This is a genomic window from Acidovorax sp. NB1 (genome assembly GCF_005405905.1).
GTDB lineage: Bacteria > Pseudomonadota > Gammaproteobacteria > Burkholderiales > Burkholderiaceae_C > Acidovorax.
In genome coordinates, this window is the sequence record NZ_BJHU01000033.1 from 1 (window position 1) to 41,535 (window position 41,535).

The 41,535-nt window shown below is 60.1% G+C and carries 40 protein-coding genes; 20 read left to right on the top strand and 20 right to left on the bottom strand.

Annotated features, from left to right (window positions below; genetic code table 11):
* Positions 1-204: 204 nt before the first annotated feature.
* Complete coding sequence (locus AvAM_RS17215; RefSeq protein ID WP_137748206.1) at positions 205-522, top strand: hypothetical protein; 318 nt, start codon at positions 205-207, stop codon at positions 520-522.
* Positions 519-1,184 carry a hypothetical protein gene (locus tag AvAM_RS17220; protein ID WP_137748207.1) on the top strand — a complete coding sequence of 222 codons (666 nt, stop codon included), beginning with the start codon at positions 519-521 and terminating at the stop codon, positions 1,182-1,184. The genes AvAM_RS17215 and AvAM_RS17220 overlap by 4 nt, the downstream gene beginning before the upstream one ends.
* A gap of 45 nt (positions 1,185-1,229) precedes the next feature.
* Here the strand turns inward: AvAM_RS17220 and AvAM_RS17225 are convergent, their stop codons facing one another.
* Both AvAM_RS17225 and AvAM_RS17230 read right to left on the bottom strand, forming a co-directional pair.
* Complete coding sequence (locus AvAM_RS17225) at positions 1,230-3,512, bottom strand: cation-translocating P-type ATPase (RefSeq protein WP_137748208.1); 2,283 nt, start codon at positions 3,510-3,512, stop codon at positions 1,230-1,232.
* Between the two features lie 131 nt (positions 3,513-3,643).
* A complete protein-coding gene (locus tag AvAM_RS17230; protein ID WP_137748209.1) occupies positions 3,644-4,024 on the bottom strand; it encodes a DUF3703 domain-containing protein in 381 nt (126 codons plus the stop codon).
* 114 nt (positions 4,025-4,138) lie between these two features.
* On the opposite strand from AvAM_RS17230, the gene AvAM_RS17235 reads away from it, so the two are divergent.
* Both AvAM_RS17235 and AvAM_RS17240 read left to right on the top strand, forming a co-directional pair.
* The gene (locus tag AvAM_RS17235; protein WP_137748210.1) at positions 4,139-4,597 is read left to right on the top strand and encodes a Cd(II)/Pb(II)-responsive transcriptional regulator; all 459 of its coding nucleotides are present in this window, start codon (positions 4,139-4,141) and stop codon (positions 4,595-4,597) included.
* Between the two features lie 124 nt (positions 4,598-4,721).
* Positions 4,722-5,060: a DUF4148 domain-containing protein gene (locus AvAM_RS17240; protein WP_171012298.1), complete on the top strand. Its 339-nt coding sequence runs from the start codon at positions 4,722-4,724 to the stop codon at positions 5,058-5,060.
* A gap of 63 nt (positions 5,061-5,123) precedes the next feature.
* Here AvAM_RS17240 and AvAM_RS17245 read toward each other — a convergent pair whose 3' ends face one another.
* The 8 genes from AvAM_RS17245 to AvAM_RS17280 form a co-directional block, all read right to left on the bottom strand.
* A complete protein-coding gene (locus AvAM_RS17245) occupies positions 5,124-6,503 on the bottom strand; it encodes a heavy metal sensor histidine kinase (protein WP_137748212.1) in 1,380 nt (459 codons plus the stop codon).
* Complete coding sequence (locus AvAM_RS17250; RefSeq protein ID WP_137748213.1) at positions 6,500-7,186, bottom strand: heavy metal response regulator transcription factor; 687 nt, start codon at positions 7,184-7,186, stop codon at positions 6,500-6,502. Before AvAM_RS17250 ends, AvAM_RS17245 begins: the two co-directional genes overlap by 4 nt.
* Positions 7,187-7,209: 23 nt before the next feature.
* Entirely contained in the window at positions 7,210-7,470 is a 261-nt protein-coding gene (locus AvAM_RS17255) for a hypothetical protein (protein ID WP_137748214.1), read from the bottom strand.
* 164 nt (positions 7,471-7,634) lie between these two features.
* Positions 7,635-8,021 carry a hypothetical protein gene (locus AvAM_RS17260; RefSeq protein WP_137748215.1) on the bottom strand — a complete coding sequence of 129 codons (387 nt, stop codon included), beginning with the start codon at positions 8,019-8,021 and terminating at the stop codon, positions 7,635-7,637.
* A gap of 68 nt (positions 8,022-8,089) precedes the next feature.
* Entirely contained in the window at positions 8,090-11,275 is a 3,186-nt protein-coding gene (locus AvAM_RS17265) for a CusA/CzcA family heavy metal efflux RND transporter (RefSeq protein ID WP_137748216.1), read from the bottom strand.
* A gap of 14 nt (positions 11,276-11,289) precedes the next feature.
* On the bottom strand, positions 11,290-12,885 hold the full coding sequence (locus AvAM_RS17270; protein ID WP_137748217.1) for an efflux RND transporter periplasmic adaptor subunit: 1,596 nt from the start codon (positions 12,883-12,885) through the stop codon (positions 11,290-11,292).
* Positions 12,886-12,892: 7 nt separating this feature from the next.
* Positions 12,893-14,251 (bottom strand): TolC family protein, encoded by a 1,359-nt coding sequence (locus tag AvAM_RS17275; protein ID WP_137748218.1) that lies wholly within the window; start codon positions 14,249-14,251, stop codon positions 12,893-12,895.
* Positions 14,252-14,958: 707 nt separating this feature from the next.
* Positions 14,959-17,367: a heavy metal translocating P-type ATPase gene (locus AvAM_RS17280; protein ID WP_137748219.1), complete on the bottom strand. Its 2,409-nt coding sequence runs from the start codon at positions 17,365-17,367 to the stop codon at positions 14,959-14,961.
* A gap of 182 nt (positions 17,368-17,549) precedes the next feature.
* Between AvAM_RS17280 and AvAM_RS17285 the strand changes: the two genes are divergently transcribed.
* Positions 17,550-17,741, top strand: a complete 192-nt coding sequence (locus AvAM_RS17285; RefSeq protein ID WP_137748220.1) for a heavy-metal-associated domain-containing protein — start codon at positions 17,550-17,552, stop codon at positions 17,739-17,741.
* A 101-nt stretch (positions 17,742-17,842) separates the two neighbouring features.
* Entirely contained in the window at positions 17,843-18,403 is a 561-nt protein-coding gene (gene cueR / locus AvAM_RS17290; protein WP_307722881.1) for a Cu(I)-responsive transcriptional regulator, read from the top strand.
* Between the two features lie 387 nt (positions 18,404-18,790).
* Here cueR and AvAM_RS17295 read toward each other — a convergent pair whose 3' ends face one another.
* The 6 genes from AvAM_RS17295 to AvAM_RS17320 form a co-directional block, all read right to left on the bottom strand.
* The gene (locus AvAM_RS17295) at positions 18,791-19,084 is read right to left on the bottom strand and encodes a hypothetical protein (RefSeq protein ID WP_137748221.1); all 294 of its coding nucleotides are present in this window, start codon (positions 19,082-19,084) and stop codon (positions 18,791-18,793) included.
* Between the two features lie 62 nt (positions 19,085-19,146).
* The gene (locus AvAM_RS17300) at positions 19,147-19,485 is read right to left on the bottom strand and encodes a copper-binding protein (RefSeq protein WP_137748222.1); all 339 of its coding nucleotides are present in this window, start codon (positions 19,483-19,485) and stop codon (positions 19,147-19,149) included.
* 42 nt (positions 19,486-19,527) lie between these two features.
* Positions 19,528-20,031 (bottom strand): plastocyanin/azurin family copper-binding protein, encoded by a 504-nt coding sequence (locus AvAM_RS17305; protein WP_137748223.1) that lies wholly within the window; start codon positions 20,029-20,031, stop codon positions 19,528-19,530.
* Positions 20,032-20,066: 35 nt separating this feature from the next.
* Positions 20,067-21,479 (bottom strand): multicopper oxidase family protein, encoded by a 1,413-nt coding sequence (locus tag AvAM_RS17310; protein WP_137748224.1) that lies wholly within the window; start codon positions 21,477-21,479, stop codon positions 20,067-20,069.
* A 17-nt stretch (positions 21,480-21,496) separates the two neighbouring features.
* Positions 21,497-22,930: a TolC family protein gene (locus tag AvAM_RS17315; RefSeq protein ID WP_137748225.1), complete on the bottom strand. Its 1,434-nt coding sequence runs from the start codon at positions 22,928-22,930 to the stop codon at positions 21,497-21,499.
* Complete coding sequence (locus AvAM_RS17320; protein ID WP_137748226.1) at positions 22,927-23,244, bottom strand: hypothetical protein; 318 nt, start codon at positions 23,242-23,244, stop codon at positions 22,927-22,929. The genes AvAM_RS17315 and AvAM_RS17320 overlap by 4 nt, the downstream gene beginning before the upstream one ends.
* 148 nt (positions 23,245-23,392) lie before the next feature.
* Here AvAM_RS17320 and AvAM_RS17325 point away from each other — a divergent pair, with 148 nt between their 5' ends.
* From AvAM_RS17325 to AvAM_RS17340, 4 genes are all read left to right on the top strand, one after another.
* Positions 23,393-24,073 carry a heavy metal response regulator transcription factor gene (locus AvAM_RS17325; protein WP_137748227.1) on the top strand — a complete coding sequence of 227 codons (681 nt, stop codon included), beginning with the start codon at positions 23,393-23,395 and terminating at the stop codon, positions 24,071-24,073.
* A gap of 2 nt (positions 24,074-24,075) precedes the next feature.
* Complete coding sequence (locus tag AvAM_RS17330; RefSeq protein ID WP_137748228.1) at positions 24,076-25,455, top strand: heavy metal sensor histidine kinase; 1,380 nt, start codon at positions 24,076-24,078, stop codon at positions 25,453-25,455.
* 18 nt (positions 25,456-25,473) lie between these two features.
* Positions 25,474-26,736 carry a type II restriction endonuclease gene (locus AvAM_RS17335; RefSeq protein ID WP_137748229.1) on the top strand — a complete coding sequence of 421 codons (1,263 nt, stop codon included), beginning with the start codon at positions 25,474-25,476 and terminating at the stop codon, positions 26,734-26,736.
* 163 nt (positions 26,737-26,899) lie between these two features.
* Positions 26,900-27,520 carry a class I SAM-dependent methyltransferase gene (locus AvAM_RS17340; protein WP_137748230.1) on the top strand — a complete coding sequence of 207 codons (621 nt, stop codon included), beginning with the start codon at positions 26,900-26,902 and terminating at the stop codon, positions 27,518-27,520.
* Positions 27,521-27,639: 119 nt separating this feature from the next.
* Here AvAM_RS17340 and AvAM_RS17345 read toward each other — a convergent pair whose 3' ends face one another.
* Both AvAM_RS17345 and AvAM_RS17350 read right to left on the bottom strand, forming a co-directional pair.
* Complete coding sequence (locus tag AvAM_RS17345) at positions 27,640-28,164, bottom strand: DUF4148 domain-containing protein (protein ID WP_137748231.1); 525 nt, start codon at positions 28,162-28,164, stop codon at positions 27,640-27,642.
* Between the two features lie 96 nt (positions 28,165-28,260).
* Positions 28,261-28,632: a hypothetical protein gene (locus tag AvAM_RS17350; protein ID WP_137748232.1), complete on the bottom strand. Its 372-nt coding sequence runs from the start codon at positions 28,630-28,632 to the stop codon at positions 28,261-28,263.
* A 356-nt stretch (positions 28,633-28,988) separates the two neighbouring features.
* Between AvAM_RS17350 and AvAM_RS17355 the strand changes: the two genes are divergently transcribed.
* From AvAM_RS17355 to arsH, 4 genes are all read left to right on the top strand, one after another.
* Positions 28,989-29,312, top strand: a complete 324-nt coding sequence (locus tag AvAM_RS17355; RefSeq protein ID WP_137748233.1) for a helix-turn-helix transcriptional regulator — start codon at positions 28,989-28,991, stop codon at positions 29,310-29,312.
* Between the two features lie 92 nt (positions 29,313-29,404).
* Entirely contained in the window at positions 29,405-29,911 is a 507-nt protein-coding gene (locus AvAM_RS17360; protein ID WP_137748234.1) for an arsenate reductase ArsC, read from the top strand.
* Positions 29,912-29,919: 8 nt separating this feature from the next.
* A complete protein-coding gene (gene arsB, locus AvAM_RS17365; RefSeq protein ID WP_212742282.1) occupies positions 29,920-30,966 on the top strand; it encodes an ACR3 family arsenite efflux transporter in 1,047 nt (348 codons plus the stop codon).
* On the top strand, positions 30,941-31,654 hold the full coding sequence (gene arsH / locus AvAM_RS17370; protein WP_137748235.1) for an arsenical resistance protein ArsH: 714 nt from the start codon (positions 30,941-30,943) through the stop codon (positions 31,652-31,654). Before arsB ends, arsH begins: the two co-directional genes overlap by 26 nt.
* A gap of 364 nt (positions 31,655-32,018) precedes the next feature.
* Here the strand turns inward: arsH and AvAM_RS17375 are convergent, their stop codons facing one another.
* Positions 32,019-32,876: a universal stress protein gene (locus AvAM_RS17375; RefSeq protein ID WP_137748236.1), complete on the bottom strand. Its 858-nt coding sequence runs from the start codon at positions 32,874-32,876 to the stop codon at positions 32,019-32,021.
* An 11-nt stretch (positions 32,877-32,887) separates the two neighbouring features.
* Complete coding sequence (locus tag AvAM_RS17380; RefSeq protein ID WP_137748237.1) at positions 32,888-34,366, bottom strand: SulP family inorganic anion transporter; 1,479 nt, start codon at positions 34,364-34,366, stop codon at positions 32,888-32,890.
* 644 nt (positions 34,367-35,010) lie between these two features.
* On the opposite strand from AvAM_RS17380, the gene AvAM_RS17385 reads away from it, so the two are divergent.
* From AvAM_RS17385 to AvAM_RS17410, 6 genes are all read left to right on the top strand, one after another.
* A complete protein-coding gene (locus tag AvAM_RS17385; protein WP_137748244.1) occupies positions 35,011-35,169 on the top strand; it encodes a DUF2933 domain-containing protein in 159 nt (52 codons plus the stop codon).
* Between the two features lie 39 nt (positions 35,170-35,208).
* Entirely contained in the window at positions 35,209-37,572 is a 2,364-nt protein-coding gene (locus AvAM_RS17390; protein WP_271463218.1) for a heavy metal translocating P-type ATPase, read from the top strand.
* Between the two features lie 69 nt (positions 37,573-37,641).
* Entirely contained in the window at positions 37,642-38,097 is a 456-nt protein-coding gene (locus AvAM_RS17395; RefSeq protein WP_137748238.1) for a hypothetical protein, read from the top strand.
* Between the two features lie 196 nt (positions 38,098-38,293).
* On the top strand, positions 38,294-39,496 hold the full coding sequence (locus tag AvAM_RS17400; protein WP_249368206.1) for a TolC family protein: 1,203 nt from the start codon (positions 38,294-38,296) through the stop codon (positions 39,494-39,496).
* Positions 39,497-39,508: 12 nt separating this feature from the next.
* Positions 39,509-41,044: an efflux RND transporter periplasmic adaptor subunit gene (locus AvAM_RS17405; RefSeq protein ID WP_137748240.1), complete on the top strand. Its 1,536-nt coding sequence runs from the start codon at positions 39,509-39,511 to the stop codon at positions 41,042-41,044.
* Positions 41,041-41,535 (top strand): efflux RND transporter permease subunit (locus AvAM_RS17410; protein ID WP_137748241.1); only part of this gene is annotated, 495 nt, incomplete at its 3' end. The genes AvAM_RS17405 and AvAM_RS17410, both read left to right, overlap by 4 nt.

Consider the following 41,535-nt stretch of genomic DNA (forward strand, 5'->3'; position numbering starts at 1 on the left):
GCCAAATGCATCGATAACTGGCACCAATGGATGAAACCGACCACGGTTTGACGCCACGAATCGCAGATTTGAAAGTGAACAGGAAAGTCAATGAAATCAACGATCTACCAACACCACCTCCGCGCCAGTGCTAGCTTTTCGTACCGTCACTTATTGCACTGAAAACGAGGAGACCCCGACCTGGAGAAGCCAGGTTGGCGGGCCTTGCTGCAGCGACCGGACTTCTGCACGAAGCTGCGCGACACCAACATCCTCGTGGCATCTCACCACGGGCGCGAGAGTGGGTTCTGTCCGGAGATCTTTGACTACTTCACCCCGGATGCCGTTGTGATATCGGACAAGCCCATTGAGCACGAGACCCAGAAAATGGGGCCGGACTACCGCCGGGTAGTGCGTGACAGCGGCGTGCGCGTGCGAAGCACTGGCAGAGACAGGCGTGTCCTCACCACCCGGCGTGACGGATGGATCCAGTTCACTGTTTCTGATGGAAGCTATTTCATCGACACGGAGTACGCAGGATGAAAGCGGCTGCGCCCCGGAGCCTCAAATCCCTCAACATGGTGTGGCTGGTGTCCATAGCGCTCGTTGACATGCTCGTCGTGGTTGCTCTGGTGGCTCCTGAGTGGCTTCAAAATGAATCATGGACACGATCAGGCATGGCTCGCCTTGCGGCTTCGATCGCGATGCCGGCACTGGTCCTTCTCGTAGCCAACCTGCTCCCGCATGATGTCAAGGCAATGCTGGTGTATTGGAAGCCGCTCGGCAACCTGCCAGGCTCTCAGGCATTCACAAAGCATGGCCCGGGCGATCCACGGATCGACATGGGCGCGCTCAAGAGGAACGTGGGCGTCATGCCCAAGGATCCTAACGAGCAAAATGCCAAGTGGTACAAGCTATACCGACAAGTGTCCAGCGAGACCGAGGTCGTGGAGGCGCACCGGCTGTTTCTGCTGTACCGCGACATGGCAGCGGTATCGCTGCTTCTGGGCATGACTGTGCCTTTCGCGCTTTTGTATGCCGGCACATCGGCTGCTGCAGTGGCGGGGACTGCGGCGCTGTTTCTCGTCCAATACCTTGCCACGGCAGTTAGTGCGCGCTGGAGTGGCGTTCGCTTTGTGTGCAGCGTATTGGCCGTGCATTCGGTGAAGAAGGTTACCGCGTCGAAGGCAGCTGTCGCGCCGTGACTGAGCAGATCCCGACTTCCCGCGCCGCCAGATGCCTCCTTGTGTCTATTGGCGGACTCCGCGCAGCAGCCTGAGGCCATTGGCCACCACCAACAGGCTGGCCCCCATGTCCGCAAACACCGCCATCCACATGGACGCGCTACCCATCACCGCAAGGACCAGAAACACCGCCTTGATGCCCAGGGCGAGCACGATGTTTTGGACCAGGACACCTCGGGTGCGCTGGGACAGTTCAATGACTTCGGGGATGCGACGCAGGTCATCGTTCATGATGACGACGTCGGCCGCCTCCATGGCTGTGTCGGTGCCAGCGGCACCCATGGCGATGCCGATATTGGCGCGCGCCAGCGCCGGTGCGTCATTGATACCGTCACCGGTCATTGCGGTCGGGCCGTACTGACTCTGCATCTGCTCGATGGCGGACAGCTTGTCCTCTGGCAGCAGGTTGCCCTGCGCCTTGTCGATCCCAGCCTGTTTGGCGATGGTGTTCGCGGTGGCGGTGTTGTCTCCGGTGAGCATTACTGAGGAGACGCCCAGCTTGTGCAGTTGAGCGATCGCTTCTCGCGAACTCTCCTTGATCGTGTCCGCCACGGCGAAGATGGCCAGCACTTCCGTTGTGCTGGCGAGCAAGGTGACCGTACGGCCCTGGGCTTCCTGCTCGGCCAGCAGCGCTTCTATCTCGTCATTGCACAGTTGCCGCTCTTCAACCAGGCGATGGTTCCCAAGAATCAAGGACTGGCCTCCGATTTGCGCCTCCACGCCACGGCCGGGGAGTGCCGTAAATCCGCTGACGCCCCCCGGCCCTGATTCCAGACCCTGTGCGATGGCTTTGGAGACAGGGTGGTCCGACTCTGACGCAAGGTCTGCCGCCCAGCCGAGGATTTGAGCTTCCGAAGCGTGCTTCGAGAGGATCTGGCGAGCCACAAGCTTGGGTTTGCCTTCCGTGATCGTGCCGGTCTTGTCCAGTGCGATCGCCTTGAGCTTGTGGGCTTCTTCCAGGTACACCCCCCCCTTGATGAGAATGCCGCGCCGCGCCGCCGATGCCAAGCCGCTGACCACCGTGACCGGTGTTGCGATGACCAGTGCGCACGGGCATGCGATGACCAGCAATACGAGCGCTTTGTACAGGGCCTCCATCCACGTCAGGTTCATCAGCAAGGGCGTGAGGACCGCGACCAGCACAGCGATGGCGAACACCGCAGGTGTGTAGATGGCAGCGAACCGGTCCACGAACTGCTGTGTCGGCGCGCGGGACCCCTGGGCTTGCTCGACCGAGTGGATGATGCGGGCCAGCGTGGTGTCGCTGGCCTCCGCAGTGACAGTCACTTCCAGAGTGCCTGTCTCGTTGATGGTGCCGGCGAACACGAGGTCTCCTGCAGCCTTGTCCACGGGGATGCTCTCGCCGGTGACGGGCGCCTGATTGACGGCACTCGTGCCGCTCGCGACGGTTCCGTCCAAGGGAATCCGTGCACCTGGTTTCACGCGCACGGTGGCGCCGATGGCGACTGCGGCCGATGGAAGGGTCTGCCAGGTGCCATCAAGTTGACGCACCTCGGCCGAGTCGGGCGTGAGGTCCAGCAGGCTCTTGATGGCGTTGCGCGCGCGGTCCACGGCGCGGCCTTCGATCATCTCGGCGATGGCATACAAGGCCATCACCATGGCGGCCTCGGGCCACTGGCCGATCAGGAAAGCACCAGTGACGGCGACCGTCATCAGGGCGTTGATGTTCAGCCGCCCCTGCAACAGGGCTGCAAAGCCTTTTCTGTAAGTCGAGAAACCTGCCAGCCAGATAGCGGCAGCCGCCACGGCCATCCCGATGCCCTTGAACACCATCGTATCGGGGGAGAAAAACGCGACGGCCTCGGCGATCACAGCGAGCGCCAGCGCGGCGCCCATGCGCCCGAAGCCTTCACTGGGCGCATCGTGCTCGTGGTCTTCGCTGGTTGATCCGGTGCCCACCGGTTCAGGATTGAAGCCTGCCTTGCGTATGGCTGCGAGAGCTTGGGGAATCACCTCGTCGGGCGCATCAATGGCCAGGGTGCGAGCACCCAACTGAAACCCGAGTGTTCGAATGCCACTCACCGGCTCCAGGGCCCTTCGGATCTCGCTTTCTTCCGAGGCGCAATCCATCGCGGTGATGCGGAACACTGCGCCCTTGGTTGTTGGTTTGCCGGGCGTGAGGGGGGCCACACGGTCACCACAGCACGCATCGGCAGGAGTGGCGGACTTGCCGGGGCCGCAGCAATCGGTCTGTGCTGCAGAAGCATTTTCCCGTGCGCAGCAAGCGTCCGGGGCGTTGATACGGGTGTCGTCACAGCTGGTTTTCATAGGAATGGTTCCTTCTTGGTGTCCATTGGAAACCTTGAAGTGGCTTCAATGTCAAGTTCAGGGTGGAATGGGTTCAGCTTGCCGCTGCACGCGCAGGTTTTGTGTAGGAGCAACCGCATTTGCACAGGCGGCTAGCTCGCGAGCCGGGTGGCGGCGATCAACTCGGCGATATCCGCTCGCACGGACATGGGTTCGAAAGCGCTCACGTTCGCGCGCCCCGGATTGCCCAAAGGAAGACGCTTGAGCAGGTGACCCAAGGGCACCAGGGCCAACCGCAGGAGCTGTCCAGCGAACTCTGGACCATTCTTGGTCGCCAGGGCAAGCTGCAGCATCGCAACGTGGGTTCTCCAGTGAGGCGTGAAGCGGCTTTGCCCAACGACATGCGCGGCTTCGAGGGTCAGCCATTTCGCTTCTGCATCGGTTTCAGGGAGCGCCTCATACCTGGCCAGCAGACGCTCGAACACGACGGGATCGAAGGTTGTGGCAGATCGCGGATCAGATAGCTTGTTCATTGTTTTGTCTTTTTGACGGCCTTGTGCAGAGGAAGCGCAGGACGAATGCCCGCTGGCGTCAATTGGAAACCTTGGAGTGGCTACAGTGTCAATAATCAAAAAATGGAAGGAACCATGCAGATCAAGAATCTGGCCAATGCCGCGGGCGTTGATGCCGAAACCATCCGCTTCTACGAAAAAGAAGGCTTGCTTCCCAAGCCCGCTCGGCTACCCAACGGCTACCGCGACTATGCCGATGCCCATCTCGAACGCCTTGCATTTGTGCGGCACTGCAGGGCGCTGGATATCCCTTTGGCCGATGTAAAAAGTCTCCTCAGTGCACTTGACGCGCCGCAGGACGCCTGCGGGGACGTCAACGAATTGATCGACGGCCAGCTCAGCCGCCTGCGTGCGCGCCTCAAAAGCATGAAGGCCCTCGAAAAACAACTCCTGCAATTGCGTTCCGCCTGCGCAGGCGAGCATCCCCATCAAAGCTGCGGGATCTTGAAGGAGCTTGTCTCCGCTGCCCACGGCGAGGCGTGCCTGTGCCATGCGGAGAAGCCTTCCTCCACCTTGCAAGCGCTGCGGACATGACGAACTTGTAATCTGCAAGTCCGAGAGTTGTTGGCGTTGGTTCATCAGACTGTCACCAGTGCCTCTGCTACTGACCAAATGGGTGGTTCGGCGCAGTAGACACAACTACCTGAGGAGACACCATATGGCGATTCGCACACTCTTGACAACCATTGCACTCGCAGCACTTGCCGGCCCGACGTTGGCCAGCGGTGTAATCCATTCAGCGAATACCGAGATGGGTTACACGACGCATCCGGATCACGCGGCTCAAGGGAAGTCACGTGATCAGATCGTCGCAGACATGGAGCAATCCAAGAAGGATGGCCTGTGGCAGTACCACCGCTTTGGCGCTCCGGTTCCAGTCAAAGGTACGGCGTTGACCCGGGAAGAGGTCTTGGCGGACCTTGAACGTGCTCAAAAGCATCCAAGTTGGGCCCTGCGCCGTGTTGGAGCACCAGTTGCAAACGTACCTGCACCCTGAGTATCTATCGGTCATAGGAAGGCTCGCGATGGGTAGCGCCAACGATCGGCAACGAACGGTTGTCTACGATATGTGAGCTACCCGTAGAGGGTCTTCAGCAGCACGCCGCCCAGGTGGCGTGCTGCACATTTCCAGTCCGATTCTCGTCACGCCTTCGCTGCTGCTGGCGATTGGGTGGCCAGCATGCATCCGTGCAATTGCTGCAGTGATTGCCAAGCCCAATCCGTGATTCTGCTCGCTATGTGATCGAGAGGCCGAAGCTCTAAAAAACCGATCAAAGATTCTTTCCAGAACTTCCTCAGGCACTGTCTGCCCAACATTGCTGACGGAGATGCGCACGCGCCCTTCGGCCGCCTGTTCGATACTTACGACGACTGTGGTACCCCTGTGGGCATAGCGAGTGGCATTGCCAATCAGATTTGACAGCGCTCGCCTAAGCAGAGGCTCATCAAAGTCACCAACTGCATCTCCCAAAATACGGAGTTCCAATTCAGCCTCCGACAAGGCAGCATCGTGGTAGTCCACCACGTGCTGAACAACGGCCGCCAAGCTCGGGGTATGCGTTCGGCGTGCGACTGCTCCGCGATCAGCCTGGGAGAGAAAAAGCATGTCATTCACGATGCCCGTCAGTCGGTGAAGCTCTTCCAGATTTGAAGACAGCACTTCCTGGAGGTCAAAGCTGGCTGGGCGGCGAAGCGCCAACTCGTTGCTGGCAAGCAGCGTTGCCAGCGGAGTGCAAAGTTCATGTGCAACATCTGCATTGAAGCCTTCCAGTTGGGTGTAGGCTTGATTGAGCCTACCCAGCAAGCCGTTGAACTGTTGCACCAAAGGCACCAGTTCTGAGGGCTGTCCCGAGCTGTCCAATCGCTGGTCCAGATTGTCCGCAGAAAGCGCTTGAACCTGCTTCGCAAGCTTGCGAATCGGTGCCAGCCCAAAGTGAACAATTGACAGGCCGCCCAGAGAGACGACCAGTGTCCCCACTACTGCGGCAATGGCCAGGGTCAACGCCAGTCGCTGGAGGTGTTTCTGGTCGTCCGCTACATCCATGGACAGCGTGACCCGGAGCGCAGGGCCGCTACCCGATTGCGCCGCTACCTCGAAGCTCCTTGCGGCCACGTTCATGTCCTGAACACTCGGTTCGACCAGGGGGAACAGCAAATGCCCATCGCTTGATCGGACGACGAGGCGGAAGTTCTCATGGCCAATCAAGAAGTCACTAAGCGGATGTTCCCGCGAGGTTTCTCGAACGGAATGCTCACCGGTACTCAGGAGATGGCGAACAATGTTCTCTTTCTGAGACAGCATGTCCGTCTGTCTCTCGGACAGATTCATGGCAGTCACGAGGTACACCACCAGGCAGACACCTCCGAGGCCGGCGAAACTTTGCGCCGCAAGCCACCAAGACAAGCGCTGGCGCAATGAACGAGGCAGATCGCGACTCATCGGCCCCGCTCCTCCAACACGTAGCCCATGCCTCGTATCGTGTGAAGCAGCGGCTTTTCAAACGGGGAGTCCATCTTGCTGCGCAAGCGGCGGATCGCCACCTCCACGGCATTGGTGTCGCTGTCGAAGTTCATGTCCCAGACCTGCTCGGCGATTTCTGTGCGAGAAAGCACCTCACCCTTCCTTCGCAAGAAGAGCGTCAGCAACAGAAATTCCTTAGCCGTGAGATCGACCCTCTGCCCCGCCCGAGTCGCCTTGCGACGCACAAGATCCAATTCAAGATCGGAAACGCGGAGCAAGTTCGACTCACTTTTGTCCTTGGCCCCGTGCGAACGCCGCAGCAGCACTTGAATGCGAGCATTGAGTTCTGAAAATGCGAAGGGCTTGACCAGGTAGTCATCCGCTCCTGTCTGTAGTCCTAGAACGCGGTCTTCTACGCTAACCCTCGCGGTCAGCATCAACACAGGCGTCTGCTTGGACTTTCGCAGCGCCGTCAACACCGTAAAACCATCAATACCGGGAAGCATGGCGTCAAGAATCACGAGGTCGTGTGCTCCTTCAAGAGCCATGTGCAAGCCATCGACGCCGTTATGAACCGCATCGACGTTGAAACCCGCTTCCCCGAGACCTTTGCGCAGATACGCCGACAGTTTGACCTCATCCTCAATGAGCAGAATTTTCATAGCTGGTATTGGCTGAGACTGTGTCAGTTGGTGGAGGAGTGCGCGACGTATGAGTACATGTGCGGCATTTGGGCCCCGCGCAGAAAGCATGTGCGCCTCAGCGCTTGCAGCGCTTCCGAGCCTTGCGCATTGATTTCAACTTCAATCTGGTCAACTGCCGCTGCTGAAACCGTCGAGCCAACTTCAAGCTGTACTTTGCCTTGCTGTCGAGTGGGCGTACGTACCGGATCCACAGCTTTCGCAGCTGCCAGAAGGTGATGGCGCAAACCAATAGGCTCAGCCATATCCAGGTCAGCTTGAGTGACAGATTTCCTGCCGGGATTCGCTGGAACATGGACCGCCCCCACTGAGTGCCGCTTCCACCGCGTATTGCCGAGCTGCGCAGGCCCTGTGCGCATGTACGCAGTTCGGCGAAAAGTGCCGCGATAGATGCTGTAGTCCCGCGCGATTACTTCAAGGTGAAACGTACGGAAGCGATGGTCTTTCCTGCTTTGGTCACCGCAACAACGGCCTTGCTGCCTGCCGCGACCTTGAAGCTGCCCGTCACCTCCAGCTTCCCATCCACCGGCTGGAGCTGCGCTTCTTGTTTGTCGCTGCCGGACAGCAGCGTTATCTTGGCTGCCATACCCGAGGGATCCAAAGGCTTTCCGTGGTCGCGCATGTACAGCTGCAGCTTGTCGGGCTTGGCAACCAGTTCATAGTCGATGTCCTTGGCTTCAGCCACGGCGCCACCGTGCATGGGTTTGATTTCATGGCCATCGGCATGCTTGTCGGCGGCGAAGGCTGTGCCCGAAACAGCGAGGGCCAAAGCAGTCAGCAGTTGAGAGATTTTCATGGATCTTCCTTGATTAAGTTGAGGGAGAGAGGTAGTTGCCGGTTCATCGCGGGATGAACCGGCCGCTGTCACACCGTTGAGGGCGCGTTCGGGTGAGTCGGCTCTGCGGAGACGTCTTCGTCCTGCTCATCGGGCCGGTGTGCCAGCCGGTAGAGGATGGGCAGCACCAGCAGGGTAAGCAGGGTTGAAGAAAGGATCCCGCCGATCACCACCGTTGCCAATGGTCGCTGGACCTCGGCGCCCGTACCGGTAGCGATCGCCATGGGTATGAAGCCCAGCGAGGCGACCAGCGCGGTCATGAGCACTGGCCGCAGGCGGGTCAAGGCCCCCTCACGGATGGCAGTGTCCAGGGGGACGCCTTCCTCTCGCAGGCTGCGGATGTACGAGATCATCACTAGGCCGTTCAGCACAGCGACGCCCGACAGCGCGATGAATCCCACGGCGGCGGAAATCGACATCGGGATATCGCGCAGCCAGAGAGCCAGGATGCCGCCCGTCAAAGCAAAGGGGATGCCAGTGAATACGAGCAGGCCGTCCTTGACATTGCCGAACATGGCGAACAGCAGCACGAAGACCAGCAGCAGGGATGCTGGCACCACGATCTGCAGACGCCGGGTGGCAGACTGAAGGTTTTCGAACGTACCGCCCCAACTTGTCCAGTAGCCGGTAGGAATCTTGATCTGCGCGAGCCCTTGCTCCGCGTCAGAGACGAATGATCCGACATCCCGGCCTCGCACATTGGCGCTGACCACGATACGCCGCTTGCCGTTCTCCCGGCTCACTTGGTTAGGCCCGGGTGCCAGCTCGAAGCTGGCGACTTCGCCCAGCGGAATGAAGTTGGTACGGGCCTCAGTACCCGACGCCGATCGGGGAAGTGGGATGGGCAGGCGCTTCATGCCCTCCAGATCGTTGCGCAGCGTCTCCGGCAGGCGCACCAGAATGTCAAAGCGCCGATCGCCCTCGAACAGCGTTCCCGCCTCCCGGCCCCCGATGGCCGTCGCAACGGTCTCCTGGATGTCGGCCACGTTCAAGCCGTAGCGGGCCGCCTTCTGGCGGTCGATGTTGACCGTGAGCATGGGCAGGCCCGTCGTCTGCTCGACTTTCACTTCCGAGGCACCCTGGATCTTTTGCAGCATCGCAGAGACTTCCTCGGCCGTCTTGTTCAAAACGTCCATGTCGTCGCCGAAGATCTTGACCGCCACATCGCTTCGCACGCCTGAGATCAGTTCGTTGAAGCGAAGCTGGATGGGTTGCGAGAACTCGTAGTTGTTGCCGGGGATCTTCCCGATCACCCCTTGAATAGCGGCGAGTAGTTCGTCGCGGGTTTTTCTGGGCTCAGGCCACTCACTCATCGGTTTGAGCATGATGTAGCCGTCCGAGATGTTGGGCGGCATGGGGTCCGACGCGATCTCTGCCGTGCCCGTGCGTGCAAAGATTCGCTCGATCTCTGGGAATTTCGCCTTGAGCGTTTTCTCGATCTGCTGCTGCATGGCCACCGACTGCGAGAGGCTGGTGCCCGGAATTCGCAGTGCCTGTATGGCGAAATCGCCCTCGTTGAGGTTGGGTACGAATTCGCTGCCCATGCGTGTTGCTATGAGCCCGCACAGGACCACGGCTACAGCAGCAACGCTCAAGACCACCGCCTTGGCGCCCATCACCCGATCGAGCAAGGGCGCGTACAGGCGCTTGGCACCGCCCAGCAAGAAGTTTTCTTTCTCGCTGACCTTGTTGCCGATGAACAGGGCGACGGCCGCAGGAATGAAGGTCACCGAGAGAATCATCGCGCCGACGAGGGCCGCCACCACGGTGAACGCCATTGGATGGAACATCTTGCCCTCCACGCCGGTGAGCGCAAAGATCGGCAGGTACACCACCATGATGATGAGCTGGCCGAACAGCAAGGCACGGCGCGATTCCTTGGAGGCCAGGAAAACCTCGTGGAAACGCTCTGCTCGCGTGAGCGGTCGGCCATAGTGCGCCTGCGCATGGGCGAGGCGACGCACACAGTTCTCCACGATCACCACGGCGCCGTCGATGATGATGCCGAAGTCCAGCGCGCCCAGGCTCATTAGGTTCGCACTGACCTTGTACGACACCATCCCGGTGAAGGTAAAGAGCATGGACAGCGGAATGACGGTTGCCGTGATGATGGCCGCCCGGATGTTGCCCAGGAAAAGAAACAGGATGACGATCACGAGGATCGCGCCTTCCAAGAGGTTCTTCTTGACGGTGCTGATCGCTTTGTCCACTAGGACCGTGCGGTCGTAGACCGTCACCGCGTGTACGCCCTCGGGCAGGCTGCGGTTGACCTCGATCATTTTTTTGTCCACGGCCTGGGACACGGTACGGCTGTTCTCGCCGATCAGCATGAATACGGTGCCTAGGACGACCTCTCTGCCATTGTCGGTCGCCGCGCCCGTGCGAAGCTCGCGTCCGATGCCTACTTCCGCCACATCGCGAATACGCACGGGTACGCCATTGGCGCTGCTCAGGATGACGTTTCCGATGTCCTCCAGAGTGCGGACCTGGCCAGGCGCGCGGATGAGGTACTGCTCGCCACGCTTTTCGATGTACCCAGCACCAACGTTGCCGTTGTTGCGATCGATCGCCGTGACGATGTCCTGCAGCGTGACGCCCAGCGATGCGAGGCGCTCGGGCGACGGTGCAATCTGGTATTCCTTGGCAAACCCGCCGATGGAATTGATTTCCGTGACACCCGGCACGTTGCGCAACTGAGGCTTGATGATCCAGTCCTGGATTTCGCGCAGGTCGGTGGCGGTGTAGGGAGTGCCGTCCGGTTTCTTCGCGCCGTCCTTGGTCTCCACGGTCCAGAGGTAGATTTCCCCCAATCCGGTCGATATTGGTCCCATTGCTGGCGTGATGCCTGCCGGAAGCCGGTCACGCGCTTCCTGGATGCGTTCATTGACCAGTTGACGCGCGAAGTAGATGTCGGTGCCGTCCTTGAAGATCACCGTCACCTGCGACAGGCCGTAGCGAGAGAGAGAGCGGGTCTGCTCCAGGTTGGGCAGTCCTGCCATCACTGTCTCGATGGGGTAGGTCACACGCTGCTCGGTCTCCAACGGCGAGTAGCCCGACGCCTGCGTGTTGATCTGGACCTGGACATTCGTGATGTCAGGTACCGCATCGATCGGCAGCTTCTGGTAATTGAAGACACCCAGCGCTGCCATGGCTAGTACGGCAAGCAGTACCAACCACCGTTGCTCGATCGAGAATCGAATCAGTTTTTCAAACATTGAGGAACTCCGGGTCAGTGCGTGTGTTCGGCTGATCCCTTGCCGAGTTCGGACTTAACGACAAAACTGCCTGCTGCCGCGTAAGGCATACCGGCCTTCAGGCCCCGGACGACCTCGACCCGCTTGCCATCGCTGCGACCCAACTGCACTGGCTGAGCGATGAAGCCGCCGTTGACCTTAAGAAACACCACGGGCTTTTCGCCGATGCTTTGAACCGCATCCGCAGAGATCGTCACAGGGATCGAGGCTTCTTCGGATACGACCTCCACGTTGACAAAAAGTCCCGGACGCCAGGCACCCTTGGGGTTGTCCAGTACGACACGCGCCTTGGCGGTGCGCGTCTGCTCGCCAATGAGCGCGCCGACAAAGGCCACAGTGCCCGTGGCGGACGCATCAAACGCTGTGGCCTTGATGGTCACCCTTTCTCCGACCCGCACTTGTGATATGTCTTTGGCTGGAACATTGATTTCGGCCCACACCTTGCTGAGATCAGAGATCGTGAAGACGGCCGCGTCTTCCTTGACCGCCTCGCCCAGGCTGATGTGCTTCTCGATGACGACGCCATCGAAAGGCGCCCGCAGTTCGAGCCGATTGAGCCCGGAAGCGGAGGATCCCGAGAGGCCGAGCGCGCCCAACTTCTGATGGGCGTTGGCAACAGCAACTTCGGCCTCGCTCAAGGCCTGCTTGGCCTGGAGGTAGTCCTGTTCAGCCGAGACTTTCTGCTCCCAGAGCTTCTTCTCGCGGTCATACGTTGTTTTGGCCAAAGCCAGGCGTTTCTGAGCGGTCTGCAGTTCGCTGCGTTGCTCGGAAGCCATAGGGCTGGCGATCGCGGCCAGGATCTGCCCCTTCTTGACGACCTGGCCCAGATTAGCGCTGACGCTTTCCACCACGCCTGCCAGGCGTGGGACCACATGCGATGTCCGGTCCTCATTGAGGCGGATTTCGCCCGGCAGCAGCAATGCCGTTTTGATGGTAGCTGCCGAGGCAGTGTCCACTCCGATCGCGGCGGCTTTGATCTGGGCATCAGTGAGTTCGACCTTGCCTTCTTCTTTGCTCATGACGAACATGAACGGTTCGGTAGCCGTCTGGGCAATGATTTCGATCTCGAACGCATGCGGCTCTGCAACCACCTCCCGACTCACCCAACTTCCTTTTTCAGGAGTGAATGTCAGTTTTTGTGTTTCCTGCGTCAGGCGAGTGATCGTTGCCGAAACAGATGCAGTCCCGGCAGGCAACGATTTGTCCTTGTCGGACATCCAGATGCGCAGCCGAGGTTCCCCGCCGTCTTCCACGAGCAACGCCTCCAGGCTGAAATCGCCTTCCTTGAAGAGGCTTCCGCCGTTCGGTCCCTTGGCCTGGCTCTCCTCGTGGTGCTCTCCATCCTCATGGCCTTTGTCATGGCCGTGTCCATCACCTCCACCTTTTCCATGATGCTCACCATCGCCATGGCCTTTCTCCTCCGCGTGTGCTCCATGTCCATGGCCATCACCGCCCGCTGTGCTGGGCTTGCCGCTCTTCAAGATGAAGGCTCCCGCACCAACCCCCATGGCGATAACGACCGCGATGGCAATGAGGTGCTTTTTGCTGATACTGGTTGTGCTGCTGTTCATGATGTTCTCAGTTCAGAGGCGCGCTCTGGCCGTTGAAAGTGGGATTGCCCGTAAGGCGTGCGATGTCTGCAGCTGCGCGATGAGCTTCCGCGACGGCCTTTAGGTACTGGGACTTGGATGCAAGGTAGGTTCGTTGTGCGTCCAGCACTTCCAGGAAGTTGAACTTCCCGTTCTCGAAGCCGGTGATCGCCGCGTCGTACGCTGACCTGGCACCTGGAAGAACCTCTCGTTCCAGCGCCTGAACCTCGACAGTGATGGCCGCGATCTTTTCTCTAGCCTGAGAAATCTCGCTTTGGACGCGAATGGTGGTAGCCCTCAGGTCGTCTTGTGCCTTGTCCTCCAACTTCAAGGCTTCAAGCAGATTGCCTTGGTTGCGGTCAAACACTGGTAGAGGTACTGAGAACCCCAGAAGCGCCACATTGCGTTGAGTTTCGTTGCTGCGCTTGACGCCGACGCTCACGGTAAGGTCAGGCACACTCTTGCTTTTCTCCACAGCGGTAAGCGCGCGGCGACGATCCACCTCCAGGCGCGCCCGCACTAAAGCTGGGGAAGACGCAGCAAGCGTTAGAAGATCGGCAGTTGCAGGAACCGCGGGCACTTGATCCGCTTTGCCATCCAGAACAAGAGGTACCGGGTCTGTCTTGCCAAGCAAAGCCAGCAATCGCGTCTGCGCGTTACGCTCCTCGCTCGCAGCCTGGACCAGCTCGACCCGCACGCTAGCCTCCGCAACTTTGGCCTTGGTCTCTTCCACGGGTGAGACTTTGCCGGCAGCGACCCGCTTCCCAACGTTCTCCGTGGTTGCTTTTGCCAACAAAACGCTCTCATTGGCCAGAATTCGGCGCTCCTGAGCATTGAGTGCATCAAAGTAGGCGGCGACGACATGGGCACGAACTGTTGCCTTGACCTCATCCAGGTCCACCTGGGCCTGCTCACGCGCCTTCTCCGCAGCCTTCGTCCGTGCTGCGCGTTTGCCTCCAAGTTCGATTGGCAAGTTGATTTGCCAGCTCTGCGCACGCGACTGTGTGCGAGTATCTTCAAGCGAGTAAGCCAACTCCGGATTGGGACGCGCCTGTCCTTGCAAGACCTGCCCCTCAGCAGCCTGTACTTGACGCAGGGCCGCTGCGACCTCTGGGTTGTTCTCCAACGCCTGCGCGAGTGCCTGCGTCAGCGAAAGCGGTGGCGCACTCAGCGCTGCAGCTCCAGCGACTGCGTGAATCTGACCTGCAGGCGGAGCTTGGCCAAGAGTCTGAGCGATAGCTCCACTCGTAGTGATCAGCAGCAGTAGTGAGGTGCTGATCGCACGAACGGTTTTTTTTCGGCGGCATTGCGCGCCGAGTTGTTTTTGAATGTAGGAACCCTTGAACATCCGATTCTCCAGTGATGACGAACACACAGGAATCGGCGGGGCGGCGCCTGGGCTTCCAGACGACCGGTCAAATACATACAGCGCACGCTATGGCGCCTGCTCTCAGCGAGCAGATGCAGATGACTGAAGCAAAAAAGTAGTTGCCCCCGCCGATCAGGCGAGGGAAAGCCACTGAGGGCGGTCCGGAGGTACAGCCGCTACGCCCGTCAGGGGAAAAGCGGCACGGACCGTGACACTGGATTGATTGGAGGTCGCCGCCTGACCTGCCAGCAAGTGCGTGACGCCAATGCCCAGCCCGTGGCAGAGGCAGCAGTCCACATCGAAGGTGTCTGATGCCTGAAGACCGTCGTCTGCCTTGCCTGGCAAGTTTGAAGCTTCGTGATTGTGCTCGTGATGGCCCACGTGCTGTGACTGGGCAGGCGCGCGCTCATGCATGCAATAGGTCGCCACCGCAGCCCAGCTGAACTGGAACGGTAGCAAAACGAGCAACAGTGTGGCGAACCAACGACCCATATACAAAGTCTAGCATGCGCTTTCAGACGACCCGTGCTGAGAATGACGCACGGGGGCGATAACTTGACGGGTGAATTTTTCAAGTCCGAGGGGATTCTAGAAGACACGTGGCAACGGTGACGTGGCGCCAAGATTACGATTCTGAAAGATTTGTCGTCCCAGCCACCGCTCTGAAGTTCACGGTATCTCCGTCCTCAAGGCTTCCAAGAACGCAGCAGCAACGCATTGGTCACCACACTCACGCTGCTGAGGGCCATAGCTGCTCCCGCCACCATGGGATTCAACAGGCCAAATGCAGCCAAGGGGATCCCGACCACGTTGTACGCGAATGCCCAGAAAAGGTTCTGACGGATCTTTGCGTACGTGCGCCGGGAGATGTCGATGGCATCTGCGATCAACGCAGGGTCACCACGCATCAGCGTGATCCCCGCAGCATGCATGGCCACGTCGGTGCCCGTGGACATGGCAATTCCCACGTTCGCTGCCGCCAGAGCAGGCGCGTCATTGATTCCGTCGCCCACCATTGCAACATGCCTGCCACCTGACTTGAGCTGGGCCACGATATCCGCCTTGCCTTCCGGCAGCACATCGGCACGAACCTGATCGATGCCCAACGCGCGGGCTACTGCGCCTGCGCTTCCCTTGTTGTCTCCGGTGACCAGGACGGTCTGGGTGCCCAGAGCATGCAGTTGGGCAATGGCCTGTTGTGAGCTGGGCTTCACTGTGTCTCCAAATGCCAATAGTCCCATCACTTCTGGCGCATCGGTCACGTCCGCCAACCAAGATACAGTGCGGCCCTCTTGCTGCATCTGCGCTGCAGCCCCGGTCAGACTGGCCGTGTTGACACCCAACTCCTCCATGTAACGTGTACTCCCGAGGCGGATCTGGCGTCCTTTGATGACAGCAGACATGCCTCTGCCAGCGACCGCTGTGACCTCAGTGGCACGAGGAACGGTCACACCCTGGGTGCGTGCAGCGTCCATCACGGCCTTTGCCAGTGGATGCTCGCTGCCGTTCTGAATGGCCGCAGCAAACGGAAGCAACTGATCCTGGAGGCCTTCTGCAGGCATCGCAGCCGTCAAAGTGGGCTTCCCCTCGGTCAGGGTGCCGGTCTTGTCGAATGCCACGGTGTCGATGCGGTGGGCAACCTCCAGCGCTTCTGCATCCTTGATCAGAATGCCGTGGCGTGCTGCTACGCCAGTGCCCGCCATGATTGCGGTGGGAGTTGCCAAGCCCAGCGCACAAGGGCATGCGATCACAAGTACCGCAACAGCATTGAGGATCGCCTGCTCCCAGTTGCCTGTAGCGAAGCCCCAGCCCATCAGTGTGATGGCAGCAAGACCGAGCACGACAGGCACGAAGACAGCACTGACTTCATCCACTATTCGTTGGATGGGGGCCTTCTTTGCCTGCGCCGACTCAACCATTCGCACGATGCGCGACAGGGTTGACTCTGCGCCAATGGCAGTCGTCCGTACCAGCAGCAAGCCCTCCGCATTCACGGCGCCCCCCGTCACTTTGTCGCCGACATGCTTCGCCACAGGCAGGCTCTCCCCGGTGATCAATGACTCATCCACCTGGCTGGCGCCTTCGATCACCGAGCCGTCTACCGGGACTCTCTCCCCTGGGCGGACAACCACCGTATCACCTACTTTCACGCGTGAAAGCGGTAGATCGACGTCGCCGTCATCAGTGCGCACGCGTGCAACTTCTGGGCGCAGCGCATGCAGCGCCCGGATCGCTTCTGTGGTTTGCCGCTTGGCTCGGGCTTCCAGCCACTTCCCGAGAAGGACTAGCGTGACGATGACAGCGGAGGCTTCAAAGTACAGGTGGGGCGTGCCGTGCTCAGCGTGCTTGAACAGCAGGTACAAGCTCAAGCCGTACCCGGCCGACGTACCCAATGCGACCAGCAGATCCATGTTGCCTGCGCCTGCACGAAGAGCCTTCCAGCCAGCGCGGTAGAACCTCGCGCCCAGCCAGAACTGCACAGGCGTGGCCAGGGCCAGTTGAATCCAGCCGTTGAGCGTCCAGTCTAGACCGAACAGCATGCCAAGCATGGGCAATACCAGGGGGAAGGACAGACCAGCGGCCAGAGCGACAGGCCACCAGGGCGCCGACTGCTTGTCGTGTTCGGTGGGAGTGTTCGTGTCCGCAACCTGTGCCTCATAGCCCGCCTTTACAACGGCGGCTACCAGACGTTCGGGAGGCAATCCTGCATCGAAACGAACCTGCGCACGCTCCGTGGCTAGATTGACTTCCGCGTGCTTGACGCCCGGTACACCCTTCAGCGCTTTTTCGACACGTCCCACGCACGACGCGCAGGTCATCCCATCGATCAGCAGCTCCACGGACTCTTCCGCCACTGCGTATCCAGCCTTTTCGACAGCCGCAGCCAAGGCCGGGACTGGCACCGTAGATGCGGCAACCACGGAGGCGCGTTCAGTAGCAATATTCACGGTCACCTCGCGGACCCCAGGGACGGCTTTGAGGGCCTTTTCAACGCGTCCAACGCAAGAGCCGCAGGTCATGCCAAGTATCGGAAGATTCAGGTGTGCGATCGATAGTGAGGCGGACGGCCCCGCTTCATGGGCAGTGGTATTCATAGCAATCTCCATGTGGTGTTCAACTTCGGCGTTAACCGGCAGAGTTCGAACTTTCAGGGTTGACACGATGGGAGACGCAAGCGAGGCGGCGCTCCTGATTGGATATCTATCTGGTCACTTGACCTTGCCCCAGTGGCAGACCGGAGACTGAAAGCCTCTTAACTTTTTCCAAGAGGTGAAAAATGCATGAATTCCAACTCCCCGACATGACCTGCGGACACTGCGCGGGGATGGTGAGCCAGACGCTTCAGATGACAGACCCTGAATGCAAAGTGCAGGTGGACATGTCCAAACGCATGGTCATTGTGCAAAGTGCGGAAGATCGCAAGACACTGGTCGAGGCACTGACCGAAGCTGGATATCCGCCCGCCTGATCTAGGCTTTACAGACGCCAATATTCAGAGCGCTTGACATTGACACGGTGGTAAGGACGAAAGTCCTTGCTACCGTGTTATTCCTTTGCACAGGAGCATCCATGACCACACTCATGAACATCGGCGATGCAGCCAAGGCGGCAGGCGTATCGGCCAAGATGATCCGCCACTACGAGCAAACAGGTTTGTTGCCGGAAGCCGAACGCAGCGAGGCCGGCTATCGAAAATACGGTGAACGTGAAGTCTCGGTACTGCGCTTCATCCGGCAGTCGCGCCGCCTCGGCTTCTCCATGCCCCAGATTGCAGAGCTGATTGGCCAATGGGGCGACACCCACCGCACCAGTCGTCAGGTGAAAGCGATTGCCGAGCGCCATCTGGCAGATCTGGAGGAAAAGCTACGGGAAATTGTCGAGATGAAATCGGCTTTGGAGCAGTTGGTTTCTGTGTGCGCAGGCGACGATCATGCCCATTGCGCGATCCTGGAAACCCTCGCTGCGGACAGTCCCTCTGCCCCCAAGCACAGTGCGAGCTTTGTCAAACCGAAGCGTCGCGGTGCCAAGGCCACCCCCGCTCACTCTGAGGTAGCCAACAAGCCGACAACCAGTCATTTGGATCTCATGACATGGATGCGCGGCGTACATGTGCATCGAGGCGCGCACTGACCTGGATAGCCAGGAGCCGTCCACATGAAGCGGCTGCTGCAGGCGGCCGTGCTTGGGCGGCCGCCTATAGGAGTCATGATTTTCTGTGCTCCTTCCCCTGCGCTTGTGCCCGGGAGTTCGCGTGACGCGGGGACTATTGAGACAGCCGCAGTAGAGGTTTGATCCATCAACACAGAGTTACCTTCGCAAAATTTCCCTTGGAACGAAAAAGCCGACTTGCGTCGGCTTTTTTCCTCGCGCTTCAGGTGATCCAGCCACAAAGCCATCGCGACTGGTTTTGCGTTGTGTGCATAGCACGCTAGCCACGGGACCGGCGATAGCCCAGCTGTGTGGATCCGGCGTTGATCAATCCCACCGGACCAAACAAAGAGGGCATACCCATGCTTGTCACTTGGGCGTAGAACCCGGAGTGGCTTCCTTGTGGGGCATGGCTTCGCGTGCGGCAGCCTTCTCCTGCCCGCGCGATTCGGCCTTGTTGGTTGTCGCCACACCGGAACCTTCACCACGGGCGGTGCTTCCATCGTTGGCACGCTTGACCGGCACGGCTGGGCGAGCCTTCTTGTGATCTTCACCATGGGCCTGGGCCTTGGAGTTGGTGTATGGCGTGGCTTCCTGGGTGTCGCCAGCTGCGAACGCAGAGGATGCGGCGGTCAGGGCGAGGGTAACAAGAAGAGTTTTCATGATTTTTCCTTTGTGAATTGATGGATGAACTGATAACGGTCCGATCGCGGGGCGCGAGCCGCTTACTTGGCAGGTTCGATGGCGGTGACCACCATCTTCCCGTTCTCGCTCACCACCATGAACTGGATCTTGTCACCGACCTTCGCCTTGTCGAGCAAGGCCTTGTCCTTGGCGGCGAACACCATGGTCATGCCAGGCATTTCCAGGTGTTTGATGTCCCCATGCTTGATGGTGATCTTGCCCGCATCCTTGTCGATCTTGCGCACTTCACCATCGGTCATGGATGCCGCAGCAGCAGCGGATTTGCTGGGCTCAGGGGTAGCCTGGGCCATACTGGTCACAGGAACCAGCGTCGCCAGCGACAGCAGCGCTGCAGCCAGAAATTGGTTAGCTTGTTTCATCTCTGAGACTCCTTTGCTTGTGGTTGGCAGCAATCCTGCGGATTACTTCTTGGAGACCTTGACCTGGCCTTTCATGCCAGCGTCGTAGTGGCCTGGGTACAGGCAGGCGAAATTCACATCGCCAGCCTTGGTGAACTGCCAGATGATTTCGCCTTGCTTGCCAGGAGCCAGGGAGATCTTGCTGGGTTCGTCGTGCTCCATCTCTGGGAACTTCTTCATCGTCTCGTAGTGCTCCTTCAGTTCTGCTTCGGTGCCGAGACTGAACTCGTGCTTCACCTGGCCAGAGTTCTTGATCACGAACTTGATGGTCTCGCCTTCTTTGACGGAAATCGCTGCGGGCGTGAAGCGCATGGTGTCGGCCATGTCCACATTGATGGTTCGGCTGACCTTGCCTGCTTTGCCTGGCTGACCAATGGCGGATTCAGCGCTGCCATGGCCACGGGCGCCACCGCCATCATGGCCACCACCATGGTTGCCACCAGCAAAGCTGTTGAAGGACAGGGCCACCACAGCGGAAGCTGCGATCAGGGAAAAAGTGCGTTTCATAGGTACCTCGGGTTGTGAATCGAAAAACGGAGCGATCAGTGACCGCTATGGGAAGAAGGCTTCTTGGCTTTGACGACCGTGTCTGAACTGGCCTTGTCTTTGCGCGGCATGGACTGGCCACCTTCGGACTTGAAGCGGGCGGGCTCGGCCATCGGACCGGTGTACTCGTAGGCAACCGTCCCATGTGGCGGCTTGTACCAACCTGGATTCTTGTAGTCGCCAGGCTTCTGGTCCCGGCGCACCTTGACGACGCTGAACATGCCGCCCATCTCGACCGAGCCGTAGGGACCTTCGCCAGTCATCATCGGGATGGTGTTGTCCGGAATAGGCATTTCCATTTCGGTCATGTCCGCCATCCCGCGCTCGCCCATCACCATGTAGTCGGGAATGAGGTTGTTGATCTTCTTGGCCACGCCCCGGTGGTCCACGCCGATCATGGTGGGGATGTCATGCCCCATGGCGTTCATGGTGTGGTGGCTCTTGTGGCAGTGGAAGGCCCAGTCGCCTTCCTCATCGGCCAGGAATTCAATCTGCCTCATCTGGCCCACCGCCACGTCCGTGGTGACCTCGTAGAGCCGTGTGCTCTTGGGGGTCGGTCCGCCATCGGTGCCCGTCACCAAGAACTCGTGGCCATGCAAGTGCATGGGGTGATTGGTCATGGTGAGATTCCCGATGCGAATGCGCACCTTGTCGTTCAACCGAACATTCAAGGAATCAATGCCAGGAAAGATACGGCTGTTCCAGGTCCAGAGGTTGAAGTTCAGCATTTCTGCAACTTTGGGTGTCGCAGCGCCTGGCTCAATGTCATAGGAGCTGAGCAAGAAGCAGAAATCGCGCTGAACTTCATCGATCAGGGGGTGCTTGGCCTTAGGGTGTGTCACCCAAAAGCCCATCATGCCCATGGCCATTTGCGTCATTTCGTCGGCGTGAGGGTGGTACATGAACGTACCGGGTCGGCGTGCAACGAATTCGTAGACGAAGGTTTTCCCGGGCTGGATTGCGGGCTGATTCAGGCCTGCCACACCATCCATGCCATTGGGCAGGCGCTGTCCATGCCAGTGGATGCTGGTGTGTTCCGGCAGCTTGTTGGTCACATAGATGCGCACCCGATCACCTTCGACCACCTCGATGGTGGGGCCTGGGCTTTGACCGTTGTATCCCCACAGGTGGGCCTTGAAACCGGGGGCCATTTCGCGCACCACGGGTTCGGCCACGAGATGGAACTCCTTGACGCCCTGGTTCATGCGCCAGGGCAGCGTCCAACCATTGAGTGTGACCACGGGGTTGTAAGGGCGGCCAGAGTTGGGAACCAGGGGCGCCATGGTGTCGGCGCTGCCCTGGAAAATGGGCTCTGGCAAAGCCGCCATCGCGACTCGGCTCACACTTGCGGCAGCGACAGCTCCTCCGGCAATGCCTGCAAAGCGGAAAAAATCTCTTCTTGAATTCATGTTGATTTCCTTGGGGATCAGTGACCAGCACCAGCTTCGGCAGCAGCGGCGGCGCCGCCCGAGACTCCGGCACTTGTGGGCTTGCCAATCAGGGAGGCTTGCAAGGCAGCGTCCGCCAGCCAGAACTGCTGTTCGGCATTCAGCGCCGCCATCACGGAATTGACCTGATCTCGGGCGTCGGCGAGCAGCTCAAAGACACTGATCAACATGCCGTTGTAGCGAAGCTGGTTTTCTTCGGAGATGGTCTTGCGCAGGGGGATCACTTCCTCGCGATGGTGGCGGGCGATGTCATAGGCCGTACGGTAGGCTGAGTAGCTCTCCCGCAAATTGGATCCAGCCGCGCGAGCGGTGGCCTCCAAGCGATTGGCCGCAGCCAGGGTCTGGCCATTCATCGCATTGCGGCGCATGCCGCCCCAGTCGAAAATAGGCAGCTGCAGGCTGATCTCAAAGCCGCGCCGTGTTGAGTGCGTGTTTTCTGCCGCATCAAAGACAGAATCACGCCGTACCCCCAGTTCGATGTCAGTGAACGTGGTGACCGTGTTCCACCCCTGTGCCCGCGCGGCAGCGTCGTACTCTGCCTTCGCAATTTGCAGATCCAGACGGCCCTTGGAAGCTTGGCGGCCCGCGTCGGCAGCAGACAGCGGCTCTGTGGGCAAAGCTGGCAGGCGCTGTGGCAGCTTGAGCATTTGGGCCTGTGCGTCGTCCAAGCCCAGCAGACGAACCAGTTCCTCTCGGCTCGCCGTCACCTGGTGCTGGGCGCTGGCCAATTGGGTGGCGGTATCCGCATAGAACGCTTGCTGCCGCGCACGGTCGAGCTTGTTGAAGTTTCCGACCGCCTGCATGCGCTTGGCCAACTCTGCACTGGCTTGGGCACTGGCGACCACTTGCTGTGTGTAGGTCAGTGTCTGCTGCGCCGCGACAGCACGGACCCAGGCCTGTCGTACCTGCGTGACCTGATCGACCACATCGCTGCTTAGACGCAGCTGGGTTTGCTTGATGCGTTCTTCTGCCAAACCCTTGCGCGTTGGAAGGGTCAACAGATCCAGCAGTCCGAACGACAAGAGTCTGCCGATTTCCGTCTCACTTCCCAGGCGCACACGCTCCAGACTGAGAATGGGATTGGCAATCCGACCGGACTGGGCTGCAGTCGAGGCATCCGCCCAGTTCTGGGCCACGATGGCCTGCATGGATGGGCTGTTGACCAAGGCGAGTTGAACGGCGTCCTTCTGGCTGAGGGGTTTGCTCAGTAGCTCCGAGGCGCGCTGACGCAAGGCGTCACGTTCGGCTTGGTCCCTTGCGAGCGTGAGTTTGCCGTCGGTGAAACCACTTGTCGCGGTGTTGGCGTTGGAAAGGTTTTGTTCCAGGTTCACGCTGGCACAGCCAGACAGAACGGCCACCGTGGCGACAGCCAAAACGATTTTGGTAGAGGGCATACGCAGCTTGCGGTTCATTGCTTGCCCCCATGGTGTGCATCATGACCGGCGGCAGACGGCTCCTGCCCGGACGCAGGAGCTGCCTGGCGCATTTCCTTGGCATAGGCACGCCATCCGCCGATTTCGCCCACCTTGTCGTTGGCTTGCCGCCAAGACTGCACCTTTTGCTCCTGGTAGGGCTCATAGCTCGTGAACGCTGATCGGTAGGACAGCTGATAGTCCGGCTTTGCCATTTCAGGCGCCGCCGATTGCGCGAAGCCCAGGGAAGGAGCCAGTAGCGCGACCGCCAGAAGTTGGGTTGATTTAGGTCGTGAAGTCCAAGGATTTTTCATAGGTGCCCCATGCGTTTCTTGATGTAGGGCATTCTGTGCGGACCTTGCTTCCGCCGAAATAACATGTTGATTACATCTTTGTTATGTTGAAGAAAGGAAAGTGATCTGCGGGCACACTTGCCGCCACACCTGAGTCAAGGAGAGTCCCGTGAAGATATTGATCGTCGAAGATGAGATCAAAACCGGCGAGTACCTGCGCCAAGGATTTCGGGAGGCGGGGTTCAACGCGGATTTGGTCCGCACCGGCGTGGATGGCCTTCACATGGCCCAGGAAGGCGACCATGACCTGATCATCCTGGATGTGATGCTCCCAGGAATGGATGGATGGCAAGTGCTCAAGAGCTTGCGCCGCAGTGGGCAGGAAATGCCGGTGCTGTTTTTGACCGCCAAGGACCAAGTAGACGACCGCATCAAAGGCCTGGAGCTGGGCGCCGATGACTATCTGGTCAAGCCATTCTCATTTGCAGAGTTGCTTGCTCGCGTGAGGACCATCCTGCGGCGCGGGCGCAATGGCTCGGAGGTGACGGTGCTGCAGGTCGGCGATCTAGAACTGGATTTGCTGCGCCGACGCATCAGCCGCTCGGGCAAGCGCATCGACCTCACGGCCAAGGAGTTTGGATTGTTGGAATTGCTCATGCGTCGCCAGGGGGAGATCTTGCCCCGCTCTCTGATTGCCTCCCAGGTATGGGGCATGAACTTTGACAGCGATTCCAACGTGGTCGAGGTAGCGATGCGACGCCTTCGCGCAAAAATCGACGATGCCTATGACACCAAGCTCATCCAGACAGTGCGCGGCATGGGATACGTGCTTGAAGCGCCCGAGGTGTAAGAGTGATCCACCGGTATTCGCTGACCACCCGGTTGACGGTTTTTTTTACCCTTGCGTCTGCTTTCGTCCTGGTGGGACTGGGCGTTTTGGTCGCCATCTCCATTGACCGCCATTTTGTAGAACTTGACCGCGATGCATTGCGGGACAAGATTCACCTGACCCGCGAAGTGATAGGCAAATCCACGTCTCCTCAGGATCTCAAAACCCGCCTGGATGACGTTCTGCACAGCCACGAAGGGCTTTTTGTCAATGTCCTTCGCGGCCAAGAGTCCATCTACTCAACGCCTGATTTCCAGTTCCCGAGCAACATGCTTGAGTTGACTTTGGGAGCCCGCCTGGGGGTTGCATCATGGCAAACCCCGAAGCACGAATACCGAGGAATGGCCGAGTCCATTTCCATGCCAGAAACCTCGGAACAGCCGTTGCAGATTTGGGTGGCTCTGGATATTGCCCACCACAAACATTTCATGTACGGCCTGATTCAGGCACTGGTGGCCTATGTGGCCTTGGCGACGCTGGTAGCAGGAGCCCTGGGCTGGTGGGCCGCCAAAAACGGCTTGGCGCCTCTGAGGACCATGCGCACGCGCGCAATGGCCATCACGGCGCAACGGCTGGACGAGCGCATTCCCAGTCACGCATTTCCCATTGAGATGGCTGACCTTGCGACGACCCTGAATGAGATGCTCCGGCGCCTGAAAGGAGAATTTGACCGCCTGTCCGAGTTTTCCTCAGATTTGGCGCACGAGTTGCGCACCCCGATCAACAATTTGATGACGCAGACGCAAGTGACGCTCAGCCAGGCCCGGACTACGGCCGAGTACCAGGACATCCTCGCGTCCAATGCCGAGGAATACCAGCGCCTGGCACGCATGGTCGCGGACATGCTGTTTCTGGCCAAGGCCGACCATGGGCTCATCCTGCCCAGTACGGAGAGGATCGCCGTGCACGATGAGGCAAGTGCCCTGTTTGAGTTCTACGAAGCCCTGGCTGAAGAAAAGCAGGTGCACCTGAGGCTGTCTGGCGAAGGGGATGTCAGCGGAGACCGTTTGATGTTGCGCAGGGCGCTCAGCAATCTTCTGTCCAATGCCATTCGATACACCCCGCCCGGTGAGCAGATTGCCGTTGAGATTCAGGGTGATGTGCACGGAACCACGGTGAACGTGATCAACCGAGGGCCTTCCATCGACGCGCAGATGATCCCCAGGCTGTTTGACCGTTTTTTTCGGGCCGACAAGTCGCGCAAGCAACTGGACTCCGATGGTGCAGGTCTTGGGTTGTCCATTACCCAGGCCATCGTTCACGCGCATCGTGGTCGCATTTCCGTGAGTTCGATAAGCGGCACGACCTGTTTCTCGATGTATTTCCCCAGTACAAAATCGTAGGAAAGCTCCCGACAACAGATGCATGATCCACTTGCCGAACTCATCGATTGCTGGAAAGCGGATCCCGGCAGTACCTACAACACCTGGTTTCTTTGGGACCAGCGGATAAAGAACTTTCGCTCAATCCGCCGTGGGATTGCGCAGGTGGTGCTAGATATTCGCGCAGGGACTTTTGGCAACGCCTACCGAGGTTCCTCGCTGGAGACAGTGGTAGGGTCGGTTGCGGAGCAGCGCCAGATATTCAAAGGTGCGGACCACGCGTTTCTCTGGAAGCCCAAACTGCGCATCCCCGATATCTATGAGAACGCCAGCAACCAAAACGCCTTTGCTGATTTGCTTCACACCTGTGACCACTGCGATTGCGCGGAGGATGTAGTGGCGGCAATACAGCGTATAGACGCCATTGGCATCAAAGGCCTGGGCCCAGCTGTAGCGAACTTGCTGTACTTCATTCACCCCACGTTGGTGACCCCCTTCAACACTGCCATCGTCAATGGGTTCAATGTCGTCACAGGGGGGCGCGTGAAGCTTGGCCGCTGGGACCACTATCTCTCCATGCGTGAAGGCCTGCTGCGTCTGAATGAGCAATTCCGCCTGAAGCTCTCCAACGACCTGGGAGCGATAGCTGGACTCATGTTTGACGTTGGCGCTGGCCGATATACACCGCCGCCCGCCGCTATGGACGGTGCCGCTATCGACCTCTGGAGAGAAGATCTGGAGCGCGTGCGACAGGAGTCCGCTGCCATGCAAAAGGAATTGGCGCTGGCCCGCGAGGGCGACGCAACGCATACAGGCGTCCAGGCCTTGCTGCGGGATCTCGGAAAAGCCCTGGGGTTTGGTGTCTGGATTGCTTCCAACGACCGGGGGCGGGTGCATGGCAGCGGCCTGCTGGGAGATGGGTGCATGGACCAACTGCCCACCATGGCAGACGGTGGCCTGGAATCCGTGCGATTGATTGACGTAGTGTGGGTCGATGCCCACACCAGCCGCGTTGCCGCTGCGTTTGAGGTGGAGCACACCACGTCTATCTATTCAGGGATAGTGCGCATGCTCGACCTGGCTTTGGGAACCCCCGTTGCAGAAAAGTGCGCGTTGTTTCTGGTGGCCCCGGACAATCGCCGCGACAAGGTGGCGGAGCAACTTCAAAGACCAGCCTTCTCCCGCGTTTCGGAACTGGGGATTCGTTATCTTCCCTACAGTCAGCTAGAGCAGCACCATGCGTCTATGAGCCGCTTTGGCTCCAGCATCAAGCCACTGCTTGAGATTTCCCAACGGCTGTAGCCCGTCTGTTCGGCTAAAACAGCGCTCGTCCACGAGGTGCAAGGTCCCCGCCCTTGGCGACTGGCCTGCCTGGTGCTGCCAGCGAGATGATTTTGATGTTATGACCAGCTGCACAATCGGAGGGCTGGCGTTTCAGGCGGAAGTGTCCGCACAGGAGATTGGTATGCAGTCCAAGGATCATTGGGAGCAGGTCTACACGACAAAGGCCAGCTCCGGCGTAAGTTGGTTTCAGGAGCACGCGCGGCAATCGGTGGAACTGATTCAGCAAACGGGCGCCGCCCCTGACTCCAGCATCATTGATGTGGGCGGTGGTGCTTCGACCCTGGTGGACGATCTGCTCGACGGGGGGTACCGGAAGATCGCGGTCTTGGATTTATCAGCGGCGGCGCTGGCGGCATCGCAGTCACGTTTGGGGCATCTCGCCAGCAAGGTTTCCTGGCTGGCGGGCGACATCACAACACTTGAACTCCCTCGGCACGCCTACGATGTTTGGCATGACAGGGCAGTATTTCATTTCCTGACATCGCCAGAGGAGCGCAGGGCCTACGTCGATTCGGTCCTGCGCGCAGTCAAGCCTGGAGGGCACGTCATCGTGGCAACCTTTGCCGAGGACGGGCCACAGAAGTGCAGCGGTCTAGAGGTGATGCGCTACAGCGCGGATGGACTTCATGCAGAGTTTGGTGCTCCATTCACGCTTTTGAAGCAGGAGCGCGAAGAGCACCGCACGCCATTGGGAACGGTGCAGAAATTCACCTACTGCCTCTGCCGCAAAGAGCCAAACTGAGGCCTCACCCGCCACTGAGCGGGCTAGCGGTATCTTGCCGGACTCAGCTTGGCTTCAAGCATTGTGCTTCCGAGGCCAAGTGCTTTTCCTCGGGCCTCTGCAGTGGGCGGTAAGAGAGTTTAGAACTGTGGATCCTTGGCCGAAGCATCCAAGCTGGTCGCCACAGCGGCATGGTGTGCCGCGTGGTAGCGGTCTGGATAGATCTCGTTGAGTTTGCGGCCGTCTTCACCCACCGCTACAAGCTCACCTTCGCGAATGGCGCGTGCAAGTTCGCTTTTGACCTGATCGCGGGTCTTGTAAGACTTGGCTTCCACAACGGGGTAGCGCCGCGACATCAGTTGATTGAGCTTGGCACCTGACTCTCCCGCCGCGAGCATTTCGCCTGATCGAATTGCTTGCTCCAGTTCAGCTCGCACTTGCTCACGGGTTTTCATGGACGGCGCAGTAGCAGTTACCGGGTAAGCGCTGGGGTTGATTTGCTTGAGCGTCATGCCCGATTCGCCATAGGCAAGCATGTCGCCACTTTGCATGGCCTGTGCCAGCTCCGCCTGAACCTGCTGGCGCGTCTTGCTGATTGCCTGATCCGAGGCAAATGCAGGGGCTGCGATCAAGGAGAGGACGATGAGTGTGGATTGGATTTTCATGATGAACTTTCCTTCTTGAGAAATGATGGATTGGGTGTGTACAGCTGTATGCCAGTTCGTGGATAGGCATACAGCCGTGGTTCTTGTGAGAGGGGATCAGGGCAGTTGTCGGGCATCAACCCAGCCAGCCTCGCCGCCCATATCGCGCACACCGTCGCGACCCACGGGATTGCGCTTGGCCGACTGCAATTCATCCAGGACCTGTTGGCGGGTCTTCGTCAGCTTGGGGCCTGGGACGAGTGGATAAGTGGCGGGGTAGCCACGGCTGATCCAGTACAACGAGCCGTCCTTCTGAGCAGCGAGAACGGTGCTTTCAACGGACTGGCGGGTAACTGCGTTGCCAAGATGGTCGGGAGCCAGGCTCACGCCTTCTTCCTGGCTTGGGCTGGTGTGATACACCGACGTGGCGAAAGAAGCTGAGGCGGATGCAGCAAGGCTGGCGACGAGGATTGCGGTACGGACTTTCATGATGGTCTCCTGTGGCGCCGGATGCCCGATATGGTCCATCCAGGTGGCGTTTTGTGCGCCACGGAGAGAAGTCTATAAATCGCCCCCGAACAGGACGGTGACCTGCTGATTACTCTTTTGATACCTGCATACGCTGATGAAGGTTTCGGTTGCATTGCGCCCACTACCAGGCGACCAAGTGACCAATCCCGCACGCTGAGTTCGGTTATGACGTCCCGACTACGGCTTTAGGCCCAGCCAGGCGCTCGCACTGAAGCGCGGCACAGCCGTAGACAAGCCTTGATAGGGTCTCCCTCTAAAAAAGCTGATATTCGAGCATTCTTTCGATAATTCAACATTTATTGTATTATTGAGGAATGAATGAATCAGACGTAGTCCGCTCGCTCGCAGCCCTCGCGCAAGAGGTGCGCCTCCGGGTGTTTCGGGCACTCATCGTTGCAGGCCAGGAAGGCCTCACGCCTGGGGCAATCTCCGAGCAACTGGGGGTGGCCTCCAACACCCTGTCGTTTCACCTCAAAGAGTTGGCCCATGCTGGCCTGGTGAGCCAGGAGCGCCAAGGGCGCAACTTGGTGTACCGCGCCTCGTACCAGACCATGAACGATCTGCTGGCTTATCTGACAGAAAACTGTTGCCAGGGTGCGCCTTGCCTCACTGAAGAGGCTGCCTCCTGCCACTGCTGAGTGGTTCGCCATATGGCAATACATGACCCGAGCGCTGGTGCGCGCTCAGCCCCGATTCACCCATCTCACCACCATTGACCCTGGAGTTCACCATGAGCGAAACGCAACAACCCTTGAACGTTCTCTTTCTTTGCACCCACAACTCCGCGCGCAGCATCCTGGCCGAGGCCCTGCTGAATGACATGGGCTCGGGCCGGTTCAAGGCTTACTCCGCAGGCAGCAGCCCGCGCGACAACCAGCAACCCAACCCCCTGGGCCTGCAGGTGCTGCAGAACGCTGGCATTTCCATCGAAGGCCTGCGCAGCAAGAGCTGGGATGAGTTCGCCACGCCCGACGCGCCACAGATGGACCTGATCATCACGGTGTGCGACAACGCGGCTGGCGAGGTCTGCCCCATCTGGCCAGGCCACCCCGCCACAGCGCACTGGGGCTATGCCGACCCCAGCGAGGGCGACGGCACGGACGAGCAGAAACTTGAAGCCTTCCGCCAGACGCTGCACGCCATGAAGCGTCGGCTCGAACTGCTGGTGAGCCTTCCCGAAGACAAGCTGGCCAAGGCGGTGCTTCAGACCACCGCTCGCCAACTGGTCACAAACTGAGAAACGCGATGCAGAAATCCAGCATGAGCGTGTTCGAGCGCTACCTCACCGTTTGGGTGGTGCTGTGCATCGTGGTGGGGATCGGGTTGGGCCAGGTGTTTCCTGGCGCAGCACGCGCGATTGGTGCGTGGGAAGTCGCCCGCGTGAACATTCCGGTGGGCCTGCTCATCTGGGTGATGATCATTCCGATGTTGCTCAAGGTGGACTTTGCCGCCCTGGGCGAAGTGCGCAACCACATGCGCGGCATCGGGGTCACCTTGTTCGTGAACTGGCTGGTCAAGCCGTTCTCCATGGCTTTTTTGGGCTGGCTGTTCATACGCCAGTGGTTTGCCCCGTACCTGCCAGCTGACCAGATCGACAGCTACATCGCTGGCTTGATCCTACTGGCCGCAGCGCCGTGCACCGCCATGGTGTTCGTGTGGAGCCGCCTGACGGGGGGCGATCCCCTGTTCACGCTGTCCCAAGTGGCGTTGAACGACAGCATCATGATTGTGGCATTCGCGCCGCTCGTGGCTTTCCTATTGGGCCTGTCGGCAATCACAGTGCCATGGGATACCTTGCTCACCTCTGTGGTCCTGTACATCCTGATTCCAGTTGTGCTTGCCCAATGGTTGCGTCGCGCGCTTCTGTCACGAGGCCAAGCGGCGTTTGACGCTGCGCTGCATCGCATTGGTCCGTGGTCCATTGCTGCGCTGCTGCTCACGCTGGTGCTGCTGTTCGCGTTCCAGGGCGAGGCCATCCTGCAGCAGCCCCTGGTCATCGCATTGCTGGCGGTCCCCATCCTGATCCAGGTGTTCTTCAACTCCGCGCTGGCGTACTGGCTCAATCGTGCTGCCGGAGAAAAGCATGCGATTGCCTGCCCATCAGCATTGATCGGTGCTTCCAACTTCTTCGAGCTGGCCGTGGCGACAGCCATCAGCCTGTTCGGCTTTCATTCGGGTGCGGCACTGGCCACGGTGGTGGGCGTTCTCATCGAGGTACCGGTCATGCTGCTGGTGGTCAAAGTCGTGAACTCATCCAAGGACTGGTATGAATCCGGATCTTCCCAACGTTGATGCTGCGCTCTTGGAGCGAGCCGATCTTGAGCGGTTGGTACCCGCACAAAGCTCTACCCATGCCCCCCGCATCCTGTTGCTCTATGGCTCGGTGAGGGAGCGCTCCTACAGCCGATTGCTGACCGAAGAAGCCGCGCGACTGCTGCGCACCCTCGGTGCTGAAACCCGCATCTTCGATCCCCGTGGGCTGCCACTGCCGGACGCGGAGCCTGACAGCCATCCGAAGGTGGTGGAATTGCGAGAGCTTGCCCAATGGGCCGAGGGCATGGTCTGGACCTCCCCGGAACGCCACGGCGCGATGACAGGCATCTTGAAGATGCAGATCGACTGGATACCCCTGTCTGTGGGAGCAGTGCGGCCGACCCAAGGCAAGACGCTGGCGGTGATGGAGGTGTCGGGCGGCTCGCAGTCGTTCAATGCTGTCAACCAGATGCGGGTGCTGGGCCGATGGATGCGCATGATTACGATCCCCAACCAGTCGTCGGTGGCAAAAGCCTTTCTGGAGTTCGACGAAAGTGGCCGCATGAAGCCATCGAGCTACTACGAGCGCGTGGTGGATGTGATGGAGGAGCTGGTGAAGTTCACGCTGCTCACGCGCGACTGCGCTGACTACCTTGTGGACCGGTATAGCGAGCGTCGGGAGAGCGCCGAGGCGTTGTCTAAGCGAGTGAATCAGCGCAGCATTTGAATGGCCGTTATAGGGCTGGGTCCTTGCGTCGCAAGACGCCTGAATTTGTCAACCACCCCCGCAACTTTTGCTCGATGGCATGCCAATCAGCCATCAGGCATGGAAGCTCTCGCGTCGTTGGCATTGTCAATTCTCCGTCCAGTTGCAGCACCGCCTGTCCGAGCGCCCCATGCATACATTGCCGACCAAGGTTTGGGCGCTGCCTGCGGACCTGATCTACAGATTGTGATCTGTGGTGACGGTGTCCATCAAACGCACTCCCACCGTCCAGAATCGCCTTGGAGGGGGTTGACTCTGTACCCGCCGTCATTGTCCTGTGAAGGCGGGTACAAAGCGGCCGGAGCTTGTCGCCCCAGATGCTGCCTCAGCGGAGAACCAGGACCGGGACCCTACAGTGACGCAGTAGTGTTGTTGTGGTGCTGCCGATCACGAGATGGCGAATGCGCGAATGCCCATACGCCCCCATGACCAGTAGTCCTGCCGCTTGCGACTCCATCAAGAGCGGCAGAGCATGCTCGGGTTCCCCGGGGAGCAATGTCACCGTGGCTTCAAATCCTGAGGTTTCCAGAATTTCTTTGGCCGCGCGCAGTTGTTCGTGGGCTGCAGGTGTATCGGGTGCACACATCGCCACCAACGCAGGCAAGCCTTTGAGCATCGGGCTGCGGGCGACGGTTTCCAGCATTTTGGTTGCGGTAGCACTTCCATCAAATGCGATGACAAAACGCTCGGGCTCCACGAAGTGTTCGGACGTTGCCACTAGCACAGGTCGCTTGACCGCGCGGATCACCCGTTCAAGGTGGTGGTCCAGGTGCAGCTTCCCAGTGGTCTTGGCCTGGTAGTGCTCACCAAGTACGAACAGCCGCGCATCAGACTCCAATTCCACCACGGAGTCTACAAACTCCCCATGGCGCATCCGGCCCTCCACCTGTTGGACCCCGGCTGCCGTGGCGCGCGCCTGGGCGCTGGCCAGCATCTGACGCCCCGCTTCCTGGGCCAGCTTCCCCCGCTGGGCATCCAGATCACTCAGTTGCTGAAGCAGCATCTCTTGCGCGCCCAAGCCAATGGCTCCGCTGAAATCGGTAACGGCAGAGCTGCTGGGGTCGCGCTCTAGCACGTGCAGCAGCTCCAGCGGAACGCCCAGGCGGTTGGCGGACCATGCAGCCCAGTCAACCACAGCGGTGGTGGTCGTCAGGCCATCAATACAGGCATATACCTTGTTCATCGGGAGTCTCCTCAATGCATGAGTTGTTCAACAGCGCCAGGCTTGTCATGGATGGCAAAACGGTCCACCAGCGTGGCGCTCGCTTCGTCCATGCCGACCACCTCGACCTCGGTGCCCTCGCGGCGCAGCTTGAGCACGGCTTTGTCCAGGGCACTCACAGCGGTGATGTCCCAGAAATGCGCGCGGCTCACGTCAATGCGCACCCTTTGCACCACTTCCTTGAAGTCAAACGCGGCAAGGAACGCCTCGGACGAGGCAAAGAACACCTGGCCCACTACGCGGTAGACGCGGGTGTTGCCGCCGTCCTCACTCGCGCTGTCCACGCGCAGCACGCGGCCCACCTTGTGCGCAAAGAAGATGCCCGACAGCAGCACGCCCACGAACACTCCCTTGGCCAGGTCGTGCGTGGACACAGTGACAACCACGGTGGCGATCATCACGATGGACGAACTGGGCGGGTGCTCGCGCAGCTTGCGCACCGAGTCCCAGCTGAAGGTGCCGATACTCACCATGATCATCACAGCCACCAGCGCAGCCATGGGGATCTGGCTGACCCAGGGACCCAGAAACACCACCATGGTCAGCAGCAGCGTGCCCGCCGTCAGCGCCGACAGCCGCCCACGCCCGCCGGACTTCACGTTGATGACCGACTGCCCAATCATGGCGCAGCCCGCCATGCCGCCGATGAACCCCGTGGCAATGTTGGCAACCCCCTGTCCCATGCATTCACGGTTCTTGTTGCTGGGGGTGTCGGTCAGCTCGTCCACGATGGAGGCCGTCATCATTGATTCCAGCAAGCCCACTACGGCCAACGTAGCCGCGTAGGGGAAGATGATCTTCAAGGTTTCCAGGTTCAGCGGCACATCGGGCAGCAGAAACACCGGCAGACTGCTGGGCAGCTCGCCCATGTCGCCCACGGTGCGAATATCAAGACCCATGACCATCGAGATCGCGGTGAGCACTACGATGGTCACCAGCGGCGAAGGAATCGCCTTGGTGATGTATGGAAAACCGTAAATGATGGCCAGACCGGCAGCTGTCATGGCATACACCACCCAGCTCACGTTGGTCAGCTCGGGCAATTGCGCCATGAAGATCAGGATGGCCAGCGCGTTGACAAAGCCCGTGATCACCGACCGCGACACAAAACGCATCAGCGCGCCCAACTTGAGCACACCTGCCAGGATTTGCAGAACCCCGGTGAGCACCGTGGCCGCCAGCAGGTACTGCAAGCCGTGCTCCTTGACCAGAGTCACCATCACCAGTGCCATGGCGCCGGTGGCGGCAGAAATCATGCCGGGGCGCCCGCCCGCAAAGGCAATGATTACGCAGATGCTGAATGAGGCGTAGAGACCGACCTTGGGGTCCACCCCCGCAATGATGGAAAACGCGATGGCCTCGGGGATGAGCGCCAGCGCAACGACGATACCGGCGAGCAGATCGCCCCGGATGTTGGCAAACCATGTTTGCTTGAGAACTGAGAAATTCATAGGCATAGGAAACGCGACCAGCCAATGCTGATGCGTTCAAGATGGGAGGACTAGACAAGACTGCACCACTGAGGCTAGGTGCTAGGCTCAGAGGCGAGATGGTGAAACGAGGCGAGAACCCGCTAGTGCGGTGCCTGAAGAGGCGGGACTACGGCGGTGTCACCGAGCAGAAATACCCAAGCGGCAACTCACGGTTTGGCACGAAAACCGTAGCTTTGGAACACTTCTGGATAAGTTTTGACACCATCGGATTGTAGTCGGACGCTCCTTTTGCAACCTACTTCCTTCGCGGAGGTGCGCGCAGCCAATCATCGTCTCCGCCGTTCACGATCAACAGTCAAGTTGTTCGAAAGGCAGGACTGACTGTTAAACGGTTCCGGTATACGCAGATGTTGCCCGACATGCACGACAGATTGAATTCTTTCTGCAGTTGGGTCTAGGGATAGCGCATCCCTTGATTCAGGTCAACGACGACCGCCGCTCACGGTTGACATTCCCACCGTGTAAAGCCTTATCGTTTTCGCAAGGTTTACCAATCTTCTGCGTACCTTTTGGAGAACACCGTGAAGCATGGCCACATCACAGAGCATTCGAATACTACGACCCCCACTGGTAACGGCAAAAAGTTGATCGGAGCAGCGGTCATGCTTGGGCTGATCGGTGCATTCTTCCTGGTCAGAGAGCATTGGTCGCACATCGCAGGCTACTGGCCATATCTGCTCTTGCTGGCCTGCCCTTTGATGCACCTCTTCCACGGGCACGGAGGGCATGGAGCCCACGGTGATGATTCGAACAAAAAGTAGTCCCTACTGACTTGCAACACATCTACAGGGAGGCCATCCATGCCAACTGCATCGCCGCACGATCACGCAAGCCACGGACACCAGCATCATGAGGGCCATCACGGACATTCATCTGTGCCTGCGACAGGACTGAAAGATCCTGTTTGCGGGATGAATGTGACTGACCAGTCGCCTCACTCTGCAGAACACCAGGGAAAGCGCTACTACTTTTGCAGTACCAAATGCCACACCAAGTTTGTCGCGGCACCTGACAAGTACGCGCCCTCGGCCCTTGGCGAAGTCGCTGCGCAGCCCGAGGAAGCCCAGCCCGGCACCATTTACACCTGCCCAATGCACCCGGAGGTCCAACAGGACCATCCTGGAAACTGCCCTAAATGCGGCATGACATTGGAGCCCATGCTCCCCACTCTGGATGAGGGAGAAAACGCCGAGCTCGTGGATTTCCGGCATCGCTTCTGGTGGACGCTGCCCCTCACCGTCGTGGTCACTGTTCTGGCCATGGTGGGGCACCGGCTGCAGTGGTTCGAGATGGCGACACAGAGTTGGATTGAGCTGGTCCTCACGGTACCCATCGTCCTGTGGGCGGGCTGGCCCTTCTTCGTTCGCGGTGCGCAGTCGGTCGTGAACCGCAGTCCCAACATGTGGACGCTGATTGGTCTGGGGACGGGCGCAGCATTTGTCTACAGCGTGGTCGCTACCGTTGCGCCAGGGGTGTTTCCAGCCTCGTTCCAGGCCATGGGGCGCGTGGCGGTGTACTTCGAAGCTGCAGCCGTCATCATCTCGCTCACGCTCCTGGGCCAGATGCTGGAGCTGAAAGCACGCTCCCAGACCTCGGCCGCCATCAAATCGCTGTTGGGCCTGGCTCCCAAGACGGCGCGGCGCATCGACGCCAACGGCCAGGAAAGTGACGTCCCGTTGTCCCACGTCCATGTGGGTGACCTGCTGCGCGTGCGCCCCGGGGAAAAGGTCCCTGTCGATGGGGTCGTGGTCGAAGGGAGTAGCGCAGTGGATGAAGCCATGCTCACGGGAGAGCCTGTGCCCATTGTCAAAGGGCCGGGGGATGCCGTCATCGGAGCCACGCTCAATACCAACGGAGCGCTCGTGATCCGGTCCGAGCGGGTGGGCTCCGCCACCATGCTGTCACAGATCGTTCAGATGGTTGCCCAGGCACAGCGCTCCCGGGCTCCCATGCAGCGCATGGCCGACCAGGTGGCGGGTTACTTCGTGATGGCCGTGGTGGGTATCGCGTTGCTCACACTCTTCGCGTGGGGCCTGTTCGGACCGGAGCCACGTTGGGTCTATGGCCTCGTCAACGCCGTGGCCGTGCTGATCATCGCGTGTCCCTGTGCGTTGGGCTTGGCTACGCCTATGTCCATCATGGTGGCCACCGGCCGGGGTGCAACCAGTGGTGTTCTGTTCAGGGATGCCGCCGCCATAGAAAACCTGCGCAAGGTGGACACGCTGATTGTGGACAAAACAGGCACGCTGACCGAAGGCAAGCCCTCCTTCGAGCGTGTAGTGGCCATGCCCGGTCAGTCGGAGGATGAGGTTCTGCGCCTGGCGGCCAGCCTGGACCAAGGCAGCGAGCACCCGCTGGCCGACGCCATTGTCCAGGCGGCCCGCGCCAAGGGGTTGGCCCTGGACAAGCCCGAGGACTTCGAGTCCGGGTCGGGCATCGGGGTACGCGGACGGGTCGCCGGGCGCCAGATCGCCCTGGGAAACACGGTCCTTATGGAGCAGGTGGGCGTTTCTGCGGATCCGCTGCTTGCGCAGGCCGAGGCCTTGCGCGCCACAGGCGCCAGCGTGATGTACCTGGCGGCCGATGGCCAGCTTCAAGGCCTGCTGGCGGTCTCCGATGCCATCAAGGCCAGCACACCCGAAGCGCTGGCAACCCTCCATGCGGCGGGACTGCGGATTGTCATGGCCACGGGCGACGGCATGACCACCGCCCAGGCCGTGGGCGCCAAGCTGGGCATTGACGAAGTGCATGGCGAAGTCAAACCTGCAGACAAGCTGGCGCTGGTGTCGCGGTTGCAGGCCGAAGGCCGCGTTGTCGCCATGGCGGGGGACGGGATCAACGACGCACCCGCCCTGGCCAAGGCGGATGTGGGGATCGCGATGGGTACTGGCACCGATGTGGCGATGAACAGCGCACAGGTCACCTTGGTCAAGGGCGATCTGCGAGGTATTTCCACTGCTCGGGAATTGTCGGAGGCAACGGTGGGAAACATGAAACAGAACCTGATGTTTGCCTTCCTCTACAACGCGCTGGGCATCCCGATCGCCGCAGGGCTGCTGTATCCCTTCACTGGATGGCTGCTGTCGCCAATGATTGCGGCCCTGGCGATGAGCCTGAGTTCAGCGTCGGTGATCGCCAACGCCCTGCGGCTTCGCCAAAGTTGAACTGACAAGCTGACCGCAGATTTGATCTAGGTTAAGCCCGCAACCCCGACTCTGGTTACCATTCGCACCATGACTTCCGCCAGGAACACCGTATTGCGCCGAGGACGCTGGATTTCCAGCATCCTGGTCGCGGCGTTGCTCCTGATGCAAGTGGCACTGGCAGCCTACGCGTGCCCGAAGCTGGACTCCGCAGTTCATGCGGTGTCGATGCAAAAGGCGGGCATGGCCATGGAGAGCGCTGTCGGCATGCCCTCCATGCCGGAATGCCACGCCATGGCAGGGACGATGGATGAACAGGATCCGCAGCTTTGCCGCGCCCACTGCGATGGCGACAGCCTGTCTTCGCCGACGCTTCAGGGCCTTGATCTCCAGGCCATCGCGGCGCATGCCGTCTGGATCGCCTATGTGCTTCCTGCAGTGCTCGATTCAGAGCGCCACATCGACGCTCGGGCTGTCTATTCCGAGTTGGACAGTCGAGCGGGCTCGCCGCCCATTTATCTGACGCACCAGGTCTTCCGGAATTGATCGTGCACGGTGTGCGCGCTGCCCTGTGGCATGCGCGCATTTGATTTCGTGCCCTTTCATTTCGAGGACCATCATGCCCATCATCTCCCGTGGCGCTCCCGTCGAGCGCCTCTCTGCGCAATCGCGCATTCATTCCGCAATCCCGCACATCCGTGGGCGCAGCGCCCGCCATCTGCCTCTGGGCGCTTTGTGGTTCATGCTGGCAGGCATCGGCTTTGCAGGAAATCAGGCCCACGCCCTGGGTTTTGCCGAGGCCCTGAACTTGGCAGAGCAGCACAGCCCTCGTATCACTGCCCAGCGGCTGCAAATTGACGCCGCCAGCAGCACCCGAAAATCGGCAGGAACACTGCCGGATCCCAAGCTGTCGGTCGGTATCGAGAACTTCCCCATCAGCGGCATGGACCGCTTCAGCCTCACCCGCGAGTCCATGACCATGCAGCGCCTGGCGCTGATGCAGGAGGTGCCCAACCGCGCCAAACGAGATGCCCAGATTGCCAGTGCCGAGGCCAAGGTGGAACGCGAGCGCGCGGCCCTGGGTGTCCAGCGCCTGCAGATCCGCCAAGAGTTGAGCCAGGCGTGGATCATGGCCCAGGCCATTGAACAGCGCGACCAGGTGCTCACCGATCTCTTGGCTCAGAACCAGCTGCTACAGGACAGCCTTCCAGCCCGCATTGCGGGCGGCACGGCCCAGGCTGCGGACCTGCTGATGGCCAGGCAGGAGGCGCTGGCGCTGTCGGATCGAAGGGATGACCTGCAGCGGGATCGGACCAAAGCCCGCTCCATGCTTCGCCGTTGGGTGGGCGCTCGTGCTGACGAAGTGCTGCAGGGAACTCCCGGGCCGCTGAGCCGCCCTTTGGATCAGCTGCGCTCGGAGGTACACCGCCACGCGGAACTTGCGCAGTACCCGGCCATGCAGGCGATGGCCTTAGCGGAAACGCGCGAAGCCCAGGCAGAAACCAAGGGTGATTGGTCCTGGGAAGTCGCCTACAGCCGCCGCGACCGCCGCTGGGGCGACATGGTGTCCTTCCAGGTGACCTTTGATCTTCCCTGGCAACAGGAGCGGCGCCAGGCACCTCAGATAAAGGCCAAGCAACTGGAGTTGCAGCGTCTGGAAGCTGAGCAGGAAGACGTGACCCACAGGCACCTACAGGAGCTGGAGGACAACGCGTCCGAGCTGACGGCACTGCAGAGCCAGATCGAGCGCCTGCAATCGACAGGCATCGGCCTGGCGCAGGACCGCGCCCAGCTGGCGCTGACCAACTATCAGAGTGCCAAGGGGGATCTGAGTGCCGTGCTCGCAGCGCGGGCCCAAGTGCTGGAGACACGCTGGCGCCTGATTGAGCTGCAGACACAGCGCGACGCATTGATCGCCCGCCTCAACAGCCTGATCGCCGACTGATCGGAGAACAACATGACCAATAACGCTTTCAAGAAAACCGCAGTTGCCTTGGCCCTGCTGGCAGCAGGCATCGCCCTTGGGTGGGGCATTTCTCAGTGGGCAACAAAGGATGGCCATGCACCGGGAGCTGGACCGGCTGCTGCCGAAACAGCAAAGGCCGACCGCAAAGTGCTGTACTGGTACGACCCCATGGTGCCGACGCAAAAGTTCGACAAGCCAGGCAAATCTCCCTATATGGATATGGCTCTGGTCCCCAAGTACGCGGATGAGGATACGCAACCGGGCACGGGTTTGAACGTGTCCTCTCAGGCCGTGCAAGCCCTGGGCCTGCGCACAGCCTTGGTGGAGCAGCGTGAGATTGGCACAGACGTGGACGTTTTGGGCACCGTTCAGCTCAACGACCGGGATGTGAGCATCGTCCAGGCCCGTTCGTCGGGGTTCGTGGAGCGGGTCTATGCGCGCGCTCCGGGCGACGTGGTGGCCGCAGGCGCGCCATTGGCCGATCTGCTGCTGCCCGATTGGGTGTCTGCGCAGCGCGAGTTCCTCGCTGTCCGGGCGCTTAAGGACGAATCGCTGACGGCAGCAGCGCGCCAGCGGCTGTTGTTGCTGGGAATGCCAGCATCGCTCGTGGCCCAGGTGGAACGCAGTGGAGAACCCCAGGGCCGATACACCGTGACCTTCCCACAGGCAGGAATGGTGGCCGAACTGATGGTGCGCCAGGGCATGACAGTATCTGTAGGTGCCAGTCTGGTGCGGGTGAATGGCCTGTCCACCGTCTGGATCGAAGCAGCGGTTCCAGAGGCACAGAGCGGCCCTCTACAACTGGGGCAGGATGCCCAGGTGCGCCTGGCAGCATTTCCCGGAGAGACCCTCAAAGCCCGGGTCGTCAGCATCTTGCCCGAGGCCAACCGAGACACTCGCACAGTGCGTGTACGCCTGGAGCTGCCCAACACCGCCCAGCGACTGAAAGCCGGTATGTCCGGGCAGATTGCCCTGGCGGGACGCACGCAGCCCGCGTTGCTGGTTCCCAGCGAAGCCGTGATCCGTACTGGCAAGCGGGCGGTGGTTTATGTGGTGGAAGGTCCTGGCAGGTACCAACCCGTGCAGGTGCAACTTGGCCCAGAGATTGAGGATCGCCTCGTCGTGCAAGGCGGGTTGACCGCAGGGCAGCAGGTGGTGGCCTCCGCGCAATTCCTGATCGACTCGGAAGCCAGCCTGCGGGGGGTACTGCCGACCCTGTCTGGAGCCGGTGGCGCCGAAGCCGCTGCCAAGACTGGTGCTTCGGCCCCTGTCGTGCCTGGGGCTTCCGCTGCGCCAGTGCCGAAGAGCTTCACGGTGCGGGGGGTGGTTGACGAGGTGACACAGACCGAACTGACGCTCACACATGAGGCTGTCCCCGAGCTGAAATGGCCCGGAATGACCATGCCCTTCAAATTGGCCAACCCCGCGCTGGCAAAGAACCTCAAGCCTGAACAGCAGGTACGTTTCACCTTCCAGCAACAAGGCAAGGACTTCGTGATCACCGCCGTGGAAGGAGTCAAGCCATGATCGCCCGATTGATACGCTGGTCGGTGGCGAACCGGTTCCTGGTTCTGCTGGCCACCGTGATGCTCACAGCCTGGGGCGTGTGGGGCGTGCGCAGCACCCCCGTGGATGCGCTGCCCGATCTCTCGGACGTGCAGGTCATCATCCGCACCAGTTACCCGGGCCAGGCGCCGCAGATCGTCGAGAACCAGGTGACCTACCCGCTGGCGACCACCATGCTGTCGGTGCCGGGCGCGAAGACGGTGCGGGGCTTCTCGTTCTTTGGCGACTCGTTCGTCTACATCCTGTTCGAGGACGGCACGGACCTGTACTGGGCGCGTTCTCGCGTGCTGGAGTACATGAACCAGGTGCAGGGGCGGCTACCCGCCACGGCCAAATCGTCACTCGGCCCCGACGCCACCGGGGTCGGCTGGATCTACCAATATGCGCTGGTGGACCGCACCGGAAAGAACGACCTGGCCCAGCTGCGGGCCCTGCAGGACTGGTTTCTGAAG

Excerpts from the sequence above, each read along its gene's own strand:
- AvAM_RS17220 (WP_137748207.1), top strand. The coding sequence starts at position 519 with ATGAAAGCGGCTGCGCCCCGGAGCCTCAAATCCCTCAACATGGTGTGG.
- AvAM_RS17225 (WP_137748208.1), bottom strand. The coding sequence starts at position 3,512 with ATGAAAACCAGCTGTGACGACACCCGTATCAACGCCCCGGACGCTTGC.
- AvAM_RS17230 (WP_137748209.1), bottom strand. The coding sequence starts at position 4,024 with ATGAACAAGCTATCTGATCCGCGATCTGCCACAACCTTCGATCCCGTC.
- AvAM_RS17235 (WP_137748210.1), top strand. The coding sequence starts at position 4,139 with ATGCAGATCAAGAATCTGGCCAATGCCGCGGGCGTTGATGCCGAAACC.
- AvAM_RS17240 (WP_171012298.1), top strand. The coding sequence starts at position 4,722 with ATGGCGATTCGCACACTCTTGACAACCATTGCACTCGCAGCACTTGCC.
- AvAM_RS17245 (WP_137748212.1), bottom strand. The coding sequence starts at position 6,503 with ATGAGTCGCGATCTGCCTCGTTCATTGCGCCAGCGCTTGTCTTGGTGG.
- AvAM_RS17250 (WP_137748213.1), bottom strand. The coding sequence starts at position 7,186 with ATGAAAATTCTGCTCATTGAGGATGAGGTCAAACTGTCGGCGTATCTG.
- AvAM_RS17255 (WP_137748214.1), bottom strand. The coding sequence starts at position 7,470 with ATGGCTGAGCCTATTGGTTTGCGCCATCACCTTCTGGCAGCTGCGAAA.
- AvAM_RS17260 (WP_137748215.1), bottom strand. The coding sequence starts at position 8,021 with ATGAAAATCTCTCAACTGCTGACTGCTTTGGCCCTCGCTGTTTCGGGC.
- AvAM_RS17265 (WP_137748216.1), bottom strand. The coding sequence starts at position 11,275 with ATGTTTGAAAAACTGATTCGATTCTCGATCGAGCAACGGTGGTTGGTA.
- AvAM_RS17270 (WP_137748217.1), bottom strand. The coding sequence starts at position 12,885 with ATGAACAGCAGCACAACCAGTATCAGCAAAAAGCACCTCATTGCCATC.
- AvAM_RS17275 (WP_137748218.1), bottom strand. The coding sequence starts at position 14,251 with ATGTTCAAGGGTTCCTACATTCAAAAACAACTCGGCGCGCAATGCCGC.
- AvAM_RS17280 (WP_137748219.1), bottom strand. The coding sequence starts at position 17,367 with ATGAATACCACTGCCCATGAAGCGGGGCCGTCCGCCTCACTATCGATC.
- AvAM_RS17285 (WP_137748220.1), top strand. The coding sequence starts at position 17,550 with ATGCATGAATTCCAACTCCCCGACATGACCTGCGGACACTGCGCGGGG.
- cueR (WP_307722881.1), top strand. The coding sequence starts at position 17,843 with ATGACCACACTCATGAACATCGGCGATGCAGCCAAGGCGGCAGGCGTA.
- AvAM_RS17295 (WP_137748221.1), bottom strand. The coding sequence starts at position 19,084 with ATGAAAACTCTTCTTGTTACCCTCGCCCTGACCGCCGCATCCTCTGCG.
- AvAM_RS17300 (WP_137748222.1), bottom strand. The coding sequence starts at position 19,485 with ATGAAACAAGCTAACCAATTTCTGGCTGCAGCGCTGCTGTCGCTGGCG.
- AvAM_RS17305 (WP_137748223.1), bottom strand. The coding sequence starts at position 20,031 with ATGAAACGCACTTTTTCCCTGATCGCAGCTTCCGCTGTGGTGGCCCTG.
- AvAM_RS17310 (WP_137748224.1), bottom strand. The coding sequence starts at position 21,479 with ATGAATTCAAGAAGAGATTTTTTCCGCTTTGCAGGCATTGCCGGAGGA.
- AvAM_RS17315 (WP_137748225.1), bottom strand. The coding sequence starts at position 22,930 with ATGAACCGCAAGCTGCGTATGCCCTCTACCAAAATCGTTTTGGCTGTC.
- AvAM_RS17320 (WP_137748226.1), bottom strand. The coding sequence starts at position 23,244 with ATGAAAAATCCTTGGACTTCACGACCTAAATCAACCCAACTTCTGGCG.
- AvAM_RS17335 (WP_137748229.1), top strand. The coding sequence starts at position 25,474 with ATGCATGATCCACTTGCCGAACTCATCGATTGCTGGAAAGCGGATCCC.
- AvAM_RS17340 (WP_137748230.1), top strand. The coding sequence starts at position 26,900 with ATGCAGTCCAAGGATCATTGGGAGCAGGTCTACACGACAAAGGCCAGC.
- AvAM_RS17345 (WP_137748231.1), bottom strand. The coding sequence starts at position 28,164 with ATGAAAATCCAATCCACACTCATCGTCCTCTCCTTGATCGCAGCCCCT.
- AvAM_RS17350 (WP_137748232.1), bottom strand. The coding sequence starts at position 28,632 with ATGAAAGTCCGTACCGCAATCCTCGTCGCCAGCCTTGCTGCATCCGCC.
- AvAM_RS17355 (WP_137748233.1), top strand. The coding sequence starts at position 28,989 with ATGAATGAATCAGACGTAGTCCGCTCGCTCGCAGCCCTCGCGCAAGAG.
- AvAM_RS17360 (WP_137748234.1), top strand. The coding sequence starts at position 29,405 with ATGAGCGAAACGCAACAACCCTTGAACGTTCTCTTTCTTTGCACCCAC.
- arsB (WP_212742282.1), top strand. The coding sequence starts at position 29,920 with ATGCAGAAATCCAGCATGAGCGTGTTCGAGCGCTACCTCACCGTTTGG.
- arsH (WP_137748235.1), top strand. The coding sequence starts at position 30,941 with ATGAATCCGGATCTTCCCAACGTTGATGCTGCGCTCTTGGAGCGAGCC.
- AvAM_RS17375 (WP_137748236.1), bottom strand. The coding sequence starts at position 32,876 with ATGAACAAGGTATATGCCTGTATTGATGGCCTGACGACCACCACCGCT.
- AvAM_RS17380 (WP_137748237.1), bottom strand. The coding sequence starts at position 34,366 with ATGAATTTCTCAGTTCTCAAGCAAACATGGTTTGCCAACATCCGGGGC.
- AvAM_RS17385 (WP_137748244.1), top strand. The coding sequence starts at position 35,011 with ATGCTTGGGCTGATCGGTGCATTCTTCCTGGTCAGAGAGCATTGGTCG.
- AvAM_RS17390 (WP_271463218.1), top strand. The coding sequence starts at position 35,209 with ATGCCAACTGCATCGCCGCACGATCACGCAAGCCACGGACACCAGCAT.
- AvAM_RS17395 (WP_137748238.1), top strand. The coding sequence starts at position 37,642 with ATGACTTCCGCCAGGAACACCGTATTGCGCCGAGGACGCTGGATTTCC.
- AvAM_RS17400 (WP_249368206.1), top strand. The coding sequence starts at position 38,294 with ATGCTGGCAGGCATCGGCTTTGCAGGAAATCAGGCCCACGCCCTGGGT.
- AvAM_RS17405 (WP_137748240.1), top strand. The coding sequence starts at position 39,509 with ATGACCAATAACGCTTTCAAGAAAACCGCAGTTGCCTTGGCCCTGCTG.